Source organism: Kluyvera sp. EC_51 (assembly GCF_019584505.1).
GTDB lineage: Bacteria > Pseudomonadota > Gammaproteobacteria > Enterobacterales > Enterobacteriaceae > Kluyvera > Kluyvera sichuanensis.
The window spans coordinates 1-57,671 of the sequence record NZ_VDAG01000122.1 but is presented as its reverse complement, the minus strand read 5'-3'; the positions used below and the strand labels follow the sequence as shown (position 1 = coordinate 57,671).

At 54.0% G+C, this 57,671-nt stretch carries 51 protein-coding genes and 1 tRNA gene (1 of these 52 running past the window's edge); 34 read left to right on the top strand and 18 right to left on the bottom strand.

The features are described 5' to 3' along the window. The 7 genes from FHC49_RS23770 to FHC49_RS23740 form a co-directional block, all read left to right on the top strand. Positions 1–518, top strand: the final stretch of a protein-coding gene (locus FHC49_RS23770; RefSeq protein WP_220441010.1) for a ComEC family protein. Its footprint begins 1,744 nt before the window's first position; 518 of the gene's 2,262 nt are visible here — the last part of the coding sequence; its start codon lies beyond the left edge, outside the window; it ends in the stop codon at positions 516–518. Between the two features lie 36 nt (positions 519–554). Beyond that, positions 555–2,303, top strand: a complete 1,749-nt coding sequence (gene msbA / locus FHC49_RS23765; RefSeq protein ID WP_185666564.1) for a lipid A ABC transporter ATP-binding protein/permease MsbA — start codon at positions 555–557, stop codon at positions 2,301–2,303. After that, a complete protein-coding gene (gene lpxK, locus FHC49_RS23760) occupies positions 2,300–3,280 on the top strand; it encodes a tetraacyldisaccharide 4'-kinase (RefSeq protein ID WP_185666563.1) in 981 nt (326 codons plus the stop codon). Before msbA ends, lpxK begins: the two co-directional genes overlap by 4 nt. Before the next feature lie 30 nt (positions 3,281–3,310). Next, on the top strand, positions 3,311–4,543 hold the full coding sequence (locus FHC49_RS23755) for a winged helix-turn-helix domain-containing protein (protein WP_220441009.1): 1,233 nt from the start codon (positions 3,311–3,313) through the stop codon (positions 4,541–4,543). 51 nt (positions 4,544–4,594) lie between these two features. Then, positions 4,595–4,777 (top strand): protein YcaR, encoded by a 183-nt coding sequence (gene ycaR / locus FHC49_RS23750; RefSeq protein WP_185666561.1) that lies wholly within the window; start codon positions 4,595–4,597, stop codon positions 4,775–4,777. Further along, positions 4,774–5,520, top strand: coding sequence for a 3-deoxy-manno-octulosonate cytidylyltransferase (kdsB, locus tag FHC49_RS23745; RefSeq protein ID WP_185666560.1), 747 nt, complete (start codon positions 4,774–4,776; stop codon positions 5,518–5,520). The genes ycaR and kdsB overlap by 4 nt, the downstream gene beginning before the upstream one ends. Before the next feature lie 139 nt (positions 5,521–5,659). Then, a complete protein-coding gene (locus FHC49_RS23740) occupies positions 5,660–6,553 on the top strand; it encodes a YcbJ family phosphotransferase (RefSeq protein WP_185666559.1) in 894 nt (297 codons plus the stop codon). Here FHC49_RS23740 and elyC read toward each other — a convergent pair. Beyond that, positions 6,530–7,309 carry an envelope biogenesis factor ElyC gene (elyC, locus tag FHC49_RS23735; protein WP_220441008.1) on the bottom strand — a complete coding sequence of 260 codons (780 nt, stop codon included), beginning with the start codon at positions 7,307–7,309 and terminating at the stop codon, positions 6,530–6,532. The genes FHC49_RS23740 and elyC overlap by 24 nt on opposite strands. Positions 7,310–7,433: 124 nt before the next feature. Between elyC and cmoM the strand changes: the two genes are divergently transcribed. The 7 genes from cmoM to FHC49_RS23700 all read left to right on the top strand — a co-directional run bounded on the left by cmoM (position 7,434) and on the right by FHC49_RS23700 (position 18,134). After that, positions 7,434–8,228 (top strand): tRNA uridine 5-oxyacetic acid(34) methyltransferase CmoM, encoded by a 795-nt coding sequence (cmoM, locus tag FHC49_RS23730; RefSeq protein WP_185666557.1) that lies wholly within the window; start codon positions 7,434–7,436, stop codon positions 8,226–8,228. Beyond that, a complete protein-coding gene (mukF, locus tag FHC49_RS23725; RefSeq protein WP_035892424.1) occupies positions 8,221–9,543 on the top strand; it encodes a chromosome partition protein MukF in 1,323 nt (440 codons plus the stop codon). Before cmoM ends, mukF begins: the two co-directional genes overlap by 8 nt. Next, positions 9,524–10,228 (top strand): chromosome partition protein MukE, encoded by a 705-nt coding sequence (gene mukE, locus FHC49_RS23720; RefSeq protein WP_185666556.1) that lies wholly within the window; start codon positions 9,524–9,526, stop codon positions 10,226–10,228. Before mukF ends, mukE begins: the two co-directional genes overlap by 20 nt. Next, positions 10,228–14,676 carry a chromosome partition protein MukB gene (gene mukB / locus FHC49_RS23715; protein WP_220441007.1) on the top strand — a complete coding sequence of 1,483 codons (4,449 nt, stop codon included), beginning with the start codon at positions 10,228–10,230 and terminating at the stop codon, positions 14,674–14,676. Before mukE ends, mukB begins: the two co-directional genes overlap by 1 nt. Positions 14,677–14,900: 224 nt before the next feature. After that, complete coding sequence (ldtD, locus tag FHC49_RS23710; RefSeq protein ID WP_220441006.1) at positions 14,901–16,685, top strand: L,D-transpeptidase; 1,785 nt, start codon at positions 14,901–14,903, stop codon at positions 16,683–16,685. A gap of 184 nt (positions 16,686–16,869) precedes the next feature. Next, positions 16,870–17,421, top strand: a complete 552-nt coding sequence (locus FHC49_RS23705; RefSeq protein ID WP_185666553.1) for a YcbK family protein — start codon at positions 16,870–16,872, stop codon at positions 17,419–17,421. Between the two features lie 65 nt (positions 17,422–17,486). Next, positions 17,487–18,134, top strand: coding sequence for an MBL fold metallo-hydrolase (locus tag FHC49_RS23700; protein ID WP_123651307.1), 648 nt, complete (start codon positions 17,487–17,489; stop codon positions 18,132–18,134). Positions 18,135–18,215: 81 nt separating this feature from the next. Here FHC49_RS23700 and FHC49_RS23695 read toward each other — a convergent pair whose 3' ends face one another. The 4 genes from FHC49_RS23695 to pncB form a co-directional block, all read right to left on the bottom strand. Continuing rightward, positions 18,216–19,406: an amino acid aminotransferase gene (locus FHC49_RS23695; protein ID WP_185666552.1), complete on the bottom strand. Its 1,191-nt coding sequence runs from the start codon at positions 19,404–19,406 to the stop codon at positions 18,216–18,218. A gap of 184 nt (positions 19,407–19,590) precedes the next feature. Next, the gene (locus FHC49_RS23690) at positions 19,591–20,718 is read right to left on the bottom strand and encodes a porin (protein WP_305067782.1); all 1,128 of its coding nucleotides are present in this window, start codon (positions 20,716–20,718) and stop codon (positions 19,591–19,593) included. Positions 20,719–21,326: 608 nt separating this feature from the next. After that, the gene (gene asnS / locus FHC49_RS23685; protein WP_185666551.1) at positions 21,327–22,727 is read right to left on the bottom strand and encodes an asparagine--tRNA ligase; all 1,401 of its coding nucleotides are present in this window, start codon (positions 22,725–22,727) and stop codon (positions 21,327–21,329) included. Between the two features lie 167 nt (positions 22,728–22,894). After that, positions 22,895–24,097 (bottom strand): nicotinate phosphoribosyltransferase, encoded by a 1,203-nt coding sequence (gene pncB, locus FHC49_RS23680; protein WP_185666550.1) that lies wholly within the window; start codon positions 24,095–24,097, stop codon positions 22,895–22,897. A 264-nt stretch (positions 24,098–24,361) separates the two neighbouring features. On the opposite strand from pncB, the gene pepN reads away from it, so the two are divergent. Then, on the top strand, positions 24,362–26,974 hold the full coding sequence (pepN, locus tag FHC49_RS23675) for an aminopeptidase N (protein ID WP_220441005.1): 2,613 nt from the start codon (positions 24,362–24,364) through the stop codon (positions 26,972–26,974). A gap of 114 nt (positions 26,975–27,088) precedes the next feature. On the opposite strand, the gene ssuE is transcribed toward pepN, so the two are convergent. Beyond that, the gene (gene ssuE, locus FHC49_RS23670) at positions 27,089–27,664 is read right to left on the bottom strand and encodes an NADPH-dependent FMN reductase (protein ID WP_220441004.1); all 576 of its coding nucleotides are present in this window, start codon (positions 27,662–27,664) and stop codon (positions 27,089–27,091) included. Positions 27,665–27,915: 251 nt separating this feature from the next. Between ssuE and pyrD the strand changes: the two genes are divergently transcribed. Both pyrD and zapC read left to right on the top strand, forming a co-directional pair. Continuing rightward, the gene (pyrD, locus tag FHC49_RS23665) at positions 27,916–28,926 is read left to right on the top strand and encodes a quinone-dependent dihydroorotate dehydrogenase (RefSeq protein WP_035892411.1); all 1,011 of its coding nucleotides are present in this window, start codon (positions 27,916–27,918) and stop codon (positions 28,924–28,926) included. A gap of 164 nt (positions 28,927–29,090) precedes the next feature. Continuing rightward, on the top strand, positions 29,091–29,633 hold the full coding sequence (gene zapC, locus FHC49_RS23660) for a cell division protein ZapC (RefSeq protein ID WP_220441003.1): 543 nt from the start codon (positions 29,091–29,093) through the stop codon (positions 29,631–29,633). Here zapC and FHC49_RS23655 read toward each other — a convergent pair. Further along, positions 29,630–30,739: a YcbX family protein gene (locus FHC49_RS23655; protein WP_220441002.1), complete on the bottom strand. Its 1,110-nt coding sequence runs from the start codon at positions 30,737–30,739 to the stop codon at positions 29,630–29,632. The genes zapC and FHC49_RS23655 overlap by 4 nt on opposite strands. Before the next feature lie 98 nt (positions 30,740–30,837). Between FHC49_RS23655 and rlmKL the strand changes: the two genes are divergently transcribed. The 6 genes from rlmKL to rmf all read left to right on the top strand — a co-directional run bounded on the left by rlmKL (position 30,838) and on the right by rmf (position 38,761). Continuing rightward, complete coding sequence (gene rlmKL, locus FHC49_RS23650) at positions 30,838–32,943, top strand: bifunctional 23S rRNA (guanine(2069)-N(7))-methyltransferase RlmK/23S rRNA (guanine(2445)-N(2))-methyltransferase RlmL (protein WP_220441001.1); 2,106 nt, start codon at positions 30,838–30,840, stop codon at positions 32,941–32,943. 12 nt (positions 32,944–32,955) lie between these two features. Further along, on the top strand, positions 32,956–34,863 hold the full coding sequence (locus tag FHC49_RS23645) for an ABC transporter ATP-binding protein (protein WP_185666544.1): 1,908 nt from the start codon (positions 32,956–32,958) through the stop codon (positions 34,861–34,863). Between the two features lie 13 nt (positions 34,864–34,876). Further along, entirely contained in the window at positions 34,877–36,136 is a 1,260-nt protein-coding gene (gene pqiA, locus FHC49_RS23640; protein ID WP_220441000.1) for a membrane integrity-associated transporter subunit PqiA, read from the top strand. Between the two features lie 4 nt (positions 36,137–36,140). Then, a complete protein-coding gene (gene pqiB, locus FHC49_RS23635) occupies positions 36,141–37,778 on the top strand; it encodes an intermembrane transport protein PqiB (RefSeq protein ID WP_185666542.1) in 1,638 nt (545 codons plus the stop codon). Further along, positions 37,778–38,332 carry a membrane integrity-associated transporter subunit PqiC gene (gene pqiC, locus FHC49_RS23630; RefSeq protein WP_220440999.1) on the top strand — a complete coding sequence of 185 codons (555 nt, stop codon included), beginning with the start codon at positions 37,778–37,780 and terminating at the stop codon, positions 38,330–38,332. Before pqiB ends, pqiC begins: the two co-directional genes overlap by 1 nt. 261 nt (positions 38,333–38,593) lie before the next feature. Next, complete coding sequence (rmf, locus tag FHC49_RS23625) at positions 38,594–38,761, top strand: ribosome modulation factor (RefSeq protein WP_035892402.1); 168 nt, start codon at positions 38,594–38,596, stop codon at positions 38,759–38,761. 97 nt (positions 38,762–38,858) lie between these two features. Here the strand turns inward: rmf and fabA are convergent, their stop codons facing one another. Both fabA and FHC49_RS23615 read right to left on the bottom strand, forming a co-directional pair. Continuing rightward, on the bottom strand, positions 38,859–39,377 hold the full coding sequence (fabA, locus tag FHC49_RS23620) for a bifunctional 3-hydroxydecanoyl-ACP dehydratase/trans-2-decenoyl-ACP isomerase (protein ID WP_185666540.1): 519 nt from the start codon (positions 39,375–39,377) through the stop codon (positions 38,859–38,861). Positions 39,378–39,446: 69 nt separating this feature from the next. After that, positions 39,447–41,207, bottom strand: a complete 1,761-nt coding sequence (locus tag FHC49_RS23615; protein ID WP_220440998.1) for a Lon protease family protein — start codon at positions 41,205–41,207, stop codon at positions 39,447–39,449. Between the two features lie 184 nt (positions 41,208–41,391). Between FHC49_RS23615 and matP the strand changes: the two genes are divergently transcribed. Continuing rightward, on the top strand, positions 41,392–41,847 hold the full coding sequence (matP, locus tag FHC49_RS23610; RefSeq protein WP_185666538.1) for a macrodomain Ter protein MatP: 456 nt from the start codon (positions 41,392–41,394) through the stop codon (positions 41,845–41,847). Positions 41,848–41,931: 84 nt separating this feature from the next. Here matP and ompA read toward each other — a convergent pair whose 3' ends face one another. Further along, the gene (gene ompA / locus FHC49_RS23605; RefSeq protein ID WP_220440997.1) at positions 41,932–42,993 is read right to left on the bottom strand and encodes a porin OmpA; all 1,062 of its coding nucleotides are present in this window, start codon (positions 42,991–42,993) and stop codon (positions 41,932–41,934) included. Between the two features lie 354 nt (positions 42,994–43,347). Beyond that, positions 43,348–43,857: an SOS-induced cell division inhibitor SulA gene (gene sulA / locus FHC49_RS23600; protein WP_185666536.1), complete on the bottom strand. Its 510-nt coding sequence runs from the start codon at positions 43,855–43,857 to the stop codon at positions 43,348–43,350. Between the two features lie 218 nt (positions 43,858–44,075). Here sulA and FHC49_RS23595 point away from each other — a divergent pair, with 218 nt between their 5' ends. Beyond that, entirely contained in the window at positions 44,076–44,693 is a 618-nt protein-coding gene (locus tag FHC49_RS23595) for a TfoX/Sxy family DNA transformation protein (protein WP_220440996.1), read from the top strand. Here FHC49_RS23595 and yccS read toward each other — a convergent pair. Together yccS and FHC49_RS23585 are read right to left on the bottom strand one after the other, a co-directional pair. Beyond that, positions 44,683–46,809 (bottom strand): YccS family putative transporter, encoded by a 2,127-nt coding sequence (gene yccS, locus FHC49_RS23590; protein WP_220440995.1) that lies wholly within the window; start codon positions 46,807–46,809, stop codon positions 44,683–44,685. The two genes, FHC49_RS23595 and yccS, sit on opposite strands and share 11 nt — an antisense overlap. Before the next feature lie 18 nt (positions 46,810–46,827). Continuing rightward, positions 46,828–47,274 carry a YccF domain-containing protein gene (locus FHC49_RS23585; protein WP_185666533.1) on the bottom strand — a complete coding sequence of 149 codons (447 nt, stop codon included), beginning with the start codon at positions 47,272–47,274 and terminating at the stop codon, positions 46,828–46,830. Between the two features lie 122 nt (positions 47,275–47,396). Between FHC49_RS23585 and helD the strand changes: the two genes are divergently transcribed. Continuing rightward, a complete protein-coding gene (helD, locus tag FHC49_RS23580) occupies positions 47,397–49,451 on the top strand; it encodes a DNA helicase IV (protein ID WP_220440994.1) in 2,055 nt (684 codons plus the stop codon). 43 nt (positions 49,452–49,494) lie between these two features. Here helD and mgsA read toward each other — a convergent pair whose 3' ends face one another. After that, positions 49,495–49,953, bottom strand: a complete 459-nt coding sequence (mgsA, locus tag FHC49_RS23575; protein ID WP_185666531.1) for a methylglyoxal synthase — start codon at positions 49,951–49,953, stop codon at positions 49,495–49,497. A 134-nt stretch (positions 49,954–50,087) separates the two neighbouring features. On the opposite strand from mgsA, the gene FHC49_RS23570 reads away from it, so the two are divergent. Beyond that, positions 50,088–50,501: a CoA-binding protein gene (locus FHC49_RS23570; RefSeq protein ID WP_185666755.1), complete on the top strand. Its 414-nt coding sequence runs from the start codon at positions 50,088–50,090 to the stop codon at positions 50,499–50,501. A 65-nt stretch (positions 50,502–50,566) separates the two neighbouring features. Here FHC49_RS23570 and hspQ read toward each other — a convergent pair whose 3' ends face one another. Together hspQ and rlmI are read right to left on the bottom strand one after the other, a co-directional pair. Beyond that, positions 50,567–50,884 (bottom strand): heat shock protein HspQ, encoded by a 318-nt coding sequence (hspQ, locus tag FHC49_RS23565; RefSeq protein ID WP_220441056.1) that lies wholly within the window; start codon positions 50,882–50,884, stop codon positions 50,567–50,569. 71 nt (positions 50,885–50,955) lie between these two features. Next, on the bottom strand, positions 50,956–52,146 hold the full coding sequence (gene rlmI / locus FHC49_RS23560) for a 23S rRNA (cytosine(1962)-C(5))-methyltransferase RlmI (RefSeq protein ID WP_185666530.1): 1,191 nt from the start codon (positions 52,144–52,146) through the stop codon (positions 50,956–50,958). A gap of 143 nt (positions 52,147–52,289) precedes the next feature. Between rlmI and yccX the strand changes: the two genes are divergently transcribed. Beyond that, positions 52,290–52,568 (top strand): acylphosphatase, encoded by a 279-nt coding sequence (yccX, locus tag FHC49_RS23555; RefSeq protein WP_185666529.1) that lies wholly within the window; start codon positions 52,290–52,292, stop codon positions 52,566–52,568. Here yccX and tusE read toward each other — a convergent pair. Then, positions 52,565–52,894 carry a sulfurtransferase TusE gene (tusE, locus tag FHC49_RS23550; protein WP_185666528.1) on the bottom strand — a complete coding sequence of 110 codons (330 nt, stop codon included), beginning with the start codon at positions 52,892–52,894 and terminating at the stop codon, positions 52,565–52,567. The genes yccX and tusE overlap by 4 nt on opposite strands. A gap of 87 nt (positions 52,895–52,981) precedes the next feature. Continuing rightward, complete coding sequence (yccA, locus tag FHC49_RS23545; RefSeq protein WP_052284078.1) at positions 52,982–53,641, bottom strand: FtsH protease modulator YccA; 660 nt, start codon at positions 53,639–53,641, stop codon at positions 52,982–52,984. A gap of 236 nt (positions 53,642–53,877) precedes the next feature. Between yccA and FHC49_RS23540 the strand changes: the two genes are divergently transcribed. From FHC49_RS23540 to FHC49_RS24850, 6 genes are all read left to right on the top strand, one after another. Further along, positions 53,878–55,497 (top strand): ABC transporter substrate-binding protein, encoded by a 1,620-nt coding sequence (locus FHC49_RS23540; protein ID WP_185666527.1) that lies wholly within the window; start codon positions 53,878–53,880, stop codon positions 55,495–55,497. Between the two features lie 144 nt (positions 55,498–55,641). Then, positions 55,642–55,729 (top strand) — tRNA-Ser (locus FHC49_RS23535). A gap of 445 nt (positions 55,730–56,174) precedes the next feature. Beyond that, positions 56,175–56,423, top strand: coding sequence for a type II toxin-antitoxin system HicA family toxin (locus FHC49_RS23530; RefSeq protein ID WP_052284148.1), 249 nt, complete (start codon positions 56,175–56,177; stop codon positions 56,421–56,423). Further along, on the top strand, positions 56,416–56,874 hold the full coding sequence (locus tag FHC49_RS23525; RefSeq protein ID WP_052284080.1) for a type II toxin-antitoxin system HicB family antitoxin: 459 nt from the start codon (positions 56,416–56,418) through the stop codon (positions 56,872–56,874). The genes FHC49_RS23530 and FHC49_RS23525 overlap by 8 nt, the downstream gene beginning before the upstream one ends. Next, on the top strand, positions 56,874–57,314 hold the full coding sequence (locus FHC49_RS23520; protein WP_052284081.1) for a hypothetical protein: 441 nt from the start codon (positions 56,874–56,876) through the stop codon (positions 57,312–57,314). The genes FHC49_RS23525 and FHC49_RS23520 overlap by 1 nt, the downstream gene beginning before the upstream one ends. Positions 57,315–57,611: 297 nt before the next feature. Continuing rightward, the coding region (locus tag FHC49_RS24850; RefSeq protein ID WP_001623223.1) for an IS1 family transposase at positions 57,612–57,671 on the top strand (60 nt) is incomplete at its 3' end.

The window sequence follows — 57,671 nt, the reverse complement described above, 5'->3', positions numbered from 1 at the left end:
GGTGGGCGGGTCATCAACTCTGCGCTCGCGGCGAACGTTGGCAGTGGCAGGGACTCACCTTTCAGGCGCTCTGGCCGCTGCCGGGGCAGTCCTCAAAAGGTAACAACGGGTCGTGTGTGGTTAGGGTAGATGATGGGAAGAACAGCATTCTGCTGACGGGAGATATTGAATTATCGGCAGAAATGGCCATGATTAGCCGTTTCTGGCAGTCTTTTGCGTCTACAATTATTCAGGTTCCACATCATGGCAGCTCGACCTCCTCGGGTATGGCACTGATTCAACGGGTGGGCGGCGCTGCCGCTCTGGCTTCCGCATCCCGCTATAACGCGTGGCGACTGCCTTCTGCAAAAGTGAGGGCTCGCTATCTCCAGCGTCAGTATGCCTGGTTTGATACCCCGCATCAGGGGCAGATAACCGTGACATTCAGTGCGAATGGCTGGCGTATTGAAGGCTTACGAGATCAACTTTTACCTCGTTGGTATCATCAGTGGTTTGGCGAGACTCGCGATAACGGGTAGAATATGCGGCTATTTCAACACAAGCTGGTTTTTTGAATGCAGAACGACAAAGATCTCTCCACGTGGCAGACCTTCCGCCGACTCTGGCCGACTATTGCGCCGTACAAAGCAGGGCTATTCGTGGCGGGCGTTGCGTTAATCCTTAACGCAGCCAGCGATACCTTCATGCTATCGCTTCTTAAACCGTTACTGGATGATGGTTTTGGTAAAACGGATCGCTCGGTGCTGCTGTGGATGCCGCTGGTCGTTGTTGGTTTGATGATCCTGCGCGGTATCACAAGCTACATCTCGAGTTACTGTATCTCCTGGGTTTCCGGCAAGGTCGTGATGACTATGCGTCGCCGGTTATTCGGTCATATGATGGGAATGCCGGTCTCTTTCTTCGATAAACAGTCGACCGGTACCCTGCTGTCGCGTATTACCTATGATTCTGAGCAGGTGGCTTCCTCTTCATCGAACGCGCTGATTACCGTAGTGCGTGAAGGGGCATCGATTATTGGCCTGTTCATTATGATGTTTTATTACAGCTGGCAGCTGTCGATTATTCTTATCGTTCTGGCACCTATTGTTTCGATCGCTATTCGCGTTGTCTCTAAGCGTTTCCGTAGCATCAGCAAAAACATGCAGAACACGATGGGGCAGGTGACCACCAGCGCTGAACAGATGCTGAAAGGGCATAAAGAAGTGCTGATGTTCGGCGGTCAGCAAGTGGAAACCAACCGCTTTGATAAGGTCAGCAACAAAATGCGTTTGCAGGGCATGAAGCTGGTCTCAGCATCCTCTATCTCTGACCCGATTATTCAGTTGATTGCTTCGCTGGCGCTGGCGTTCGTACTGTACGCGGCGAGCTTCCCTAGCGTGATGGAAACCCTGACGGCCGGTACCATCACCGTGGTCTTCTCTTCCATGATTGCGCTGATGCGTCCGCTGAAGTCGTTAACCAACGTCAACGCGCAGTTCCAGCGTGGGATGGCGGCCTGTCAGACGCTGTTCTCTATCCTTGATAGCGAGCAGGAAAAAGACGAAGGCAAGCTGGACGTTGAACGTGCGAAAGGCAACGTTGAATTCCGCAATGTGACTTTCACCTATCCTGGTCGTGAAACTCCGGCGTTGAAAAATATCAATCTGGCTATTCCGGAAGGAAAAACGGTCGCTCTGGTAGGGCGTTCAGGTTCGGGTAAATCGACCATTGCCAGCCTGTTGACCCGTTTCTACGACATTGATGAAGGTGAAATCCTGCTCGATGGTCACGACCTGCGTGAATACAAGCTGACTTCGTTGCGTAATCAGGTTGCGCTGGTATCGCAGAACGTGCACCTGTTCAATGATACGGTGGCGAACAATATTGCCTACGCTCGAACCGACGAGTTCAGCCGTGAGCAGATTGAAGAAGCCGCTCGTATGGCCTATGCGATGGACTTTATCAATAAGATGGATAACGGTCTGGATACGATTATTGGCGAAAACGGCGTGCTGCTTTCCGGCGGCCAGCGCCAGCGTATCGCCATTGCGCGCGCGCTGTTGCGCAATAGCCCTATCCTGATCCTCGATGAAGCAACCTCGGCGCTGGATACCGAATCCGAACGTGCAATTCAGGCGGCCCTCGACGAACTGCAGAAAAACCGCACGTCGCTGGTTATCGCCCACCGCCTGTCGACCATTGAGCAAGCCGACGAGATTATCGTGGTTGAAGATGGTCAGATCGTGGAACGCGGAAGCCATACAGACCTGTTGGCACATCGTGGCGTCTACGCGCAACTGCACAAAATGCAGTTTGGCGAATGATAGCGAAAATCTGGTCGGGCGAATCGCCGCTTTGGCGTTTACTGCTGCCGCTCTCCTGGCTATATGGCCTGGTGAGCGGCATCATTCGCCTGTGCTACCAGCTAGGCATTAAGAAATCCTGGCGTGCGCCGTGCCCGGTGGTTGTGGTGGGGAACCTCACGGCGGGCGGCAACGGTAAAACGCCGGTGGTTATCTGGCTGGTGGAGCAACTTCAGCGTCAGGGCATTCGCGTTGGCGTGGTGTCGCGTGGCTACGGCGGTAAAGCGGAGCATTATCCGCTGCTATTAACCGCTGAAACCACCACGGCGCAGGCGGGTGATGAACCCGTGCTGATTTTCCAGCGCACCGGCGCGCCCGTGGCGGTCTCTCCGGTAAGAGTCGATGCGGTGAAAGCGCTGCTGGCGGCTCATGACCTGCAACTGATTGTCACCGATGATGGTCTGCAACACTATCGGCTGGCTCGTGATAAAGAGATTGTGGTTATCGACGGCGTGCGTCGCTTTGGTAATGGCTGGTGGCTGCCCGCAGGTCCGATGCGCGAGCGGGCGTCAAGACTGGAAACGGTAGATGCCCGTATCGTCAACGGCGGCAACGCGCAGTCGGGTGAAATTCCGATGACGCTGCAGCCCGGTGATGCCATTAATCTGCTGACCGGCGAACGCCAGCCCGTGTCGAATCTGCAAAATGCGGTGGCGATGGCCGGTATCGGCCACCCTCCACGCTTTTTTGCCACGCTGAACGCCTGTGGTGTGAATCCGGTCAGTACGGTTGCGTTAGCGGATCACCAGGCGCTAACCGAAGCAGATGTTCAGGCGCTGGTTGAGCCGGGACAAACGCTTATTATGACGGAAAAAGACGCGGTCAAATGCCGTCACTTTGCACAGGAAAACTGGTGGTATCTGCCGGTCGATGCCGTACTTTCCGGCGACCGCGCGCAGACGCTGCTTCAGGAACTGATTACCCTCGCTCGACGCTAAACGGCGGCGGGCGATCGTCTGGGAGCCCGCATGTCTGAAATTCACCTTAGCCTTCGTGCCGCGCGCCATCTTCACCTTGCGGCGCAGGGGCTGCTAACCCGCCCGCGCCGTCAGCCTAAAGCGGGCGATATTCTTCCTGCCATCCGACAAATGTCCCTGTTGCAGATAGACACCATCAACGTGGTGGCGCGCAGTCCTTATTTGGTGCTGTTCAGCCGCCTTGGTGCTTACCCATCGGCCTGGCTTGATGACGCACTGTCTCGCGGCGAGCTGATGGAGTACTGGGCGCACGAAGCCTGCTTCCTGCCACGTAGCGACTTCCCGCTGGTTCGTCACCGTATGCTGTCACCGCATAATATGGGGTGGAAGTATCATCAAAGCTGGATGGACGAACATGCCGATGACATCGCCGCCCTGAAATCCCATATTGCTGAAAACGGTCCGGTTCGCTCGGCCGATTTTACCCATCCGCGTAAAGGGCAGAGCGGATGGTGGGAATGGAAACCGCACAAGCGCCATCTCGAAGGGCTGTTTACCGCCGGGGAGGTGATGGTTATTGCGCGGCGTAACTTCCAGCGCGTCTACGACCTGACCGAACGGGTTATGCCACATTGGGATGATAAAAAACAGGCGCTGCCGCAACCGCAGGCTGAAGCCGTGATGCTTGAAAACAGCGCCCGTAGCCTGGGCATTTTTCGCCCCGAATGGCTGGCGGACTATTATCGCCTGCGTCGACCAGACTTAGCCGCACTGCTGGCCGGGTGGCAGGAACGGCAGCTGGTGATTCCGGTCAACGTCGACCAGCTTGGCGAGATGTGGCTTCACCATAGTTTGTTGCCTGAGTTGACGCGAGCGCTCGAAGGTAAGCTCAATGCCACGCACAGCGCGGTGCTTTCACCATTTGATCCCGTGGTATGGGATCGCAAACGCGCAGAGCAGTTCTTCAATTTCTCCTACCGTCTTGAGTGCTACACGCCGGCACCGAAACGCCAGTACGGCTATTTTGTGTTGCCGTTGCTGCATCGCGGGGAGATCGTCGGGCGCATGGACAGCAAAATGCATCGTGCTGACGGTGTGCTGGAGATTTTTGCCCTGTACCTGGAAGCGGGCGTACGCGTTAGTCAGCAGCTTGAAAAGGGACTGAGGCTGGCGATTAACGATTTTGCGCGCTGGCAGGGGGCGACGCGGGTGACGCTCGGTACGGTTGCCGAAAAACTCTTTAATGAACAACGACACGGTTGGGAGATTGACGCAGGCCGGTAGCGCTCTATGATATGCTGCACTGGTTTTCGATACGGCCCATCAGGAGGAACCATGGATCACCGTCTACTTGAAATTATTGCCTGCCCGGTTTGCAACGGCAAACTCTACTATAGCCAGGACAAGCAAGAACTGATTTGCAAACTTGATAATCTGGCGTTTCCCCTGCGTGACGGTATCCCCGTGTTGCTGGAAAACGAAGCCCGCGCTTTAGCTGCTGAAGAGAATCGCCCATGAGCTTTGTCGTGATTATTCCGGCTCGTTTCGCCTCTACGCGCCTGCCGGGTAAACCGTTACAGGATATCAACGGTAAGCCGATGATTGTGCACGTACTGGAACGCGCACGCGAATCTGGGGCCGATCGCATCATCGTGGCGACCGATCATGCCGAAGTGGCAAAAGCCGTGGAAGCGGCGGGCGGTGAAGTCTGCATGACCCGTGCCGATCATCAGTCCGGAACCGAACGTTTGGCGGAAGTGGTCGAGAAATGCGGCTTCAGCGATGACACCGTTATCGTTAACGTCCAGGGCGACGAACCGATGATCCCAGCGGTGATTATCCGTCAGGTGGCGGAAAATCTGGCGGCCAGCCATTCCGGCATGGCAACCCTGGCGGTACCGATTCATGACGCCGAAGAAGCCTTCAACCCGAATGCGGTGAAGGTGGTGATGGACAAGGACGGCTATGCGCTTTACTTCTCCCGCGCCACCATTCCATGGGATCGCGATCGTTTTGCCAAAAGCCGTGAGGAAATTGGCGACACGCTGCTGCGCCATATTGGTATCTACGGCTACCGCGCCGGGTTTATTCGCCGCTACGTGAACTGGGCACCGAGCCCGCTGGAGCACATTGAGATGCTCGAACAGCTGCGCGTGCTGTGGTACGGCGAAAAAATTCACGTTGCCGTGGCGAAAGAAGTACCGGGAACGGGTGTTGATACGCCAGAAGACCTGGAGCGCGTTCGCGCCGAGCTGAAGTAATCCTCCCGCCCCTCCATCGCGGGGGGCTATTCTCGCCTGAGTATTTCCTGACTTTCTGTTGCAATTTTGATCTTGTCTGGTGAAATTCACTTTTCATATGCTCATTATGAAAGCAATGGCTTTTATAGGGGTAATCGACATGGAACAGCTACGTGCAGAACTGAGCCACCTGCTGGGCGAATCGCTCAGCCGCGTGGAATGTATCAACGAGCAGACGGATACCGCGCTGTGGTCGCTTTATGATGCCGAAGGAAATCCGATGCCGCTGGTGGCGCGGAGCTTTTTATCGCCGGGCGTGGCGCGTCAACTGGCGTGGAAAATCTCCATGCTGGCACGCAGCGGTACCGTACGCATGCCGGTGGTGTACGGGGTGATGACTCATGAAGAGCATCCGGGGCCGGACGTGCTGCTGCTTGAGCGCCTGCGCGGCGTGCCGGTGGAGGCGCCAACCCGCAACCCACAGCGTTGGGAAGCGTTGAAAGATCAAATCGTTGAAGCGCTGCTGGCGTGGCATCGGGTAGACAGTTCGGGCAGCGTGGGCTTTGTTGACGGCACGCAGGAAAATAGCTGGCCGCACTGGTATCGCCAGCGCATTGAGGTGCTGTGGGGGACGCTCAATCTCTACCAGAATACCGGCCTGACCATGCAGGATAAACGGCTACTGTTCCGTACTCGCGAGTGTCTGGACGCGCTGTTTGAGGGTTTTAGCGATAACTGCGTGCTGGTGCACGGGCATCTGACCCTGCGCAGCATGCTAAAAGACTCACGTAGCGACCAACTGCTGGCGATGGTGGGGCCGGGGGCGATTCTCTGGGCACCGCGGGAGTATGAACTGTTCCGTCTGCACGAAAGCGGGCAGGCGGAACAGCTGCTCTGGCACTATCTCCAGCGCGCGCCGGTGGCGGAAGCGTTTCTCTGGCGGCGCTGGCTCTATCTGCTATGGGATGAAGTTGAGAAGTTGGTCAATACCGGCAAATTCAATCGCGCCAACTTTGACCTTGCTGCAACGTCACTGCGCCCCTGGCTCGCCTGAATCCCCTTTCAGCCACTGCCAGATTCTCCCCAGCGTTTCATATCCGACCCGGTCGCTGTGCATCAGCCAGACCGGGGAAGGGATCGCGCGCTCCCATGGGTTGAGTGGCGACGTAATGGCTAGTTGATTGGCCGGGGCAGGCAACGGGTGTAACCCGGCGTGCTGGAAGAAGATCATCGCGCGCGGCAGATGCGAGGCGGAGGTGACCAGCAGGAAGGGGGCGTCGCCGATCGCGGCCTTCACGGCGCTAGCTTCTTCTTCGGTATCTTTCGGCGTATCCAGCACGATAATCTCACTGCGCGGCACGCCCAGACTTTCAGCCACTCGCGCTCCTGCCTCTGCGGTACTCACCGTATTGGTTTTGGCCCGTGCACCGGTAAAGATCATTTTCGAACCCGGATTAGCCTGCCACAGGCGCATGCCTTCCGTCAGCCGCGGTAGGCTGTTATTAATCAGGTTCGAGCTTGGTGCCCATTCTGGATTCCAGGTGTAGCCACCGCCGAGCACAACCACATACTGCACCGGCTGTTGGCCGTGCCAGGTGGGATATTTATCCTCAATCGGCTTAAGTAGCCCATCGGCTACGGGCTGTAGACTGAGCAGCAATAGCGCTAACCATCCCAGGGTAATCCCGGCTTTACCCAATTTTTGAAAGCGGGTGAACCAGACCAGGATTATTCCCAAACCTATCAACAATAGAAGCAGGGGCAGCGGCAGCATCATGCCGCCGATATACTTTTTCAGCGTAAAAAGCATCCGATACCGTACCTTTTTTAACCATCCGACTGTATGAATGCAGCGATATTACACCAGATAGCTTCATTATCGCCGTGGGTGTGACAAAATAGCCCCTTTGCCACTGGCGATGTGAGGATGTCCTGTGAAGGATCGCAATTTCGATGACATTGCGGATAAGTTTTCCCGCAATATATACGGCACCACGAAGGGACAGCTGCGCCAGGCTATTCTGTGGCAAGATCTTGACGCCCTGCTGGCGAGAATGGGGCCGCAGCCGCTGCGTATCCTGGATGCCGGCGGCGGCGAAGGCCAGACGGCCATCAAAATGGCGGAGCGCGGGCACCATGTAACGCTGTGCGATCTTTCCGCTGAAATGATCGAACGGGCAACTCAGGCCGCCAGCGAGAAAGGTGTGAGCCACAACATGCATTTCGTACAATGCGCGGTCCAGGACGTGGCGGAGCATTTGGAAAGCCCGGTTGATCTGATATTGTTTCACGCTGTGCTGGAGTGGGTGGCCGAACCGCAGGACGTGCTCAAAACGCTGTGGTCGGTGCTGCGTCCGGGCGGCGCATTATCATTAATGTTCTACAATGCAAACGGTCTGTTGATGCGTAACATGGTGGTCGGCAACTTCGATTATGTGGCGTTGGGCATGCCGAAAAAGAAAAGACGCACGCTGTCGCCGAACTACCCGCGCGACCCGCAGCTGGTCTATGGCTGGCTGGAAGAGATGGGCTGGCACATTAACGGGAAAACCGGCGTGCGGGTGTTTCATGATTACCTGCGCGATAAGCAGATGCAAAAGAACAGCTTTGACATTTTGCTGGAGCTTGAAACGCGCTATTGCCGCCAGGAACCCTATATTAGCCTGGGGCGCTATATTCATGTCACCGCGCTGAAGCCGCAGACAGAAACAAGGATAAACGATGAGTGAATTTTCCCAGACAGTCCCCGAACTGGTTGCCTGGGCCAGGAAAAATGATTTCGCCATTTCGCTACCTGTCGATAGGCTCTCATTTTTGCTGGCTATTGCAACGCTGAACGGTGAGCGACTGGAAGGTGAAATGACGGAAGGCGAGCTGGTGGATGCGTTCCGTCACGTCAGTGATGCGTTTGAGCAAACCAGTGAAACCATCGGCACTCGCGCCAATAACGCGATTAACGACCTGGTTCGCCAACGTCTGCTGAACCGCTTTACCAGCGAAATCACGGAAGGGAACGCCATCTATCGTCTGACCCCGCTGGGGATTGGCATTACCGACTACTATATTCGCCAGCGTGAATTCTCTACCCTGCGCCTCTCCATGCAGTTGTCGATTGTCGCCAGCGAATTGAAGCGCGCGGCGGATTCTGCCGACGAGGGCGGCGATGAATTCCACTGGCACCGTAACGTTTACGCGCCGCTGAAGTACTCGGTGGCGGAGATTTTTGACAGTATCGATCTGACGCAGCGCATCATGGACGAACAGCAGCAGTCGGTGAAAGATGACATCGCGCAGTTGCTGAATAAAGACTGGCGCGCGGCAATCTCCAGCTGTGAACTGCTGCTCTCTGAAACGTCCGGCACCCTGCGTGAACTGCAGGATACGCTGGATGCCGCGGGCGATAAGCTGCAGGCTAACCTGCTGCGCATTCAGGATGCGACGCTGAGTCATAACGACCTGCACTTCGTCGATCGGCTGGTGTTCGATCTGCAAAGCAAGCTTGACCGCATCGTGAGCTGGGGCCAGCAGGCGATTGACCTGTGGATTGGCTACGACCGCCACGTGCATAAATTTATCCGTACCGCTATCGACATGGATAAAAACCGCGTCTTTGCTCAGCGCCTGCGCCAGTCGGTGCAATCTTACTTCGACGCGCCGTGGGCGCTCACCTACGCCAGCGCTGACCGTCTGCTGGACATGCGTGATGAAGAGATGACGCTGCGTGATGAAGAGGTCACCGGGGAACTTCCGCCGGATTTAGAGTACGAAGAATTTAACGAAATTCGCGAACAGCTCGCCGCGCTAATTGAAGAACAGTTGGCTATTTATCGAACCAAACAGCTGCCGCTGGACCTCGGTCTGGTGGTGAAAGAGTACCTGGTGCAGTACCCGCGTGCGCGTCATTTCGACGTGGCGAGGATCGTGGTAGACCAGGCAGTACGTTTGGGCGTGGCGCAAGCCGATTTCACCGGACTGCCGGCTAAATGGCAGTCGATTAATGATTACGGAGCCAAGGTACAGGCGCATGTCATCGACAAATATTGAACAAGTGATGCCGGTTAAACTGGCACAGGCCCTGGCCAACCCCCTTTTCCCTGCGCTGGATAGCGCGCTGCGCGCTGGTCGTCACATCGGTCTGGATGAACTGGACAACCACGCCTTTTTGATGGATTTCCAGGAGTATCTGGAAGAGTTTTATGCTCGCTACAACGTGGAGCTGATTCGTGCGCCGGAAGGGTTTTTCTACCTGCGCCCGCGTTCCACCACGCTGATTCCGCGCTCGGTTTTATCCGAACTGGACATGATGGTTGGCAAAATCCTTTGCTACCTCTACCTCAGCCCGGAGCGTCTGGCGAACGAAGGTATCTTCACCCAGCAGGAACTGTATGACGAACTGCTGGCATTGGCCGACGAAGCCAAACTGCTGAAGCTGGTCAACAACCGCTCCACGGGTTCTGACCTCGACCGTCAGAAGCTGCAGGAGAAAGTGCGTTCCTCGCTCAACCGCCTGCGCCGTCTTGGGATGGTGTGGTTTATGGGTCACGACAGCAGTAAATTCCGCATTACCGAATCGGTGTTCCGCTTCGGTGCTGACGTTCGCTCCGGCGATGACGCGCGGGAAGCGCAGCTGCGCATGATCCGCGATGGCGAAGCGATGGCTATCGAAAACCATCTGCAGCTCAATGACGAGAACGACGACAATCAGCAGGATAGCGGGGAGGAAGAGTAATGATCGATCGCGGTAAATTTCGTTCGCTAACGCTGATTAACTGGAACGGGTTCTTTGCCCGTACCTTCGATTTAGATGAACTGGTGACCACGCTCTCGGGCGGTAACGGTGCCGGTAAATCCACCACCATGGCAGCCTTCGTCACGGCGCTGATCCCAGACTTAACCCTGCTGCACTTCCGTAACACCACGGAAGCCGGGGCCACCAGCGGTTCTCGCGATAAAGGCCTGCACGGTAAGCTGAAAGCTGGCGTGTGTTACTCCGTGCTGGATGTGATGAACTCACGTCACCAGCGCGTGGTCGTAGGCGTACGTCTGCAGCAGGTTGCCGGGCGTGACCGTAAGGTCGATATCAAGCCGTTTGCTATTCAGGGTCTGCCGACCTCCATCCAGCCGACGCAGCTGCTGACTGAAACGATGAACGAACGTCAGGCGCGCGTGCTGAGCCTGCAGGAGCTGAAAGACAAGCTCGATACTATCGAAGGCGTGCAGTTCAAGCAGTTCAACTCGATTACCGACTACCATGCGCTGATGTTCGATCTGGGCATCGTCGCACGCCGTCTGCGCTCTGCGTCCGACCGTAGTAAATTCTACCGTCTGATTGAAGCGTCGCTGTACGGCGGTATCTCCAGCGCCATTACCCGCTCGCTGCGTGACTACCTGCTGCCGGAAAACAGCGGTGTACGTAAAGCCTTCCAGGATATGGAAGCGGCGCTGCGCGAAAACCGTATGACGCTGGAAGCGATTCGCGTTACCCAATCTGACCGCGACCTGTTTAAGCACCTGATTTCTGAAGCGACTGACTACGTGGCAGCAGACTACATGCGCCACGCCAACGAACGTCGTGTACACCTCGATAAGGCGCTGGAATATCGCCGCGAACTGTTCACCTCCCGCTCCCAGCTGGCGGCCGAGCAGTACAAGCACGTCGATATGGCCCGTGAGCTACAGGAGCACAACGGGGCAGAAGGGGATCTGGAAGCCGATCACCAGGCCGCCAGCGACCATCTGAACCTGGTGCAGACCGCTCTGCGCCAGCAGGAAAAAATTGAACGCTACGAAGCGGATTTAGACGAGCTGCAAATTCGTCTGGAAGAACAGAACGAAGTCGTTGCCGAAGCTGCCGAGCAGCAGGAAGAGAACGAAGCGCGCGCCGAAGCCGCCGAGCTGGAAGTGGATGAGCTGAAAAGCCAGCTCGCTGACTACCAGCAGGCGCTGGACGTACAGCAGACCCGCGCCATTCAGTACACGCAGGCGCTGCAAGCGCTGGAGCGTGCAAAAGCCCTGTGTCATCTGCCGGACTTAACCCCGGAAAGTGCAGATGAGTGGCTGGAAACTTTCCAGGCCAAAGAGCAGGAAGCAACGGAAAAACTGCTGACGCTCGAACAGAAAATGAGCGTTTCACAAACCGCGCACAGCCAGTTTGAACAGGCTTTCCAGATTGTTGAAGCTATTAACGGGCCGCTGGCACGTAATGAAGCCTGGGAAGTGGCGCGTGAACTGCTGCGCGACGGCGTTAACCAGCGCCACCTGGCGGAGCAGGCGCAACCGCTACGCAGCCGTCTGAACGAACTGGAACAGCGTCTGCGCGAGCAGCAGGAAGCTGAACGTCTGCTGGCTGACTTCTGTAAGCGCCAGGGCAAACAGTACGGCATCGACGAACTCGAAAAGCTGCATCACGAACTGGAAGCGCGTATTGCCGCGCTGAGCGACTGCGTAACCGATGCCCGCGAACAGCGCATGGCGCTGCGCCAGGAGCAAGAACAGCTGCAATCGCGCATCTCCGCGCTGATGCACCGTGCGCCGGTTTGGCTGGCAGCGCAAAACAGCTTAAACCAGCTGTGTGAACAGAGCGGCGAGCAGTTTGAGTCCAGCCAGGATGTGACCGAATACCTGCAACAACTGCTGGAACGCGAACGCGAAGCCATCGTGGAACGTGACGAAGTTGGCGCGCGTAAACGTGCGGTGGATGACGAAATTGAGCGTCTTAGCCAGCCGGGCGGTTCCGAAGACCCGCGCCTGAATGCGCTGGCGGAACGTTTTGGCGGCGTGCTGCTGTCCGAAATCTATGATGATGTCAGCCTTGATGATGCGCCGTACTTCTCTGCGCTGTACGGGCCGTCTCGCCACGCCATTGTGGTGCCGGATCTGTCGCAGATCGCCGAGTATCTGGAAGGGTTGGATGATTGCCCGGAAGATCTCTATCTGATTGAAGGGGATCCGCAGTCCTTCGATGACAGCGTGTTCAACGTCGATGAGCTGGAAAAAGCGGTGGTGGTAAAAACCTCCGACCGCCAGTGGCGTTACTCCCGCTTCCCATCGCTACCGCTGTTTGGCCGTGCTGCACGAGAAAGCCGCATTGAGAGCCTGCACGCCGAGCGTGAAGGGCTGTCCGAACGTTTTGCGACCCTGTCGTTCGACGTACAGAAAACCCAGCGTTTGCATCAGGCGTTCAGTCGCTTTATCGGCAGCCACCTGTCGGTCGCGTTTGAGGACGATCCGGAAGCGGAAATCCGCAAACTGAACACCCGTCGCAATGAACTGGAACGTGCGCTCAGCAGCCACGAAAGCGACAACCAACAGCAGCAGGCGCAGTACGAACAGGCGAAAGAGGGCGTGGCCCAGCTTAACCGCCTGCTGCCACGTCTGAGCCTGTTGGCTGACGAGACGCTGGCCGACCGCGTGGAAGAAATCCAGGAGCGTCTGGACGAAGCTCAGGAAGCCGCGCGCTTCATTCAGCAGCACGGCAACCAGCTGGCCAAACTGGAGCCGATCGTTGCTGTTCTGCAGAACGACCCGGAGCAGTTTGAACAGCTGAAAGAAGATTATGCCTGGTCACAGCAGGTGCAGCGCGAAGCGCGTCAGCAGGCGTTTGCCCTGACGGAAGTGGTGCAGCGTCGTGCGCACTTCGGCTACTCTGACTCGGCGGAGATGCTCTCCGGCAACAGCGATCTGAACGAAAAACTGCGCGAACGTCTGGCGCAGGCGGAAAGCGAGCGTAGCCGCGCCCGTGAAGCGCTGCGTACTCACGCCGCACAGGTCAGTCAGTACAGCCAGGTGCTGGCGTCGCTGAAAAGCTCCTATGACACCAAAAAAGAGCTGCTCAACGATCTGTATAAAGAGCTGAAAGATATTGGTGTGCGCGCCGATGCGGGTGCCGAAGAGCGCGCGCGTATTCGTCGCGACGAACTGCACGCGCAGTTGAGCAACAACCGTGCGCGCCGCAATCAGCTGGAAAAAGCGTTGACCTTCTGCGAAGCAGAGATGGATAACCTGACCCGTAAGCTGCGCAAGCTGGAACGTGATTACCTCGAAATGCGCGAACAGGTGGTGAGTGCGAAAGCGGGCTGGTGTGCGGTGATGCGTCTGGTGAAAGACAACAACGTTGAACGTCGTCTGCACCGCCGCGAGCTGGCCTATCTCTCCGCCGACGATCTGCGCTCCATGTCGGATAAGGCGCTGGGTGCGCTGCGTCTGGCCGTCGCGGATAACGAACACCTGCGCGATGTGCTGCGCATGTCGGAAGACCCGAAACGTCCGGAACGTAAGATCCAGTTCTTCGTCGCCGTTTATCAGCACCTGCGCGAGCGTATTCGCCAGGATATCATCCGCACCGACGACCCGGTTGAAGCCATCGAACAGATGGAAATCGAACTGAGCCGCCTGACGGAAGAGCTGACCAACCGCGAACAGAAGCTGGCGATCAGCTCCCGAAGCGTCGCGAACATTATCCGCAAGACCATTCAGCGCGAGCAGAACCGTATTCGCCAGCTGAACCAGGGCCTGCAGAGCGTGTCGTTTGGTCAGGTCAACAGCGTGCGTCTGAACGTCAACGTGCGCGAGACCCACTCGACGCTGCTGGACGTGCTCTCTGAACAGCACGAACAGCATCAGGATCTGTTCAACAGCAATCGCCTCACCTTCTCGGAAGCGCTGGCGAAGCTGTATCAGCGCCTGAATCCGCAAATCGACATGGGTCAGCGTACGCCGCAGACCATCGGTGAAGAGCTGCTCGACTACCGTAGCTATCTGGAGATGGAAGTTGAGGTTAACCGTGGTTCCGACGGCTGGCTGCGTGCGGAATCCGGTGCGCTGTCGACCGGTGAGGCTATCGGTACCGGGATGTCGATTCTGGTGATGGTGGTACAGAGCTGGGAAGATGAAGCGCGGCGTCTGCGTGGTAAAGACCTGTCTCCGTGCCGTCTGCTGTTCCTCGATGAAGCGGCGCGTCTGGATGCCCGCTCTATCGCCACGCTGTTCGAGCTCTGCGAACGTCTGGAGATGCAGCTGATTATCGCGGCACCGGAAAATATCAGCCCAGAGAAAGGCACCACCTACAAGCTGGTACGTAAAGTGGTGAATAACCACGAACACGTTCACGTGGTGGGCCTGCGCGGCTTTGCCGCCCAGCTGCCGGAAACGCTGCCAGGCACCGCCGACGCGTCGTAGCATGTCGCCCGGGTGAGCACAGCGCGCCCGGTAAATGGCGTTTAATCCGAAAAACAGAACCTGAGGCGACATTTATGTCGCCTTTTTTGTTATCCGTATTTAGCCTATAGCGCGTTATTATCTTTAGACTTCTTTACATTTCACCGGGCAAAATAGTTTTTGTCTTTATATACTGAAGGTGAGCCCACGTTACGGGTCTTTGTATATTTAACAGGGGGCAAGGGATGTTGCTGAAAAAAGAAAATGGTCGTCGGTTGTCAGCGGTAAGTTTGTGTCTGGCAATGACGTTTGCTCCACTGTTTACCGCTGCTGCGGGCGAGCCAGAACTGGTGCCGTCTGACAGTAGCGCACTGCCTGCAGAACCTTCTCCGGTGCTGCTCCAGCCGGGCGCGCAATCGCCCGTGATGGCAAACCTTGTCGGCACTAAGCCACTAGCAGATGGCGCGGCGGCGAAAAGCCGTACTGAGATCCAGTCGCTACTGCCTGCCGGTTATCAACCCGTCTATATGAACCCGCTGGTGACGCTCTACGCCGCCCGCGAGATGAAACCGATGTGGGAGAACCGCGAGGCGGTTCGCGCCTTCCAGCAGCAACTGGCGGAAGTGGCCATTGCCGGTTTCCAGCCGCAGTTTACCCAATGGGTTGAACTGCTCACGAATCCTAACGTCAGCGGCATGGCTCGCGACGTTGTGCTCTCCGATGCGCTGATGGGCTATCTGCACTTTATTAGCGGTATTCCGGTTCAGGGCAACCGTTGGCTGTACAGCGATAAACCTTATACCCTGGCGACGCCACCGCTGTCGGTGATGAATAAATGGCAAATGGCGTTGGATAACGGCTCTCTGGTGCCGTTTATTACTGCGCTGGCGCCGAAGCATCCGCAGTATGCGGCGATGCATCAGGCGCTGCTGGCGCTGGTGGGAGATACCCGCCCGTGGCCGAAACTGACCTCCACGACGGTGCTACGGCCGGGGCAGTGGAGCAACGATGTGCCTGCGCTGCGTGAAATTCTGCAGCGTAACGGCATGCTGGATACCAGTCCGGCGATCCCGCTACCGGGGGATAACGTCGGCAAAACGAAAAAAGCCGCGAAGAGCGCACCAGCGGCCTACGATCGTCAATTGGTGGATGCGGTTAAGCGTTTCCAGGCGGCGCAGGGCTTAGGGGCAGATGGGGTGATCGGTGCTTCAACGCGCGATTGGCTTAACGTCTCTTCCGCAGAACGTGCAGGCGTGCTGGCGCTGAATATTCAACGACTGCGCCTGCTGCCGGGGAAAGTCTCGACCGGAATTATGGTCAACATTCCGGCGTATTCGCTGGTCTACTACCTCAATGGCAGCGAAGCGCTGGCCTCACGCGTAATTGTGGGGCGTCCGGATCGTAAAACGCCGATGATGAGCAGCGCGCTGAATAACGTGGTGGTTAACCCGCCGTGGAACGTACCGCCGACGCTGGCGCGCAACGATATTCTGCCAAAACTGCGTAATGATCCAGGGTATCTGGAGCGCCACAATTATACCGTGCTGCGTGGGTGGAACAGTAAAGAAACCATCGATCCATGGCGCGTGGACTGGTCAACGATCACGCCGTCGAATTTACCGTTCCGTTTCCAGCAGGCACCGGGCGACCATAACTCATTGGGCCGCTATAAGTTTAATATGCCAAGCTCAGACGCGATTTATCTGCATGATACGCCTAACCATAATCTGTTCCAGAAAGATGCGCGGGCATTAAGTTCGGGATGCGTGCGGGTAAATAAAGCCTCTGATTTAGCAAATATGCTGTTACAGGATGCAGGCTGGAATGACGCGCGTATATCTGATGCGCTGAAGGAAGGTAATACGAGATACGTTAATATCCGGCAGAATATTCCGGTTAATCTCTATTATCTGACTGCCTTTGTTGGCGCTGATGGTCAGACACAATATCGAACAGATATTTACAATTACGATGTCACGGCGCGATCCGGCGCACAAATTCTGCCAAAAGCGGAACAATTAATCAGATAAATGAAGTAGTTCAGGTAATGTAGTGGTCGAATAAAAAGCGTAGATACCAGTCCCGAACGCCTGGGGCTGGTGATTCTGCGCTACAGGCCGCCTTGACGCTGGCTTTGATGCCCGGTAAGGTGCAATACGTGCGCCAGAAGTGCATATATTTCGATCACATTTACTGACTGTAGACCTGATTATCATGGACAAATTTGACGCTAATCGCCGCAAACTGCTGGCGTTAGGTGGGGTTGCGCTTGGCGCTGCCGCCATCTTACCCACGCCTGCACTTGCGACCCTCTCGACCCCTCGTCCACGTATTTTAACGTTGAGTAATCTACATACGGGCGAGTTGCTAAAAGCCGAGTTTTTTGACGGCCGAGGCTATATTCAGGATGAATTAGCAAAACTAAACCATTTTTTCCGTGACTATCGCGCGAATAAAATAAAGAGCATCGATCCTTCTTTGTTTGATCAGCTCTATCGCCTTCAGGGATTATTAGGAACAAATAAGCCTGTGCAATTAATCTCCGGGTATCGTTCCCTCGATACCAATAATGAGCTGCGAGCGCACAGCAGTGGGGTAGCGAAAAAGAGCTATCACACGAAAGGTCAGGCAATGGATTTCCATATTGAAGGTATTTCATTAAGTAATATACGCAAAGCAGCGTTATCTATGCGCGCAGGTGGTGTAGGATATTACCCACGTAGCAACTTTGTGCATATTGATACCGGTCCGGTTCGGCACTGGTAACTCTACGCCCGACAGTTCAGATGCGCTGATGTGTCTGAACGGTGCTGAGTATAAACAGGAGCAGCATGAATTATCGTATTATTCCGGTCACTGCGTTCGCGCAGAACTGTTCGTTGATCTGGTGTGAGCAAACTAAACTGGCGGCGCTGGTCGATCCAGGTGGTGATGCTGAGACCATTAAACAGAAGGTTGCCGAGGCTGGCGTGACGTTGCAGCAAATTTTGCTGACCCATGGTCATCTTGATCATGTGGGTGCGGCGGCGGAACTGGCACAGCACTACGGTGTGCCGGTGATTGGGCCGGAAAAAGAAGACGAGTTCTGGTTGCAGGGCCTGCCGGCACAAAGCCGGATGTTTGGTCTGGATGACTGCCAGCCGCTGACGCCGGATCGCTGGCTAAATGAAGGCGATACCGTCAGCGTGGGCAACGTGAAGCTGCAGGTGCTGCACTGCCCAGGTCACACGCCAGGTCATGTGGTCTTCTTTGATAATGATGCGCGGTTGCTGATTTCCGGGGACGTGCTGTTTAAAGGCGGCGTAGGGCGCAGTGACTTCCCGCGCGGTGACCACGCGCAGCTGATTGACGCTATCAAGCGCAAGCTGCTGCCGCTGGGTGACGACGTGAAGTTTATTGCTGGGCATGGGCCGATGTCGACGATTGGCTATGAACGTCAGCATAACCCGTTCCTGCAGGATGAACTTCCCGTCTGGTAAAAACAAAAAAGGCCGCTGATGCGGCCTTTTTTATGTCCACCCGGAGTCGGCGCTACGCACCTCGTCCGGGCTACTCGCATATTACAGTACGGCGACGATAGCTTCGCACAGCGGCGCCATGTTGTCTGGGGTCATCCCGGCAACGTTAATGCGACCGGAGGCCACGGCATAAACGCCAAACTCTTCACGCAGACGTAGAACCTGTTCTTTGGTCAGGCCGCTGAAGGAGAACATACCGTTCTGTTTGGTGATAAAGCTGAAGTCACGGTTAGCCCCTTTTTCCTGTAGCGTATTCACAAACAGCAGACGCATGCGCTGGATGCGCTGACGCATATCGGTCAGCTCTTGTTCCCAGATAGCACGCAGAGCGTCGTTGCTAAGGATAGTTGCTACGACAGATGCACCGTGTGCCGGTGGGTTAGAGTAGTTGGCGCGGATAACGGCTTTCATCTGGCTGAAGGCGCGGTCGGCGGTATCGGCGTCGGCGGTCACCAGCGTACAGGCACCCACACGCTCGTTGTAGAGGCCAAAGTTTTTGGAGAAGGAGCTCGCCACAATCAGCTCTTTGTGCAGCGCAGCAAAGGCACGCAGGCCTTCCGCATCTTCTTCCAGACCGCGGGCGAAGCCCTGGTACGCGAAGTCAAACAGCGGCAGCCAGCCTTTCTCAACGGAAAGCTGTGCCAGCTGTTGCCACTGCTCAAGCGTAGGGTCAATGCCGGTAGGGTTATGGCAGCAGCCGTGGAACAGCACCACGTCACCCGACTGGGCGTCGTTCAGGCTTGCCAGCAGCGCGTCGAAGTCCAGCGCGTGCTTTTCAGCGCTGTAGTAGTTGTATTCACGTACTTCGAGGCCCGCAGCACCAAAGACGCTTTTGTGGTTCGGCCAGCTTGGATTGCTGACCCAAACGCGCTTCACGTCGGTGTTTTTAGCAAGGAAGTCCGCCGCGACGCGCAGAGCGCCGGTGCCGCCAGGGGTTTGCGCGGTGCGAGCACGCTTATCGCTAACGATAGGGCTACCTTTGCCAAACAGCAGTTCCTGCGTGCAGCGACCGAATTCAGGAATACCATCAATGCCGAGATAGTTTTTGGTGGTCTCATTTTCCAGCAGATACTGTTCAGCTTTTTTTACGCTGGTCAGAACCGGAGTCTTACCGGTTTCATCTTTATATACACCAATCCCGAGATTGATTTTACCCGGGCGGTCGTCGGCGCGAAACAGATCGGCCAGGCCCAGAATTGGGTCGGCAGGGGCGGCTGTAATGTTCTCAAACATGACGAGGTTCCATTTATTAGTTCGGGGGAAATCCGCTATCAGGTTAACGGCAGATTTACAAAATGCCAACCGTTAGAGACTAAAAGCGCGAAGGTTTTCAAAAGTTACGATCTTCATCTTAGGAACGTAAAAAAGCAGGACCGAAGTCCTGCTTTATAGGCATATAACGAGGAGGGTATGCTGATTAGAACTGATAAGTTGCCATCAGTGCCATCATGTCGTCGTTGCCGTTGATACCGCCAACAGTTTTGGTGTAAGCGTCGTTTTTGTTCAACAGGTTGAAGTAGTAGTCTACTGCTACGTTGAAGTTTTTGTTGAAGTAGTAGGTTGCGCCCAGCTGGATAAATTTAGCCAGATCTGCATCACCACCGGTAAAGGTGCCTTTAGAGTTAGCCACTGGAGCCAGGTCTTTACCTTTGGTCTGAACGTAGGAGATTGCTGGACGCAGGCCGAAGTCGAACTGGTACTGAGCTACGATTTCGAAGTTCTGGGTTTTGTTAGCAAAACCATCATCGCCGTCAGGTCCGGTACGCGTCAGGTTACGGGTTTCAGCGTAGGTGGTTGCCAGGTAGATGTTGTTCGCGTCGTATTTAGCACCAATACCCCATGCTTCCGCGTTGTTGCCTACGTTGCCATTTGGGTCATTGTACTTCTGGTTACCGGTACGGCCAGAGTTGCTGTAAGAACCGATCAGGCCGAAACCTTCGCCGAAATCATAGCCCAGGGAGTAACCAACGCCTTCGCCGTTAGCAGTGTTAACATCCTTACCGTCGTTTTTGCCCTGATACTGGATGCCCAGGCTCAGGCCATCAACCAGACCGAAGAAATCGCTGTTGCGGTAGGTCAGCAGACCGGTACCACGGCTGGTCATGTAGTTGTCAACGTGGCCGCCGCCCCAGGTCATACCGGAGAAGGATGGTGCCATATCGGTGTAAGAAGCAACGTCGTACACGATACCGTAGTTACGGCCGTAGCTGATGCTGCCAGCATCGCCCGCTTTCAGGCCAGCGAAGGCCAGACGGTTTTTGTTAGAAGCTGCGGTGCCTTCAGGGCCGTTTGCCATGAAGCGGTATTCCCACTGACCAAAACCAACCAGTTGGTCGTTGATCTGAGTTTCACCTTTGAAGCCCAGCTGAGCATAGGTGCCATCAGAGTTGCTGGTGTCGCCGCTGGTGGTGAAGTCACGCTCTGCGTTCACTTTACCGTACAGATCCAGCTTGTTGCCGTCTTTGTTATAGATTTCGGCCGCGTTTGCTGCGCCAGCTACCAGCAGGGCAGGGATTACCACTGCCAGGATATTACGCTTCATCATTATTTATTACCCTCATTAGGTTTTTTTTATAGACACTCGCCACTGCCGCCAATTACCTCCGTCAATAAAAATTTACGGAACTATTGATGATAGTTTGGTGTCTTTATGTGTCTGAGAGGCATCTTTCCATTCCAAACGCGCTTTAGCCACTCTGAAAATGCTACAAGCATCAAGAATGTGTAACCAAAAGAAATAATGTGTAACATTGTGTTAATTTTAAGGAACTTTGTGAACTATCTCAAAATTCTGAGATAGGTGCGGGTTAATTGAACGACCACTTATCTATCAATATGAATTTCTTATCTTTTATTTGTATAACGCCTTTTCTTATCGCTAATGCCCAAGAGACAAACTTTTATCTATGACCTTTTTCAGCCATCCGGATAGCCGTGTGTTTGTTCAAAAAATATGCTAAGGCAGTAGTGAAATCTGATCCGTAAACATATTGTGCTTATTTTTTGTACTTAATTATTGCGGCGAAATGTGCTGTAACAAAGGTCGGAGGGGAGGGGGTTGATGTTTAAGTTTGTTAAATTAAATAAAGATTTCTTTACGCTGGCGGCCAAAAAAAGGCCAGCGCTGAGGCTGGCCTTGAAGAAGCGATAAACTTAGAAGGTAGCGTTACGTGGTGTTCTTGGGAACGGGATCACGTCACGGACGTTCTGCACGCCGGTAACGTAAGCGATCAGACGTTCGAAGCCCAGACCAAAACCGGAATGTGGCACGGTGCCGTAACGACGCAGATCGCGATACCACCAGTAGTCTTCTTTATTAAGACCCATTTCCGCCATACGCGCATCCAGAACGTCCAGACGCTCTTCACGCTGGGAGCCGCCGATGATTTCACCAATGCCCGGCGCCAGAACGTCCATTGCGGCAACGGTTTTACCATCTTCGTTAAGACGCATATAGAACGCCTTGATCTCTTTCGGGTAGTTTTTCACAACGACCGGCGCTTTGAAGTGTTCTTCAGCCAGGTAGCGTTCGTGTTCGGAAGAGAGATCCACGCCCCAGTAAACTGGGTTTTCGAACTGCTTGCCACAGTTTTCCAGGATGGTAACGGCGTCGGTATAATCGACCTGCGCGAAATCAGCGGTCACGAAACGCTCCAGACGATCGATAGCATCTTTATCTACGCGCTCAGCGAAGAACTTCATGTCGTCCGCACGTTCGGTCAGCACGGCTTTGAAGACGTACTTCAGCATGGCTTCTGCCAGACGGGCGTTATCTTCCAGATCGGCAAACGCCACTTCGGGTTCCAGCATCCAGAACTCCGCCAGGTGACGGCTGGTGTTGGAGTTTTCAGCGCGGAAGGTTGGGCCGAAGGTGTAGATTTTCGACAGCGCACAAGCATAGGTTTCGCCGTTCAGCTGGCCGGAAACGGTCAGGAAGGCTTCTTTGCCGAAGAAATCTTTGTCGTAATCGACTTTACCCTGATCGTTGCGCGGCAGGTTTTCCATATCCAGCGTGGAAACGCGGAACATTTCACCAGCACCTTCGGTATCGGAAGCAGTAATCAGCGGGGTAGAAACCCAGAAGAAACCCTGCTCGTCGAAGAAACGATGCAGCGCCTGTGCCAGCGTATGACGTACGCGTGCAACCGCACCAATCAGATTGGTACGTGGACGCATGTGCGCCACTTCACGCAGATACTCGATGCTGTGGCGTTTTGCCGCCATCGGGTAGGTGTCGGGATCTTCAACCCAGCCGGTCACTTCAATGCTGGAAGCCTGAATTTCAAAACTCTGGCCCTGACCCTGAGAGGCGACGATCTTGCCGGTGACAATCACGGAGCAGCCGGTGGTCAGACGCAGCACTTCCTGATTGTAATTGGGCAGAGAATTATTAATAACGGCCTGTACAGGATCAAAGCAGGAACCATCATAGACGGCGAGGAAGGAAAAGCCAGCTTTTGAATCTCGGCGGGTACGTACCCAGCCGCGCACGGTGACTTCGCTGTCAACGGCTACGCGGCCCTGGAGTACGTCGGCTACAGGCACAACGCTCATAATAGTCTCTCTATTCGTAGTCCAATAAAAAAATCGTTTTCCCCGGAACGGCGGGGGATATCTATGTTACCTGTCATCTTCTATCAGACAAGTAGAATTAGCATGGAGAAGGGGTGTTTTCAGAAATAATTAAATCAGAAGGGAGCCATAACGGCTCCCTTTGGTGATTAACTCGCCTTTTTGATCTGCGGAAGATCAAATGCTTTACGTAAAGCGCGAACAAACGCTTTATCGTGACAGATAGTTTTACCCGGGCTGTCGGAGAGTTTTGCCACCGGCTTACCGTTACACTCAACCAGTTTGATAACGATATTCAGCGGCTTCACCTGTGGAATATCGCAGGTTAAACGCGTACCGATACCGAAGCTCAAATTAATGCGCGATGAGAAGTGACGATATAGCTCAACGGCTTTGGTTAAGTCGAGATTATCGGAGAACACCAGCACTTTACTCAGCGGGTCGATGCCCAGCTTTTTATAGTGGTTGATGGCTTTCTCGCCCCATTCAAACGGGTCGCCCGAGTCATGGCGCAATCCCTGGTAGCGGGTAGCAAATTCCGAACCAAAATCACGCAGGAAGGCATCCATGGTGATGCAGTCGGTCAACGCAATGCCGAGCTGTTCTGGATATTCTTCGAGCCAGGCGGCCAACGCGGCACGTTGGCTGGTGGCAAGGTCAGGGCTAATTTGCTGATGTGCCTGGAACCATTCGTGCGCCTGCGTTCCCATTGGGGTTAACGATAGACGGCGCGCCAGATCGTAATTGCTGGTGCCGGTAAACCAGGATTCCTGCTGCAGGCGGCTAACAATCGCCTCCTGTACTTCGCGGGAAAAACGGCGGCGGGTACCAAAATCCATCAGCCTGAAGGCGGACATGTCAATGTCGGCGGTCAACTGATTAAAGTCGACCAGCTTACGCTCCAGCATGTCCAGCGCCTGCGGCACACCGTTTTCCGGCGAACGGTAGCGATGAACCAGCTCGCTAATTACCGCCAGCAGCGGAACTTCCCACATGATGACTTCGCGCCACGGGCCTTCAAGGCGAATATTGAGCTTGCCGTTATCGTTGGTGACGGTGACCTGCTGCGGGTCGTAGCGAAAATCACGCAGCCAGTTCAGGTAATCTTGTTTAAAGAAAGGAAGGCCGGATAGCCAGTGGTACTCGTCATCCTGCAGGGTGAGTGAACGCATGGCTTCGACTTGTTCGCGAATAGCGTCAGCATAAATGCCCAGCAGATCGTCCCCACGGCAGCGGAATTCAGCCGCTACGTTTACGTCATAGTAGTGGTGAAACACGGCCTGCTGCATATGCAGTTTGTAGGCATCTGTGTCTAGCAGCGAGTGCAGCACAGGAGAAGCGAATTGTGTCATGGTGCGCAGTAGCATCCTCTCACAGGAGCGTTTAGTACAATAAACAACAGGGGAGAATCGCTGGAGTATACCTTGTTTATCGATTTATTGAACCCCGATCACACCATAAGGCACGAAGAGTCACCATGGCGTTTTGTGCGTTATGTTAAGTAAATGTATCATTTTTCCCTATTTGACTGGAAAAGATGAAGATTCTGCGTAGCGCGTTTAACACAACAGGAATAGACTGGAGGTGACATTTACAAAAGATGCTAAAGGTTTTTTATGACACAACAGCCCCAAGCCAAGTACCGCCACGACTATCGTGCGCCGGACTACCTGATTAGTGATATTGACCTGGCCTTTGACCTGGATGCCGCAAAAACCATCGTGACCGCGGAAAGCCAGGTTTCCCGCCACGCAGCGTCTGATGTACCGCTACGTCTGAACGGTGAAGATTTAACCCTGATCTCTCTTCACGTTAACGGCGAGCCGTGGGACAACTATAAAGAAGAAGAGAACTATCTGGTTATCGCGGGTCTGCCAGAACGTTTCACCCTGAAGATTGTGAATGAAATCAGCCCAGCGGCGAATACCGCGTTAGAGGGGCTGTATCAGTCTGGCGAAGCGCTCTGCACCCAGTGTGAAGCTGAAGGCTTCCGCCACATTACCTGGTATCTTGATCGCCCGGATGTGCTGGCCCGCTTCACCACTAAAATTACCGCTGATAAAACCAAATATCCGTTCCTGCTCTCTAACGGCAACCGCATTGCCGAGGGCGAACTGGAGAATGGTCGCCACTGGGTGCAGTGGCAGGATCCATTCCCGAAACCTTGCTACCTGTTTGCGCTGGTCGCCGGTGATTTCGACGTACTGCGTGATACCTTCAAAACTCGCTCCGGCCGTGAAGTCGCGCTGGAGCTGTTCGTTGACCGCGGCAACCTGGACCGCGCGCCGTGGGCGATGACCTCGCTGAAAAACTCCATGAAGTGGGACGAAGATCGTTTCGGCCTGGAGTACGACCTCGACATTTATATGATTGTTGCCGTCGACTTCTTCAATATGGGCGCGATGGAGAACAAAGGGCTGAACGTCTTTAACTCCAAATACGTGCTGGCCCGTACCGATACCGCGACGGATAAAGACTATCTCGATATCGAGCGCGTGATTGGCCACGAATACTTCCATAACTGGACTGGTAACCGCGTTACCTGCCGTGACTGGTTCCAGCTGAGCCTGAAAGAGGGCTTAACCGTTTTCCGTGACCAGGAATTCAGCTCTGATTTAGGCTCGCGCGCCGTCAACCGCATCAGCAACGTACGCACCATGCGCGGCCTGCAGTTTGCCGAAGACGCCAGTCCGATGGCGCACCCGATCCGCCCGGATAAAGTTATTGAAATGAATAACTTCTATACCCTGACGGTGTACGAGAAAGGGGCGGAGGTTATCCGCATGCTGCACACTCTGCTGGGTGAAACCAACTTCCAGAAAGGGATGCAGTTGTACTTCGAACGTCATGACGGCAGCGCCGCGACCTGCGATGATTTTGTGCAGGCGATGGAAGATGCGTCCAACGTTGACCTGTCCCATTTCCGTCGCTGGTATAGCCAGGCCGGTACGCCAATCGTCAGCGTACACGACGACTACAACCCGGAAACCGAGCAGTACACCCTGACCATTCGTCAGCGTACGCCGGCGACCGCCGAGCAGGATGAAAAATTCCCGCTGCACATTCCATTCGACATCGAGCTTTACGATAACGAAGGTAAGGTGATCCCGCTGCAGAAAGACGGGCATCCGGTGCATCATGTGCTGAACGTGACCCAGGCAGAGCAGACCTTTGTTTTCGATAACGTCTACTTCCAGCCGGTTCCGTCCCTGCTGCGCGAGTTCTCGGCGCCGGTGAAGCTGGAATATAAATGGAGCGATCAGCAACTGACGTTCCTGATGCGTCACGCGCGAAATGACTTCTCCCGCTGGGATGCGGCGCAAAGCCTGCTGGCAACCTATATCAAGCTGAACGTTGCGCGTCATCAGCAGGGTCAACCGCTGTCGCTGCCGGTCCACGTGGCTGATGCATTCCGCGCGATCCTGCTGGATGAGCACATCGACCCGGCGCTGGCGGCTGAAATCCTGACGTTGCCATCAGCTAGCGAAATTGCTGAGCTGTTCGAGATTATCGATCCTATTGCCATTGCCGCGGTGCGCGAAGCGCTGACCCGTACGCTGGCGACTGAACTGGCCGATGAATGTCTGGCGATTTATAACGCCAACAAACTCGACAGCTATCGTGTAGAACATGCCGACATTGGCAAGCGTTCGCTGCGCAATACCTGCCTGCGCTATCTGGCATTTGGTGATCGTGAGCTGGGCGATAAGCTGGTGAGCGATCAGTACCATCATGCCGATAACATGACGGATGCGCTGGCGGCACTGTCTGCTGCCGTAGCGGCTGAACTGCCATGTCGTGACGCGCTGATGCAGGAATATGATGACAAATGGCATCATGACGGTCTGGTGATGGATAAATGGCTGATTCTACAGGCGACCAGCCCGGCGGACGACGTGCTGGCAACGGTACGTAAGCTGCTGAACCACCGTTCATTCAGCATGAATAACCCGAACCGTATTCGCTCGCTGATTGGCGCCTTTGCCGGCAGTAACCCGGCGGCGTTCCATGCGGCAGACGGCAGCGGCTATCAGTTCCTGGTGGAAATGCTCACCGTACTGAACAGCAAAAACCCGCAGGTGGCTTCTCGTCTGATTGAGCCGCTGATCCGCCTGAAACGCTACGATGCGAAGCGTCAGGCGTTAATGCGTGCCGCGCTGGAGCAACTGAAAGGGCTGGAAAATCTTTCTGGCGACTTGTACGAGAAGATTGCTAAAGCCTTAGCTTAACCAGTAGCCCGGACGAGGCGCGAGCCGACTCCGGGGAGGCTCGGTGGCAATTCCGGTTACATTGATATCGACAAACAAAAACGCCGTAGGTTTTTTCCCTACGGCGTTTTTTTATCAAACATGTTCGGTGAGTCGTGCGGAACTTAACGTGGGAACCTGAATGTCCCGCCGATGCAGCGCCTGCCAGAATGTCTCCAGCGCGCTGTCCAGTCGGGTGTGCAGATTTGGGCTGAACTGCGGCTTATGCTGATAATCTGTCACCTGGCTATCGTCGGCAAACACACCCTGCAGGATCTCCTGGGCCTTCAACGCATTCAACACCGGCTTTAAGGCGTAATCCACCGCCAGCATATGCGCCACCGTACCGCCGGTTGCCAGTGGCAGCACCACTTTGCCTTCCAGCGCACGCTCGGGCAACAGATCCAGCAGCGCTTTTAATGCACCAGCGAATGATGCCTTGTAGACCGGGGTGGCGATAATCAGGCCGTCAGCGTGAGCTAACTGCTCGGTCAAGGTTTGCAGCGCCGGGCTGTCAAAACGGGCGTGAAACAGATCTTCGGGGTCGAAGTTCTGTAGATGCCAATGGAAAACTTCAACGTCGGCGGCAGAGAGTTTCTCCCGGGCGTACTCCAGCAGGGCGCTGGAGCGAGAAGGAAAACGAGGGCTGCCTGCTAAAGTAATGACGCGCATGGTCTCTCCTTATAACTAAAAACAAACATTAATCTAAAATTGATAACATTTGCATCAGTGTGTCAGAGAGGAAACTGCGGGCGAAATACTTTTTCTGATGATGGATTACCAGAAAATGCATATGCGGAGTGCAGGAGAGGTTGAATGGAAGGAAAACGATTGCGCTTTTTTTGCCGTAGGTCAATTCCATTTCTGAGCGTTATCGCACATAATACGCCCCCGGTTTGCACACCGGGAATCCAGGAGAGTTCATGTACTATCCCTTCGTTCGTAAAGCACTTTTTCAGCTCGATCCAGAGCGCGCTCATGAATTAACGTTTCAACAATTACGTCGCGTCACCGGCACCCCGCTGGAAGCACTCGTGCGTCAAAAAGTGCCGGAAAAACCGGTCACCTGCATGGGGCTGACGTTTAAAAACCCACTGGGTCTGGCCGCCGGTCTGGATAAAGATGGCGAATGTATCGACGCCTTAGGGGCGATGGGTTTCGGCTCCATTGAGATTGGTACCGTCACGCCGCGTCCGCAGCCGGGTAACGACAAGCCGCGCTTGTTCCGTCTGGTCGATGCCGAAGGGTTGATCAACCGTATGGGCTTCAATAACCATGGCGTTGATAACCTGGTCGAGAACGTAAAAAAAGCGCATTTCGACGGAATTCTGGGGATTAATATCGGCAAAAATAAAGATACCCCGGTTGAGCAGGGCAAAGATGACTATCTGATTTGTATGGAAAAAATCTACGCCTATGCCGGTTATATTGCGATTAATATCTCCTCGCCAAATACCCCTGGGCTGCGTACGCTGCAATATGGCGATGCGTTAGACGATCTCCTTTCCGGTATTAAAAATAAGCAATCTGAACTCGAACAAAAGCACCATAAATATGTTCCAGTGGCGGTGAAGATCGCTCCGGATCTTTCTCATGAAGAGTTGATCCAGGTGGCCGACAGTTTAGTCCGCCATAATATTGATGGGGTGATTGCTACCAATACCACATTGGATCGTTCTCTGGTTCAGGGGATGAAAAATTGCGATGAAATGGGAGGCTTAAGCGGTCGTCCATTACAATTAAAAAGCACCGAAATTATTCGTATGCTGTCAGCCGAATTAAAAGGTCAATTACCGATAATTGGCGTTGGCGGTATCGACTCGGTGATTGCGGCGCGTGAAAAGATGGCGGCTGGCGCGTCTCTGGTGCAGATCTATTCCGGGTTTATTTTTAAAGGCCCGCCGCTGATTAAAGAAATCGTTACCCACATCTAGTATTTTTCCTGATAATGTGATCCAGGGCTTTATTTCCGGCCCTGGTTGCATTATATTCCCGTATTGTTGCTTATTTAAACATATTGGTCTTTTATTATTTAAGGCTAAGTAACGCAACGGAAGAAAGGGCAATGCATTGGATGCGAATATGACGGGGGAGTAAAATGCGAATTAAACCTGATGATAACTGGCGTTGGTATTACGATGAAGAGCACGATCGTATGATGCTCGATTTAGCCAATGGTATGTTGTTTCGTTCGCGTTTTGCTCGCCGGATGTTAACCCCCGATGCTTTTGCGTCTACCGGGTTCTGCGTTGACGATGCTGCGCTTTATTTCTCTTTTGAAGAGAAATGCCGCGATCTTGTACTGTCAAAAGAGCATCGCGCTGAGCTCATTCTTAATGCGCTGGTGGCTATCCGCTTCCTGAAACCGCAAATGCCGAAAAGCTGGCACTTCCGCGCTCACGAAGAGAGCTGGTCTCCGGTAACTGGCGATGCAGCGGCCGTGTGGTTGAGCGACGATGACAGCCAGGTGAATTTGCTGGTGGTAGAGCCGGGCGATAATGCAGCCCTGTGCCTGCTGGCCCAGCCGGGTCTGGTATTGGCTGGGCGCACTATGCAGCTTGGCGACCCTATCAAGGTGATGAACGACAGGCTGCAACCTCAGCCGGGGCTGGACGGTTACAGCCTGGAGCAGGCGGTTTAAAGCTTCAGCTTTAGCGCTGTTTTCGGTACGCAGCTACAGCTGAGAATCGTACCATCGTTGGCTATCGCACTCTTTTTCAGCGGACTGACTTCACCGTCCAACAGCGTCACGCGGCAGCTGCCGCAGATACCTGCGCGGCAGGAGTAGGGGACACGAATGCCCTGCTGCTCCAGCTGTTCCAATAAAATCTGCTGATTATTCCCGGTAAAACGACTGCCTTCCCAGTCAATTTCTACGAGCGCATCCTGCTGTGTTTGCGAAGCCAGCGCTTCGTCAGCTTTCCCCGCGACGTACACGATGGCCGGGCCGGTGGTAAGAATTTCCACTTCATCACCCACGCGAACCACGCCGCTATTGCGGGCGATCAGGTTCTGACCGAAATCCACGTCGCCGTTGGCAGGGTTGGTGCGAAACGACTGTAGCGTGCTCAGCGGTTCAGCCGCCGGATGCTTTTGCCCTTTTTCCGGGCTGATGGTCGTAAAGATGCAGCGGCTGCAAGGCTTCACGACATCGAAGACCACGTCGCCAATGCGCAGCGTTTTCCAGCTATCTTCTTCCCAGGCTTGTGCCCCGGTCACCACCAGGTTAGGGCGGAACTGCTCCATGCGAACGCTGGCGCGGCAGCGCTGCTGTAGGTCGCGCAGCGAGGCTTCGTTGGTCAGCAAGAACGGAAAACCATCGGCGAATGAGAGCGGCACCGCATCGTGACGCTTAACACGGCGGGTAAGATCATCACCCAGCCAGCGAAGCTGGACATCGCGCTTAAAGAACGGCGTCAGCCACTGATTGATAGCGTCGGGTGCGATACGCGAGGTAAAATGGTTGCCCCATACTTCGGTTGGCGACGGCTGACCGACGAAATCCACAAAACGGACTAACGCACTGCTGCCGTCGGGCGCGGTGAGGTGTAAACCATCGTGAAGGACCGCAGGGGTAAAACGCACCATCGCCGGGAACTGCCGGGCGGTAATAAAGGTGCCATCAGGCTCGGTGATCATGAAAATGCGGTCAAATGCCATCCCGCTAATATCGGCAAAGGCGTGCGTAAGCCCGATGCCGCGCATGGATTTCACCGGATGTATAAAAAGCCGCGATAATGTAGCCACAACGCTGTCCCTGAGTCGAAAATAAGCCTTTAACTTTATGACATGGGGCGCAGATTGGCTATAATGCGCAACAATTTTCTGCGAGTAAAAGTGACGATATGAATTCTCTGTTTGCCAGTACGGCCCGTGGGCTGGAAGAGCTGTTAAAAACTGAACTGGAAGGCCTGGGCGCCCAAGAGTGCCAGATTGCCCAGGGCGGCGTCCATTTCCAGGGCGACACGCAGCTTCTGTACAAAAGCCTGATGTGGAGTCGTCTGGCTTCGCGCATCATGATGCCGCTGGGAGAATGTAGCGTCTGGAGCGATCTCGATCTTTATCTCGGCGTGCAGGCTATCGACTGGACCTCGATCTTCACCCCGGATGCCACCTTTGCGGTGAGCTTCGGCGGCCTGAACGATAGCATCCGTAACAGCCAGTACGGTGCGTTGAAGGTAAAAGATGCGATCGTCGATGCCTTTACGCGTAAAAATCTGCCGCGTCCTAACGTCGATCGTGAAAACCCGGATCTGCGTATTAACGTCCGTCTCAACAAAGAGACCGCCTATATTTCTCTCGATCTGAGCGGCGAAGGCCTGCACCTGCGCGGCTATCGCGATCGTACCGGTATGGCGCCAATCAAAGAGAACCTGGCGGCGGCTATCGTCATGCGTTCCGGCTGGGTGCCGGGTACGCCGCTGCTCGACCCTATGTGTGGTTCCGGCACGCTGCTGATTGAAGCGGCGATGTGGGCTACCGACCGTGCGCCGGGGCTACACCGCGGCCACTGGGGCTTCAGCGGCTGGGCGCAGCATGACGATGCCGTGTGGAAAGAAGTGAAAGCCGATGCGCAGACCCGCGCCCGTGCTGGCCTTGCCGCCTATGAATCCCGCTTCTTTGGCTCTGACGTCGACAGCCGCGTGGTTGAGCTGGCGCGCAGCAACGCCCGTCGCGCCGGTATTGGCGAACTTATCACCTTTGAGGTGAAAGATGTAGCGCAGCTGACCAACCCGCTGCCGAAAGGTCCTTACGGTACCGTTATCAGCAACCCGCCGTACGGCGAGCGTCTGGAAAGCGAACCGGCGTTGATAGCAATGCACAGCCTGCTCGGCCGCAATATGAAAAACCAGTTTGGCGGCTGGAACCTGTCGCTGTTTAGCGCCTCTCCGGAGCTGTTAAGCTGCCTGCAGCTGCGCGCCGAGCGTCAGTTTAAAGCGAAAAACGGCCCCCTGGACTGCGTACAGAAAAACTATCACCTGGCTGAAACCACCGGTGAGAAACCTGCCTCGCTGGCGGAAGATTACGCTAACCGTCTGCGTAAGAATCTGAAGAAATATGAGAAGTGGGCGAAACAGGAAGGGATCGAATGCTACCGCCTGTATGACGCCGACCTGCCGGAATATAACGTGGCCGTTGACCGCTACGCCGATTGGGTGGTGGTGCAGGAGTATGCGCCGCCGAAAACCGTTGATGCCAACAAAGCGCGTCAGCGTCTGTTTGATATTATCGCGGCGACTATTTCCGTGCTCGGTATTGCACCGAACAAGCTGGTGCTGAAAACCCGTGAGCGTCAGAAGGGTAAAAACCAGTATCAGAAGATGAACGAGAAGGGCGACTTCATGGAGGTAAGCGAATACAACGCGCGCCTGTGGGTCAACCTGACCGATTATCTCGACACCGGCCTGTTCCTCGACCACCGTATCGCCCGCCGTATGCTGGGTGAAATGAGCAAGGGCAAAGACTTCCTGAACCTGTTCTCCTATACCGGCAGCGCCAGCGTGCACGCGGGTCTGGGCGGTGCGCGTTCGACCACCACCGTGGATATGTCGCGTACCTATCTGGAGTGGGCGGAACGTAACCTGCGCCTTAACGGCTTAACCGGCCGCGCGCATCGCCTGATGCAGGCGGACGTGCTGGCATGGCTGCGCGATACCGACGAACAGTTCGATGTGATCTTTATCGATCCGCCAACCTTCTCGAACTCCAAACGTATGGAAGATGCGTTTGACGTTCAGCGCGATCACCTGCGTCTGATGAAAGATCTGAAGCGTCTGCTGCGTAAAGGCGGCACCATCATGTTCTCCAACAACAAACGCGGTTTCCGTATGGACCACGACGGCCTGGCTGAACTGGGACTGAAAGCACAAGATATTACCCAAAAAACACAGTCTCAGGATTTCGCCCGTAACCGTCAGATCCACAACTGCTGGCTGATTACCGCAGCCTGAAAGGAATAAAGAATGTCATTAATTAGTATGCACGGTGCCTGGCTGTCATTCAGCGATGCGCCGCTTCTCGATAATGCAGAACTGCATATTGAAGATAACGAACGCGTCTGTCTGGTTGGCCGTAATGGCGCGGGCAAATCGACGCTGATGAAGATCCTCAACCGTGAGCAGGGTCTCGACGACGGTCGCATTATTTACGAACAGGATCTGGTTGTGGCGCGTCTGCAGCAGGATCCGCCGCGTAACGTGCAGGGCAGCGTCTATGATTTCGTGGCTGAAGGTATCGAAGAGCAGGCGGTGTACCTTAAGCGCTATCACGATATCTCGCATCTGGTGATGACCGACCCAAGCGATAAAAATCTGCAGGAGCTGGCGAAGGTTCAGGAACAGCTGGATCACCACGGCCTGTGGCAGTTGGAAAATCGCATCAACGAAGTGCTGGCACAGCTGGGCCTGGAGCCGGATATGGAGCTGGCGGCGCTGTCCGGCGGATGGCTGCGTAAAGCGGCGCTGGGCCGTGCGCTGGTGAGCGCACCGCGCGTGCTGCTGCTCGACGAACCGACGAACCACCTGGATATTGAAACGATCGACTGGCTGGAAGGTTTCCTGAAAACCTTCAAAGGCACGATTATCTTTATCTCCCACGACCGTTCCTTCATTCGCAATATGGCGACCCGTATTGTCGACCTCGACCGCGGCAAGCTGGTGACCTATCCGGGTAACTACGATCAGTACCTGCTGGAGAAAGAAGAAGCACTGCGCGTTGAAGATCTGCAAAACGCCGAGTTTGACCGCAAGCTGGCGCAGGAAGAGGTCTGGATCCGCCAGGGCATCAAAGCGCGTCGTACCCGTAATGAAGGTCGCGTTCGTGCCCTGAAAGCGATGCGTAACGAACGTAGCGCCCGCCGTGAAGTGATGGGCAGCGCCAAAATGCAGGTTGAAGAAGCATCCCGCTCCGGCAAAATCGTCTTTGAGATGGAAGACGTTAACTACCAGGTTAACGGCAAAGTGCTGGTAAAAGATTTCTCTGCACAGGTTCAGCGCGGTGACAAGATTGCGCTGATCGGCGCCAACGGCTGTGGCAAAACCACGCTGCTGAAGCTGATGTTAGGTCAACTGGAGGCGGACAGCGGGCGTATCCACGTCGGCACTAAGCTGGAAGTGGCCTACTTCGATCAGCATCGCGCTGAGCTGGACCCGGACAAAACGGTGATGGACAACCTTGCCGAAGGCAAGCAGGAAGTGATGGTTAACGGTAAGCCACGCCACGTGCTGGGCTATCTGCAGGACTTCCTGTTCCATCCGAAGCGCGCGATGACTCCGGTCCGGGCGCTGTCCGGTGGTGAACGTAACCGTCTGCTGCTGGCAAGGCTGTTCCTGAAACCAAGTAACCTGTTGATTCTCGATGAACCAACCAACGACCTGGATGTCGAAACGCTCGAGTTGCTTGAAGAGCTCATCGACGGCTATCAGGGCACTGTGATGCTGGTCAGCCACGATCGTCAGTTTGTTGATAACACCGTCACCGAATGTTGGATCTTCGAAGGCGAAGGGCGCATTGGTCAATATGTCGGCGGTTATCACGACGCGCGCGGCCAACAATCGCAGTCACGGGCGCAAAAACAGTCAAACGAGAAAAAAAGCCCAGAAGTGGTGCAGCCAAAAGCAGAAACGGTCAAACGAGCAAGCGCCAAACTAAGCTATAACCTGCAGCGCGAATTGGAGCAGCTACCGCAGAAGCTCGAAACGCTGGAGGCGAATCTGGAAACGTTGCAGGCTCAGGTCGCCGATGCATCGTTCTTCAGCCAGCCCCACGACCATACGCAAAAGGTGCTGGCCGATTTGGCTCAGGCTGAGCAGGCGCTGGAAGAAGCGTTTGAACGGTGGGAATATCTGGAAGCGTTAAAAAACGGCGCCTGATTGAGGAGTTTTCATGTGCGAACAACATCATGCTGCACAGCATATCCTATGTCCACAATGTGACATGCTGGTGGCGTTGCCGCACCTGGAGCACCGACATAAGGCCACCTGCCCACGCTGTGGTACAACGCTGACCACCGCGTGGGACGAGCCTCGGCGGCGTCCGACGGCCTATGTGCTGGTTGCGCTCTTTATGCTGCTGCTGGCCAACCTGTTTCCGTTTATCAGCATGAACGTCGCGGGGGTTAACAGTGAGATTGAGCTGCTGGAAATCCCGAGCGTCATGTTTTCTGAAAACTACGCCAGCCTCGGCACCTTCTTCCTGCTGTTTGTACAGTTGGTGCCCGCGTTCTGTTTGATTACCATTCTGCTGTTGGTTAACCGGGTGCGCATGCCGCACCGGCTTAAGGCGATTCTGGCGCGTATCCTGTTTACCCTGAAAACCTGGGGCATGGCGGAAATCTTCCTTGCCGGGGTGCTGGTGAGCTTTGTGAAGCTGATGGCGTACGGCGATATCGGCGTTGGCAGCAGCTTCCTGCCCTGGTGTCTTTTCTGTCTCTTGCAACTGCGAACCTTCCAGTGCGTGGACCGTCGCTGGCTATGGGACGATATCGCCCCGATGCCCAAGCTTGAACAGCCGCTGAAACCCGGCGTGACCGGTATTCGTCAGGGGTTGCGCTCCTGTGCCTGCTGTACGGCGATTTTACCTGCTGACCAGCTTGAGTGCCCGCGTTGCCACAGCAAAGGACACGTCCGACGTAAAAACAGTCTGCAGTGGACAATGGCGCTGCTGGTGACGTCAATCATGCTTTATCTCCCGGCCAACATTTTGCCTATCATGATAACCGACCTGCTGGGCGACAAAATGCCGTCGACCATCCTGGCCGGGGTGGTACTGCTCTGGAGCGAAGGATCGTATCCAGTGGCGATGGTCATTTTCCTCGCCAGTATTATGGTGCCGACGCTGAAGATGATCGCCATCGCCTGGCTGTGCCTGGATGCCAACGGTATGAAGCGTAAGCACCGGGACAGCGAACGTATGCACCTGATCTACGAAGTGGTGGAGTTTGTTGGCCGCTGGTCGATGATCGACGTCTTTGTTATTGCAGTGCTTTCGGCCCTGGTGCGTATCGGGGGCCTAATGAATATCTATCCGGCGATTGGCGCGCTGATGTTTGCGCTGGTCGTCATAATGACCATGTTCTCGGCAATGACGTTTGATCCGCGACTTTCGTGGGATCGGGAACCTGAATCAAGCCATGAGGAGTCGTAAAAGCATGGAAACCAAGAGTGGGGAGGCGAAGGTGCAGAAAGTGAAAAACTGGTCTCCCGTTTGGATCTTCCCGATCGTAACGGCGCTGATTGGTGCCTGGATCTTATTTTACCACTACAGCCATCAGGGGCCGGAGGTGACGCTTATCACCACCAACGCTGAAGGTATTGAAGGTGGTAAAACGACGATCAAAAGCCGCAGCGTTGACGTTGGTATTGTCGAAAGCACGACGTTGACCGACGATCTAACGCACGTGGAAATTAAAGCGCGACTGAATTCCGGCATGGAAAAGCTGCTGCACAAAGATTCGGTATTCTGGGTCGTGAAGCCGCAGATTGGCCGTGAAGGCATCAGTGGGTTGGGCACGCTGCTGTCGGGGGCCTATATCGAACTGCAGCCGGGTTCTAAAGGTTCTGAGCTGAACAGCTATCAGCTACTGGATTCACCGCCGCTGGCACCGCCTGATGCGAAGGGTATTCGTGTGCTGCTTGATAGTAAAAAAGCAGGGCAGCTCAGTCCGGGCGATCCGGTGCTGTTCCGTGGCTACCGTGTGGGGTCCGTTGAGACGAGTACTTTTGACCCTCAGAGCCGCACTATCAGCTATCAGTTGTTTATCAGCGCGCCAAACGATCGACTGGTGACCAGCAACGTACGTTTCTGGAAGGACAGCGGCGTAGCGGTCGATCTGACCTCCGCTGGGATGCGTGTAGAAATGGGCTCGCTATCGACACTCTTTAGCGGTGGCGTCAGCTTTGACGTTCCGGAAGGTGTGGAACTGGGGCAGCCAATAGCTGAGAAAACTGAATTTAAGCTGTATGACGATCAAAAGAGCATTCAGGACTCGCTCTATACTCAGCACATCGACTACCTGATGTTCTTCAAAGATTCTGTACGTGGGCTGCAGCCCGGTGCGCCGGTCGAATTCCGCGGCATTCGCCTGGGTACTGTGGCACAGGTGCCATATTTTGTGCCGGGTTTACGTCAGGCATTGAACGATGACTATCGTATCCCTGTGATGATCCGCATTGAACCAGAGCGTCTGGCGAGCGAACTCGGAGAAAAACCTGACGTAGGGGCCCATTTAACCGGCCTTATTCAACGTGGCCTGCGTGGTGCGTTAAAAACAGGTAACCTGGTAACCGGTGCACTTTACGTGGATCTTGATTTCTATCCAAAAGAGAAACCGGTTAAAGAGATGCCTGAGTTTGGTGGTCATCAGATTATCCCAACCGTCAGCGGTGGCCTGGCGCAGATCCAGCAGCGCCTGATGGATACGCTCGATAAGATCAACAATCTGCCGCTAACGCCGATGGTTGAACAGGCCACGAACACGCTGAGTGAAAGCCAGAACACGATGCGCCGCCTGCAGACGACGCTGGATAATCTGAACAAGATAACCGCCAGCCAGTCTGCGCAGCAGTTGCCTGCCGATATGCAGAAAACGCTGCGTGAGCTAAACCGCAGTATGCAGGGCTTCCAGCCGGGTTCCGCCGCCTACAACAAGATGGTGGGCGACATGCAGCGTCTGGATCAGGTTCTGCGTGAGCTTCAGCCGGTGCTGAAAACGCTGAATGAGAAGAGCAACGCGCTGGTGTTCGAAGCGAAGGATAAAAAAGATCCAGAGCCTAAGAGGGCGAAATAATGAAAAAGTGGTTAGTACTGGTTGCAGCCTGCCTGTTGGCAGCCTGCAGCAGCACGGAAAATAAAACCTACTACCAACTGCCGCAGGCTACGGGTACGGTGCAGAACAGCGCCAGCGCAAATCAGCGCCTGCTGTGGGTGGAACAGGTCAGTATCCCTGACTTCCTCGCCGGCAGCGGCGTGGTCTATCAGACCAGCGATGTGCAGTATGTGATTGCCAGCAATAACCTTTGGGCGAGCCCGCTGGACCAGCAGCTACGCACAACGCTGGTGGCGAACCTCAGTAACCAGCTGCCGGGCTGGGTGGTCTCTTCGCAGCCACTAGGCAGTGACCAGGATACGCTTAACGTCTCGGTAAATGGTTTCCACGGTCGTTATGATGGCAAAGTTATCGTGAGCGGAGAGTGGCTGCTCAATCATCAGGGACAGCTGACGAAGCGTCCGTTCCATATTGAGCTGGCGCAGCAGCAGGACGGCTATGACGCCATGGTGAAAGTGCTGGCGCAGGCCTGGAGCCAGGAAGCGACCGCGATAGCGCAAACCATCAATCGATAACCATAAGTAGAATTAATTGTTCTAAAGACCGCCGACGGTGCAACACCTCGGCGGTTTTTTTTATCCCTACGCTCAATTGCTTACTTAACCCACTTCACATTTTTTGTACAAATGTTCTTCTGAGTAGCTCACAAATATGACATTGGTATGAATTCTGCGCATTGACGGGGGAATGGTTTAGCGGTATTCGTATTATGTGGCTGCACACTTTGTAACCACTGTTTTCTTTTCCACCAGACCAAGATATGAGGGAAACGAGGCATGAAGAGACAAAAACGAGATCGCCTGGAGCGGGCACATCAGCGTGGGTATCAGGCCGGGATCACCGGACGACCAAAAGAAATGTGTCCATACCAGACCATTAACCAGAGGTCTTACTGGCTGGGAGGCTGGCGAGAAGCCATGGAGGACAGGGCGGTAGTCGCCTGACACTGTCTCTTTAAAAAGAAACCTCCGCAGTGCGGAGGTTTCGCCTTTAGATTCACAACGCTACTCTGTCGTCAGTTCCTTCTGACGACAAACAGCATCAGAATGCAGAAGTGTCCTGGAACAGGCCCACTTTCAGATCGTTAGCGGTATAGATCAGACGACCATCAACCAGCACTTCACCATCCGCCAGACCCATGATCAGACGACGGTTAACAATACGCTTGAAGTGAATACGGTAGGTCACTTTCTTCGCGGTTGGCAGAACCTGGCCGGTGAATTTAACTTCACCCACGCCGAGCGCACGGCCTTTGCCTTCGCCGCCCAGCCAGCCGAGGTAGAAACCAACTAACTGCCACATTGCGTCCAGACCCAGGCAGCCTGGCATGACTGGATCGCCGATAAAGTGGCAACCAAAGAACCACAGGTCAGGATTGATATCGAGCTCAGCTTCAACATAACCCTTGTCAAAGTTGCCGCCGGTTTCGGTCATTGAAATGACACGATCCATCATCAGCATGCTCGGAGCTGGCAACTGCGGGCCTTTAGCGCCAAACAGTTCACCGCGACCAGAGGCAAGAAGGTCTTCTTTTGTATAGGATTCGCGTTTATCTACCATGTTTTCAGTAAGCCTTATTTTGAGTTCGGGACGCAGGATAGCTAACACGTGTACGCTGAACAAGTCCGATCAGTTGGAAGCTGAACGATTTAACCAGCGTAACGGCCACGGATAGCGGTAGCGAGGCTCCTGCTGCGTAGCTTGTGCAATGCGTTCCTGAATAGTTTGCAACAGCGTCTGTCCTTCACCGTCCCAGTTCAATTGCATGAGAAGCGGCAGCGCATCGGTCACATCATCAATAGCCCAGATGGAGAATTCTCCGGCCTCTACCGCTTCCTGCACCTCGGTTGCGAGGCTCAGGTGGCGAACGTTAGCGGAAGGAATAATCACCCCCTGCTTGCCGCTCAGGCCGCGTTGAGCGCAGATAGCAAAGAAACCTTCGATTTTTTCATTCAGGCCGCCAACCGGCTGGGCGCGACCAAACTGATCGACAGAGCCGGTCATGGCAATGCTTTGGTTAATCGGCACGTTCGCCAGGGCGCTGATGAGCGCACAAAGCTCGGCCATAGAGGCGCTGTCGCCGTCGACTTCACTGTAAGATTGTTCAAAGGTGATGGAGGCAGAGAACGGCAGTTGCTGTTCCAGATCCAGCTCGGCCATTAAGAAGGCCTGCATTAACATCATCCCTTTGGCGTGAATATTGCCACCGAGTTCGGCTTTACGTTCGACGTCGGTAAACTCGCCGTCGCCGATGTGCACTACGCAGCTAATGCGTGAGGGTTCACCGAACGGGCGAGGGTGACCAGGGAAATCAATGACCGACAGGGCGTTGATCTGACCGATGCATTCGCCTTCGGTTTCAATCAGGATCTGCTCAAGCAGGATTTCGTCCTGCATACGCTCGGCCAGGAACCCTTCACGCCACTGGCGCTGTACCAGCATCGTTTTCAGCTGTTCGGCATTGATAGTACGGTCTGTGGTAAACGGTGCGGCTTCACGCAGCTGACGGTTAATCCACAGCGGGCAGAGCGGCATCACTTCCTGGTCGCCGGTGTAACGGGCACCTTCCTGCATCAGAAGTGGCCAGGCGTCGGCAGTAAGCCCTGGCAGCGATTTCTCACGTGCCACCCCGGAGACCCACTGACACCATTGTCTGAGGGCTTCTTCGTCCGTCAGCTGCAGGCTATCTTCAAACTCGCTGTACAGCGAGGATTCGGCCAGTTCAGGCTCCATCTCCTGGAAGTCCGCCAGCGATTCACGCTCACCGACAAGCATGACCTTTAGCGTTAACGGCATAGAAGGGATACTTACCGGCAGCGGGCGCGCATCGTCAAAGGTCAGCCAGTCGAAGCGCTGTTGAGTGACGATGTTTTTTAAGCGCATCCACAGAATGGGCTGCGACATCAGCGTGCGTAAAGAGAGGATCAGAATGCCGCCGTTGGCCTGATGAACCAGACCAGGCTGCAGGCTGATTTCGCCATTAAACTGACGAACACAGCCAAAAAGTTGTTCCGCTTCGACCCAGTCAGCAAAAATGATGGGGCCGCGGCTTGCGAAGTTGTCCTCTGCGCTACGGGCAGGCTGTACGGTGACTTTGCCACCAACAACCTGATAATCGACGCCCGTCAGAGCGGATTCATCGCTATTGCGCAGAGAGAGGGCCGTTTGCGAGAGCAGCTGCAGGTACTCTTTTTCTTCTGGTGCTTTGACCAGCAAGAATGGGGAGATCCCCTGTGGATGCAGAAACTGCTCCAGCGCGTAGTGTAAACGGGCCTGGAGTTCGCTGAATAATGCGTCGTTTTCTGAGGCTAAATCAGGCTGGGCAAATAGCGCCTGGTATGCTTCAGTCGCGGGGGCGAGAAAGCGCCGGGAAAGAGTATTTATAGTCAATGTCGCTATTTTTAGTCAGATGTAAAGTGCGTGATTATACCTGATGCCGTTGGGAAGCTCACGGAGAATAGGGAAGTATCTTCGGACGTCAGCCTTATCCGTATCACAGTTGCAGATTTCTTCTCAGCACATTGAGGAAAAACTGTTATCCTGAAAAGAGTTACACGGTCACACTGAGATCGCAATGAAATATCAACAACTGGAAAATCTTGAAAGCGGCTGGAAATGGAAATACCTGGTGAAAAAGCACCGGGAAGGTGAGCCCATTACCCGTTACATTGAAGCCAGCGCCGCGCAAGAGGCTGTCGATGTTTTGCTGAAACTGGAAAATGAACCGGTTCTGGTGAATGACTGGATTACCCAGCACATGAACCCGCAGCTGGTGAACCGTATGAAGCAGACGATTCGCGCACGCCGTAAACGTCATTTTAACGCCGAGCATCAGCATACCCGTAAGAAGTCGATCGATCTGGAGTTCGTCGTCTGGCAGCGCCTGGCAGGGCTTGCACAGCGCCGGGGTAAAACCTTGTCTGAAACGGTTGTTCAGCTGATTGAAGATGCCGAGAATAAAGAGAAGTATGCGACGAAGATGTCCAGCCTGAAGCAGGATCTGGAAGCAATGCTGGGCAAAGAGAAATAGGCGATACCGCTGCTATAATGTCGGTTGCTTTAGATTCAGACCAAAAAAAACCCCGCAGAGCGGGGTTTTTTATTAGACGAGAACTTAAGCCTGAGGCTGAGTTACAACGTCTTTGCTACCTTTAACTTCGATCTCTACGCGACGATCTGGTGCCAGGCAGTCGATCAGCGCAGCTTTCGCTTTCACGCTGTCACAGGTGTTGCCAGTAACTGGGTTAGATTTGCCCATGCCACGTGCAGAGATTTTGTCAGCTGGGATACCTTTAGATACCAGGTAATCAACAACGGACTGTGCACGTTTTTCGGACAGACCCTGGTTGTAAGCGTCAGAACCGATACGGTCGGTGAAGCCCAGAACCACTACGGAACCTTCTTTAGGATCCAGGTTGCTCAGCTGGGAGTACATCTGATCCAGAGCCTGCTTACCTTCTGGTTTCAGAGTAGCTTTGTTGAAGTTGAACAGAACGTCAGACTTCAGAGTGAAGTGTTTGGTCTGTACTTCTGGAGCTGGAGCCGGAGCTGGAGCGATTACTGGAGCTGCTGCATCCTGCTGGCCGAAGCGGTAGGAAACGCCTACGCTCAGCATGCCGTTGTCAGGACGTACGCCAACGCTGTTTGCGTCGCCGATGTTGTTAACCCACTGGTATTCCAGACGGGTAGCGATGTCACGAGTAACAGCCCACTCAACGCCGCCAGCGAATACTGGGGAAACGCCGGTGTCGTGGTTTTTACCAACACCATCGCTGGTGTTGTTGGAATCAGCACGCCATACCATGCCGCCCAGACGGGTGTAGATGTCCAGGTCGTCGGTTACTGGGTAGCCCAGTTTAGCGGTCAGCTGTACGCCCTGAGCTTTCAGTGCGCCGCTTGTCGCGGTACCAGTGTATTCCATACGACCCAGCCAGTCGTAGCCCATTTCGAAGCCAACGTACGGGTTAACCTGGTAGCCACCGAACGCGCCTGCACCAAGCTGGCTGTTGTGGGTAGAACCGTCGTTGTTATAAGCACTGTTATACCAGCCGGTGTCATGGTACTGGGACCAGCCCAGTTTACCACCTGCGTACCAGGTGTTGTCTTGCGGAGCGGCCTGCGCTACAGAAGCGAAGCCTGCCAGTGCCACTGCAATCGCGATAGCTGTCTTTTTCATTTTTTGCGCCTCGTTATCATCCAAAATTTGCCATGAAGTTCTAAATAGACTCACGGTTAAATCCTTCCACCGGGGGCGTGGCTTAATAAAATACTCAGCAGATAACTGCGGTTAAGCTTGAGCACCCCTGGCGATGTAAAGTCTACAACGTCGCTCGAAACTTACAAGTGTGAACTCCGTCAGGCTTATGAAAAAAAAAGAGTTGTATATGCAATATTTAACAAATATGTCGAAAAATTAATCGACATAAAATACCGCGAACCGCACCAGACAAGCATTCTGTCTAAAATCAGCCGAAAAATCGTGGAGATAAAAAAACCGCAAAAAAAATCCCAGGAATAATCCTAATTTCACTCAATGATACAAATTTGAGTGAATTTTTAGCCCATTAAATTGTCCTGTTGAATGAGATGCGGACTGAACTGGTCGCATAATGAGCACCATCGCGTTACCTTCCTCCGCAGCACGTTGTAATCGGGCATGTTCTTCTGCTGATAATTCATCCGTCAGCCAGCCGATAACCACACTATAATTTCCAGTCTGGGATGCCCGAACCATAGAATCAAGCATGTCATATGAGGACATCTGGCGCAGTTGCATGACTTTCGTTAGCGGCAGACCGGATGACTGTACCCACTCGCGGCTTAACTTTTGTTGCGGCGTTAGCCAAAGCTGCCAACGGGACTGCTGACCGAGCTGCTGCAGCAACGGTAAGAGTAATAGTTGCGCCATCATTGGCTGATCTTCCCGATAAAGCACTTCGCTGATTAACGCAGCAGACGGCGCTTTTACAGAGGTAAAAGTATGGGAAGCGGTAGTGGTTGCCGCAGCAGAAGAACGATTTACAACACCAGAAGTATACATAGTTAATCCAGCCCTGTGGGTTACTGTATGAATATACAGTACTACCCTGAAGATTAAAGATCAACCTCATTTTCTGAAAGCAACTCGCAAAAATGCACTCTAAATGCCCCCGATGGTAAATTCACCTTGCCGCGCCGAAAGAACGCGCCTATGTTGCTTATTATGCCTTCCATTAATTAATTTAATGCATCCATGCCCATGATTATTAAGGATTAATCATGAAGAAAATATCGTATAAACGGATTTATCAGTCCCAGAAATACTTTTCGCTGTTGGGCAAAATCAAGTCACGGGCGCTGTTCGGCGGCTACAGCCTTGCCGTCAACAATGCGGTGTTTGCAATGGTTTCTGAAGGGGAGCTGTACCTGAGAATGTGCGAGGAGAGTGCGCCATACCAGGCTAAGCATTCGCCTCCATTATTAACATTACGCAAAAGAGGATGTTCACAGCAGTTAAAATATTTCCATGTCGACAATATGCTTTGGTCCGATCAGCCGACGTTATTACAGCTTGGACAGTTCTCGCTGGCAGACGCACGGCGGGAGAAAATCCGGCAGGGGCCGCAGAGGATTAAAGATCTTCCCAATCTCTCTTTTCATATGGAGCTGTTGCTGAGTGAAGCGGGCATTAAGGATGTTCGAATGCTACAGCAGATAGGGGCGGAAGAGGCATGGCTCGCGCTTCGTCGCATTCGCAAACAGATCAGTATTAATGTGCTGTATTCATTGGAAGGGGCGATTGTTGGGGTTCATGCCGCAACGCTCCCGGCGCCGCGGCGCCAGGAGCTGCTGGAATGGGCATTAGCCAATGCCCGTACAACTGATGTTATGCCATAACCTGCTTTTGCAGGCGGCAGATTTCAGGTAACAACGAAATCATCAGGCCGATTTGTTGCAACACTAATGGCTCTTTGCTGTCCGGGCGAGGATCGAGATGTTGGATTCGCGCGGCTAAGCCGCTTAATGCCTGCTGCACCCGCTCTTCATCGGAAGGCTGGTGGTGCAGGGCATCGTCGACGTAGCATACCGCATCGTCCAGAAGAGCCAGTATTTCCGCCGTAGCCAGTTTTTCCCTATGGGCTCCCAGGGCGGAAATATAGCTGGTGAGGGTATGGTTCAGACACAGCAGACGAAACGCCGTCTCCCGCATTTCTGCGGTCACTCTCGGTTCACTCGACATATTAGAGACCACGGAAGCTAACTCTGCGTCGCGATTATGGGCATCTCGTCGTGCGATTCGATAGGCCAGCCGGTTATCGCGCCCCTGGTGGTATTGTTCAAGAATCGCATCCAGATAGCGGCAGTTGGCATCCACCGCGCGCTCCAGCACGCGAGGAAGGTTGCGGAACTTCCAGTCAGGCCAGATAAAGCTGACGGCGGCCCAGGCTATACCGCAGCCAATTAACGTATCCACCACGCGCGGCAGCGCCACTTCGAAGCCCTCGCCGAGCAGATTAAAGCACAGCAGTACCAATAACGTGATAAACATCGTCGCGTGAGCATACTGAACGTTGCGAAACGCAAAAAACAGAACGCCGGTGACAACAATCAGCGCCAGTTGGCCCTCAAGCGAAGGCACCAGCCATAGAATTGGTAGCCCAAGCGCCACGCCGACCAGCGTACCGATGATACGCAGCGCCAGGCGGTGACGGGTGGCGTTATAGTTGGGCTGGCAGACAAACAGGCTGGTGAGCAGGATCCAGTAGCCATGCTGCAAGCCAGTGAACTGAATAAACGCATAACCCGCACACAGCACCAGCGACATACGCACCGCGTGACGAAATAGCGCCGACTCCGGCGACATATTGCGGCTCAGGCGCGAGCGAATGTCGGCAAAACCGTGCAGGCTGTCGTCCGCCAACAGGGTTTCCGTTTCGTTTTTCGCCTGCGACTGCAGTTGTTCAGACTCGATGGTCGCCAACTGCGCATCAATGGCGCGCAGGTTGTTGAGTAAAAAACCGAGCGCTTTCATCTGTTCTGGCGCGGTGCCGCTGGCGCGAACGCGATCTAATGCAGCATCGAGATGGGAAAATGCGCGCTCAAACCGGGCATCGTGCTGGTAGGGCGTACGCAGCAAAATGGCTTTTGCCAGATCCTGACAGGCCATCGATTGCATGGAGAGCAGTCGTTGGAAGCGGAACATCACGTCGCTGTAGCGGAAGGTATCGCGCAGTGCCTGATACTGGATATGCGATGAACTGGCGCGTTCATGAATATCCTGAGCAACAAAATAGTAGTGCAGCGTTCGACGCGTGCTGCGCTGCCCACGGTCACCGCGCAGACGCGTTAATAAAGAAGCCTTAGTTTGGTTGAGCGTTGCCATTAGCTGACCATTCGCTAGCGCCAGTTCATACAGCGGCGCCTGGTCTTTATCATCCAGGTCCGGGTCAAACAGGCGCGACTTCAGCTCAAGATAGCGTGAAAGTTGTTCATAGCTGCGGGCGAGATTATCCTGCAACGGACGGATAGGAAAAATCAGGTGGCCGGTTAGCGTCAGCACGTTATACCAGACGGCACCGGCAATCAGCAGCACCGGTTGTTGATACCAATGCGCGTATAGTGACACACCAAGCATGGTATAAATGGCAATCAGCAGCGCGCCAAAGGCGATGGTCGCATAGCGCTGCCCCAGGCCGCCGAGCAGAATAAAACCGATGGTCGAAATGGTTAAACCCAGCGCAAACATCCACGGCCACGGAAACAGCAGTTCGACCGATGCGGAAGCGATAAAGAAGCAGATAAGGGTGATCACCAGGTTGCGCAGTCGCCCGGTGAGTCTGTCATCAAGGTCGGTCAGCGCCGCGGCAACCACACCCAGGGTGAGCGGGATGGTGAGTTTGGCATCGCCCAGCCACCAGGGTAGCGCGGTCGTGCCGACGAGCGCGATAAAGATTCTGGCGTTGTAGAGCCAGGTACTGTTCCATGTATAGCGGCGAAGCAACGGGCTTAGCATAGCGATTAATCGTCCTGATTACTGAAAACGGCGGCGCGCATTGGCTTCACGCGCCGCGCGTGCTACTTCCACTGGCACCACGCGTCGGCCAACCGGCCAAAGGGCGATGGCGGCAATTTTAAAGTTAGCGATACCGACGGGGATACCAATAATGGTCACGCACTGGGCTATCCCGGCGACGATATGTGTCAGGCACAGCCACCAGCCAAACAGCACGAACCAGACGATATTCAGCACGGTTCCGCCCGCGTTCATCACACCGTTTTTGGCGGTAGGGTCCAGTTCGTCAACATGAACGGCTTCGTTGCCAAAAGGCAATAACGACAGTTTGGTTATCTCCCAGCAGGAGCGGGTAAGCGGCAGCGTGATAACCAGAATGATGCTGGCCAGCGTCGCAAACAGCCAGCCCAGCGTTGTCAGAAATCCACCTAACACAAAATTCAAAATATTCAGAACTGTACGCATAAATCCCCTGTGCTGCGTTGTGAATAATAAGACCTGATGATTGTAACGTTTTTTTGCGCTGGAGCACCTATTCTCTGGCGGTTACACTGTGAGGTATCGAAAAAGTCAGGATTCGACACAACATGGAATTAAAAGCAACGACGCTGGGCAAGCGCATGGCGCAGCACCCTTACGACCGGGTTGAGATCCTCAATGCGGGCGTCAGAGTTTCCGGCCCTCAACATGAATATCTCATTCCTTTCAACCAGCTTCTTGCGATTAACTGCAAGCGCGGCCTGGTGTGGGGAGAGCTGGAGTTTGTGTTGCCTGAGGACAAAGTTGTGCGCCTGCATGGAACCGAATGGGGGGAGACGCAGCGCTTTCACCGTCATTTAAGCGGCCTCTGGCAGCAGTGGGGCGTGGAGATGAGCGACATTGCTGCTGAACTGCTCGAAAAGCAGTTGGCGATTATCGCTGGCAGCAGTGTGGAAACGCAGTGGCTCACGCGTCAACAGGCGAAAAAGATACGCGAGCAGATTGTACTGGCACTGGAAGGTTTACCGCTGCCGACCGATCGCCTTGAGGCGTTTGATAATTGCCGTGAGCTGTGGCGGCAGTGCCAGGCATGGCTCGCAGATAAAGAGAACGGCCGCGCACAGCATAATCAACGTTATACCGATGCGATGCTTGAGCAGTACCATGAGTTTTTCGAACAGATAGAGTCATCGCCGCTGAATGCCTCCCAGGCCAGAGCGGTGGTTAACGGCGAACGCTCGCTGCTGGTGCTAGCGGGGGCCGGTAGCGGTAAAACGTCCGTGCTGGTGGCACGTGCGGGCTGGCTGCTGGCGCGTGGTGAAGCTTCAGCAGAACAAATTCTGCTGCTGGCCTTTGGCCGCAAAGCGGCGCAGGAGATGGATGAGCGCCTACAAACGCGCCTGCATACCGATGCTATTACAGCGCGAACCTTCCACGCGCTGGCGCTGCATATTATTCAGCAGGGCAGCAAAAAAGTTCCCGTGGTCAGCAAACTGGAGAATGACGCGACTGCCCGTTATGCGCTGTTTACCCAGTGCTGGCAGCAGCAGTGTCGGGAGAAAAAAGCCCAGGCCAAGGGCTGGCGGCTGTGGCTCCAGGATGAACTGGGCTGGGATGTCGCCGAGGGTAATTTCTGGGAAGATGAGAAGATCGTTAAGCGCATGGGAAGCCGCCTTGATCGCTGGGTAAGCCTGATGCGTATGCACGGCGGGTCTCAGGCGGAGATGATTGCTGGCGCGCCGGAAGAGGTACGTGATCTGTTTGGTAAACGCGTCAAGCTAATGGCTCCGCTGCTGAAAGCGTGGAAAACGGCGCTGAAAGAAGAAAACGCCGTCGACTTCTCCGGGCTTATCCATCAGGCTATTAATATTCTGGAAAAAGGGCGTTTTGTCAGCCCGTGGAAGCATATTCTGGTTGATGAGTTTCAGGATATCTCCCCTCAGCGTGCCGCTCTGCTGGCAGCGCTGAGCAAACAGAATTCGCATACCTCGCTCTATGCGGTGGGCGATGACTGGCAGGCAATCTATCGCTTTAGCGGCGCGCAACTGTCTCTGACGACCGCCTTTAACCACTATTTTGGCGAAGGCGATAACTGCGCGCTCGACACTACCTACCGTTTCAACGGCCGTATTGGTGAGATTGCCAATCGCTTTATTCAGCAGAACCCGCATCAGTTGAGTAAACCGCTCAACAGCCTGACGGCGGGTGACAAAAATGCGGTGACGTTGCTGGAGGACGATAAGCTTGATGCGCTGTTTGATAAGCTCAGCGGCTATGCCACCGAGGAGCAGCGGATTCTGGTGCTGGCGCGCTATCACCATCTGAAACCGGCTGCACTGGAAAAAGCGGTGACCCGCTGGCCGAAGCTGAATATCGACTTTATGACCGTTCACGCCAGCAAGGGCCAGCAGGCCGATTACGTTATCGTGCTGGGATTACAGGAAGGGTTTGATGGTTTCCCGGCCCCCGCGCGGGAGTCGATTATGGAACAGGCGCTGCTGCCTGCACCGGAAGATTTCCCGGATGCCGAAGAACGTCGTTTGCTATACGTGGCTATCACCCGCGCGCGTCTGCGCGTCTGGCTACTGTTTAATGCTAAACAGCCGTCACCGTTCGTCGATATTTTGAAGCAGCTATCGGTGCCAGTGGCACGTAAACCGTAAGATAAGCCGGAGCCGCTGTTGCGACTCCGGGCCTGGCGGACGCTTATTTCAGGCGTTCGGAGAGGTAGCGCTGATAGTCGGGGATAAGAATATCGACCGGCTCGCTGAAGTTCGGCGACTGGATAATAAAGTCGGCGGTGGACGCATTGGTGGCAACCGGGATGTTCCAGACGGTTGCCAGACGCAGCAGCGCCTTAACGTCCGGGTCGTGTGGTACGGCGTTGAGCGGGTCCCAGAAGAAGATCAGGACATCAATTTTACCTTCAGAAATCAGTGCGCCAACCTGCTGATCGCCGCCCATCGGGCCACTCAGCATGGCTTTCACTTCCAGACCGGTGGCGCGTTGCACCAGGTTACCGGTGGTGCCGGTGGCGGACAGCGTATGCTGCGCCAGGCAATCCCGGTGGCGCTGCACCCATTTCATCAGCATATCTTTGCAGTGGTCGTGTGCCACCAGAGCAATGTGTTTACGCGCCGGTAAGGTGCGGGTCGTCAGTTCCATAAAGCCATTCCCTAAGTGTGTAATCCAGACAGATTACTGCAAGCAAATCAGCCTGCAAGCTCTGAATCGCAAAAATTTGACGCGCGACATCAGCGCGCTCGCGTACACTTAATCTATTAGCCAGGAGGATAATGATGACAGAAAATGATATTGCCAACATTTTGACCAACACCCACACCATTGCGCTGGTAGGGGCGAGCGACAAACCTGATCGCCCGAGCTATCGGGTGATGAAATACCTGCTGGATCAAGGCTATCGCGTGATCCCGGTGTCACCGAAGGTGGCGGGCGGTACGCTGCTGGGGCAGAAGGGCTACGCCACGCTTGCCGATGTGCCAGAGAAAGTCGATATGGTGGATGTGTTCCGCAATTCCGAAGCCGCATGGGGCGTGGCACAGGAGGCGATTGCGATTGGCGCCAAAACGCTGTGGATGCAGCTTGGGGTGATTAACGAACAGGCGGCCGTGCTGGCGCGTAACGCGGGTCTGCAGGTGGTGATGGACCGTTGCCCGGCGATTGAGATCCCTCGTTTGGGCCTCGCAAAATAAAGAAGTTCACCGTCGCTTCATAACAAAAAACCCCGCAATGCGGGGTTTTGTCATTAATGCGGCAACTAGTTACGTAGCCGCGGTGCCTGTAGCTGTCGGCGGATGGTACGCGCCAGTTCATCCATCGTAGGTTGCTCTGGGTGATCTTCTCTCGGTTCACTGCTTAACTGGGCTTCGGCCAGATAGGTATGCACCGGCTGGCCTTCGTCATCTTCCATCACCACGTGATACCACGGCAAAGCACGAAGCTCGTCGCTTGCCGCCAGATCGTCGGGGTCAGGATCGTCAAGTGAGTAAACCGGGTCGATATCTACCACCACGCCCAGGTAGCCCAGCAGGGAGTGACGCACCTGCTGGCCAATACCGAATTTGCTGGTAATCATCATACTCACCTCCCGGGAAATGGCGTTATCTCTGTATCTCTACATATATAGACACCATTTCGCTTTTCAAGTTACATGACGCGGCAGGCAAATCCTTTCAGGTACAGTCCTTCCGGGTAGGTTGCAATCACCGGGTGATCGGCTGCCTGACGGAACTGCTCTATAAATTGTACATCACGACCGGCATCAATTGCGGCGTCGGCGATGATTTTCTGGAATAAATCCGTCGTCATCAGGCCGGAGCAGGAGAAGGTCAGCAGCACGCCGCCTGGATTCAGCAGTTGGATCGCCAGCATATTAATGTCTTTATAGCCACGGCAGGCACCCATCAGCTGGCTTTTGTTTTCCACGAATTTTGGTGGATCCATCACGATCACATCGAACTTCTCACCCTGGTCGCGGTATTTACGCAGCAGCTTGAAGACATCGTCGCGAACGAACTCGGCTTTGCTCAGGTCCAGCTTGTTCAGCTCGACGTTTTGACGCGCGACGTCCAGTGCTTCCTGAGAGGTGTCCACGCTAGTCACCTGGCTGCAGCCGCCCATCAGCGCGGAAACCGCAAAGCCGCCGGTGTAGGAGAAACAGTTCAGAACGCGTTTATCCGCCACATAGCGACGCGTTGCCAGACGGCTGTCGCGTTGGTCGAGGTAATAACCGGTTTTATGGCCACCCTGGATATCTACTAGCAGCTTCATGCCGTGCTCTTCAATCGGCAGCAGGGCAGGTGGCAGTTCGCCGGTCACTGGCCCTTGGGTCAGCTCCATGCCTTCTTTTTTACGTACCGCAACGTCGCTACGATCGTAAATCGCACATTGCGGATACAGCGTTTGCAGGGCGCTAATCAACGCCGCACGCTGGTATTCGGCACCGGCGCTCAGCAACTGCAGCACCAGGAAGGAACCGAAGCGGTCGATAGTCACGCCCGGCAGGCCGTCAGACTCGCCGGCGATCAGACGGTAGCTGTCCAACCCGTCTTTCTGCGCCAGCCAGTCACGCCAGGTTTGCGCTTGCTGCAGGCGACGCACGAAGAAGTCGATATCGATGGTTTCGTTGGCATCAAACGTCCACACGCGAGCGCGGATCTGCGAAGCCGGAGAATATGCGCCACGGGCTAACCATTTACCCTGATGATCAACAATATCAATGGTCTCACCGAGGCTGGCTTTGCCTTCCATGCGAGCAACCGCACCGGAAAAGACCCAGGGATGACGGCGCAGCAATGATTTTTCGCGCCCTTTGGCTAACACTAAACGTACACTCATAGTTTTTTATCTGACTATATAGGAAGGGATCAGGCTGCATTTTCCCGACTTCGCTGCACAAATGCAACGAACAGCGGAAGAATGTCAGGACAATTGGCGGTAGAGTGGTGTTAATCGTCTGAACCATACCGGAGGAGAACCGCATGGATAAATGCGTGATTTGTTGGGTTTACGGCCAGGTGCAGGGCGTCGGTTTTCGCTTTTTTACCCAGCAGGAGGCCGTGCGCCTTGGTCTGCGCGGCTATGCGTTGAACCTGGATGATGGCAGCGTGGAGGTTGTGGCCTGCGGCAATGATGAACAGGTTGAGAAGCTATTGGCATGGTTAAAAGCGGGCGGGCCGCGCAGCGCCCGGGTTGATAAAGTTCTGGCCGAACCTCATCAACCCGAAAAAGCGTGGAACAACTTCAGCATTCGCTATTAAATGCACTTCACAGGCTTAGGCAGACCCGCGATTTTGGTGGCCTGTTTAGCCGGGCCTTTCGGGAACAGGCGATACAGGTAGCGGCTGTTGCCTTTCTCTTCGCCGAAGGTGTTCGCCATCGCTTTGACCAGCATACGAATGGCCGGGGAAGTGTTGAATTCCAGGTAAAACGCACGCACAAAACGCACCACTTCCCAGTGCTCAGGGCTCAGTTCAATACCTTCGTTGGCGGCAATCGCCGCCGCCAGCCCTTCGCTCCACAGCGTAGTGTCTTTGAGATAGCCTTCGCTATCGGTCTCAATTTCGGTGTTTTCGTAGATAAGCATAATATTTCACGCAACAAACAGATGGCGGGAAGTGTAGCAAATAAAAAGGCCCCGCATAAGCGAGGCCTTGAGTCCGTTGAGTCGGGGTTAATCGCGGCTTGCGAAGCCCAGAATGCTCAGCAGGCTGACGAAGATGTTGTACAGCGAGACGTACAGGCTAACGGTAGCACGGATGTAGTTGGTCTCACCGCCGCGGATGATGTTGCTGGTCTCATACAGGATGGCACCGGAAGAGATCAGGATAAACACCGCGCTAATCGCCAGGTGCAGGGCAGGCAGCTGCAGGAAGATGTTCGCCACCATACCAATCAGCACCACCACGATACCGGCCATCAGCATACCGCCGAGGAAGGACATGTCCTTACGGGTGGTCAGCACGTAGGCCGAGCAGCTAAAGAACACCAGCGCCGTACCGCCCAGCGCCATCCCGATAACGTCACCCATGCCCGCAGACAGGTAGGCGTTCAGAATCGGCCCCAGAATATAGCCCAGGAAACCGGTGAAGGCGAAAGCGGACAGAATGCCTACCGGCTTATCGGCCGTTTTATAGGTCAGGAACATTAACCCGTACATGCCAACCAGCGTCAGGATCAGGCCCGGAGACGGCAGCATCAGCACGGTGCTGGCCGTGGCGGTAATGGCGGAAAACGCCAGCGTCAGGCTCAGCAGGAAATAAGTATTACGCAGGACTTTGTGTGTGCTCAGCAGCGATGAGCGGTCACGCGATGAAGTAATTATGCGATCCATGAGTCACTCTCTTATGACAGATGTTATTAGTGGCATAGAATAAGAAATCTCTCTTTTATTCCCAAATGATTTTACCCATCTTTACTCTGCCGAATCAGGGTATTACTGGTCGGTCACAGATTCTATCAATAAAGCCAGAAAGAGCGAGATCAATCTCTTATAGGTTGTTGAAAGCCCTTGCGTTATCACCGCTTCATGCCAAGAGTGAAGAGGGTTATAACGACAAGGCAATGGAAATGAAATTAAAACACAATAACAACATCACGATCGCGCTACTGGCGCTAGGTTTAAGCGGTGCTGCACAGGCTGCAAACGTACCGGAAGGTACTGCATTGGCGGACAAACAGGAGTTGGTGCGTGGCAACGGCAATGAGCCAGCTTCGCTTGACCCACATAAAGTGGAAAGCGACGTTGAGTTTAACATCCTCAACGATCTGTTTGACGGGCTGGTGGCGGTGAAACCCGATGGCAGCATTGAGCCAAGGCTGGCGGAGTCCTGGGACAATAAAGACAACACCGTCTGGACGTTCCACCTGCGCCCCGGGATTACCTGGTCCGACGGCTCTGCAATTACCGCGCAGGATGTCGTCTGGAGTTGGCAACGTCTGGTTACCCCGGCCACCGCATCCCCTTACGCCAGCTATCCTGGCAATATGCATATTGTGAACGCGGCGGATATTGCCTTAGGCAAGAAAGCCCCGGATACCCTCGGTGTGCAGGCGCTTAACGACACCACAATCGAAGTGACCCTGACGCAGCCTAACTCGGCTTTTCTCGCCATGCTCGCGCACCCGTCGATGGTCCCGCTGGATAAAGTCCTGATCGGCCGCTTTGGTGATAAATGGGTGAAGCCAGAGCACTTTGTGGGCAGCGGAGCCTATACGCTCTCACAGTGGGTCGTTAATGAGCGCATTGTGGCCGAGCGCAATCCTCGTTACTGGGATAATACGAAGACGGTGGTCAATAAGGTGACCTATCTGCCTATCCGCTCTGAAGCTTCTGATGTAAACCGCTACAAGGCGGGTGAAGTCGATATCGTTTATACCTTACCGATTAACCAGTTCAGCCAGTTGAAAAAGACGCTCGGCGATCAGGTGGACGTTAAACCGCAGCTGGCCACCTATTACTATGAGTTCAACACCACGAAACCGCCGTTTAACGATGCCCGCGTGCGTCGTGCGCTGAATATGGCGCTGGATAAAGACATTATCGCCGACAAGGTATTGGGGCAGGGGCAGAGCCCGGCGTGGGTGATTAGCCAGCCAGATATTGGCGGCGTGAAGCTGCACGGGCCTGAATACGCCTCCTGGCCGCGCGATAAGCGTCTGGCCGAGGCGAAAAAGCTGCTGGCGGAAGCCGGGTTTAATGAAGCACACCCGCTGTCATTCAATCTGCTGTACAACACCTCGGAATCGCATCAGCGTATAGCCATTGCCGCCGCCTCGATGTGGAAGAAAAATCTAGGCGTTGAAGCCAAGCTGCAAAATCAGGAATGGAAAACCATGCTGGATGCGATGCATACCGGTAATTTTGACGTCGTACGCTACGCCTGGATTGCGGACTACGATGATGCTTCGACGTTCCTCAATACCTTCCGTACCGGCGACAGCGAGAATACGGCAAAGTACAGCAACCCGGACTACGACGAGGCACTGCGCGATGCGGCCAGAACGCAAGATGTCGCTCAGCGCGCACGTGACTACCAGAAAGCCGAAGATTTGCTGGCGCGCGATGTACCAGCCATTCCGGTTTATCACTATGTGCGTACGCACCTGGTGAAACCGTGGGTTGGCGGCTTTGCGCCGGATCGCCTTGGAAACTTCTCCACCAAAGATATCTACATCAAAAAGCATTAAGCGGAAATTCGGGGAATAAAGCGTCGTAAAAATAGCCATTTTGTTGTTTTTTCAGACGAATAACAACATTTTGGCTGTTTTTCAGGCAAACGAACGTTTTGGTGCTTTACAGGTCCGTTCGGGATGTTTATAGTGCGCCTCATTGGAAGCGTGGCCGAGTGGTTGAAGGCACCGGTCTTGAAAACCGGCGACCCGAAAGGGTTCTAGAGTTCGAATCTCTACGCTTCCGCCAAATTAAACAAGGGGTTACCGAAAGGTAGCCCCTTGTTGTTTCTGGTTCTTGGTATAGTGTTGGTATATTCACTTGGTATATCCACCCCTTCTCCTGTTACTTTCCTGTTCATCTTTTATCTGTTCCGCTTTACAACAACCTTCTTTTTATTGATACAATGCTTGTATGGTTTTTAGCCCATTGTGCGTCAAGGATTTATCATCGTATCAATCGGGTGGGGTGTTGCACTCATTGGATAAATCTATCTAGTCATTGTTAGTCAGTTCGTAATTTTGAAAACCATCCCAACCTTATGTTTTTATTCATTTTTATCATGAATGTACTAATAACCCCGGAATTTTAGATGTGATTTTTGTCTTTCTTGATGATCTTTCTGAAATTTTTCCGGTACAATAGTCTGCAACTGAATTTTAGTTGCAATCAAGCTCTTGATGGATATACTGGAATGAGTAAAAGCAAGAAACTAAGGGAGCGATTAGCATCGCTACCAAAAGATTTCACCTGGGAAGAGCTTGTTACACTTCTGGGGCAGTATGGCTTTAAAATTCTTAATGGCTCTGGTTCAAGAAGAAAATTTGTTAATGAGCAGAGCAGGTTGATTTCATTTCACTGTCCACATCCGGGTAATATAGTAAAAGGGTATGTACTCAAGGAAGTTAAAACTCTTTTAGATGAGCTAGATAATTATGAGTAATATGCTGAAATATAAAGGTTATTTTGGAAGCGTTGAGTTTTCTCTTGAGGACGGTGTCCTTCATGGGAAAGTTCAGTGTGTAAATGATCTTGTGACTTATGAAGCTGAGAGTCTTGATGGCCTTAAAGGGGCCTTCGAAGAGGCTGTTGATGATTATCTGGATACATGCAAGATCCTGAACAAGGATCCAGAAAAACCTATGAGCGGCACATTCAACGTACGCATCGGTTCTGATTTGCACAAAAAAGCCTACTTGGCAGCTTGCGCTGATGGAAAAAGTCTAAACGACTATGTAAAAACAGCCATTGAAGAGAAGGTTGCTGGTAAGAAAGAGATTCACTTTCACTTCGAGAAACGCGAAAGAACAGAGATTTATTCTCAAGAATATTTCGCCACTTCAGAGCGCGAGACTAAGTGGGTCGGGGATATTGAAAAAGGAACTCGTCACTAATGCTGGAAAGAATAAAGTTCAAAGGTTTTGAGGTTTCCTCATCACAATTTATTGAACACAAAGACAGTGATGGTGGGCGGTATAAATTAGTCGTTAGTGACTGCGATTTCGGTTCTGGTTATGACGAAGAGCAAGAAAAATGCTGGGCCCAACTAACTATTGATGCTTCAGTTAAAGGTTATGATGATGGTGCTCTTGATGATCTAGATAATCCAGATGAAGAAGGTCTGGCATTTGAAGTTAATCTTAAGATTTTCATCTTCTATGATATTGAAGGTAAAGAGCCTATTGAAGAAGAGTTTTATGAATCTAACCAATGGTTCTTTGAAAACTTCACTTCAATTGCGTTGAAACTCGCGTTTGAATCTACGTTGGAACGCACACCAATGCGTACCATCAAGCTTCCATGGTCGGTACCATTAGTATCAGTGGAAGAGTAAAAAAACAAAGCCCTGCTGAGAACAGGGCTTTTGAAGGTGTGGGAAGTCTGAGAAACTTTCCACTGTGTATGGAGGTATCCCATCCGCTACACTTGTTTAAGGCAAAAGAAGTTTAGCGGTTCTCCCAACAATGCGCAACCTGTATGGGTTTACAGGTATGCAGGGATCGTAGACTATATGGCTATGGGAACCTGTCGCAAATGTGGGAATACTTGTGAAATTATTTTCCGCTACACCACCTGGGTGATGCTGCCAACTTACTGATTTAGTGTATGATGGTGTTTTTGAGGTGCTCCAGTGGCTTCTGTTTCTATCAGCTGTCCCTCCTGTTCAGCTACTGACGGGGTGGTGCGTAAC

Excerpts from the sequence above, each read along its gene's own strand:
- msbA (WP_185666564.1), top strand. The coding sequence starts at position 555 with ATGCAGAACGACAAAGATCTCTCCACGTGGCAGACCTTCCGCCGACTC.
- lpxK (WP_185666563.1), top strand. The coding sequence starts at position 2,300 with ATGATAGCGAAAATCTGGTCGGGCGAATCGCCGCTTTGGCGTTTACTG.
- FHC49_RS23755 (WP_220441009.1), top strand. The coding sequence starts at position 3,311 with ATGTCTGAAATTCACCTTAGCCTTCGTGCCGCGCGCCATCTTCACCTT.
- ycaR (WP_185666561.1), top strand. The coding sequence starts at position 4,595 with ATGGATCACCGTCTACTTGAAATTATTGCCTGCCCGGTTTGCAACGGC.
- kdsB (WP_185666560.1), top strand. The coding sequence starts at position 4,774 with ATGAGCTTTGTCGTGATTATTCCGGCTCGTTTCGCCTCTACGCGCCTG.
- FHC49_RS23740 (WP_185666559.1), top strand. The coding sequence starts at position 5,660 with ATGGAACAGCTACGTGCAGAACTGAGCCACCTGCTGGGCGAATCGCTC.
- elyC (WP_220441008.1), bottom strand. The coding sequence starts at position 7,309 with ATGCTTTTTACGCTGAAAAAGTATATCGGCGGCATGATGCTGCCGCTG.
- mukF (WP_035892424.1), top strand. The coding sequence starts at position 8,221 with ATGAGTGAATTTTCCCAGACAGTCCCCGAACTGGTTGCCTGGGCCAGG.
- mukE (WP_185666556.1), top strand. The coding sequence starts at position 9,524 with ATGTCATCGACAAATATTGAACAAGTGATGCCGGTTAAACTGGCACAG.
- mukB (WP_220441007.1), top strand. The coding sequence starts at position 10,228 with ATGATCGATCGCGGTAAATTTCGTTCGCTAACGCTGATTAACTGGAAC.
- ldtD (WP_220441006.1), top strand. The coding sequence starts at position 14,901 with ATGTTGCTGAAAAAAGAAAATGGTCGTCGGTTGTCAGCGGTAAGTTTG.
- FHC49_RS23705 (WP_185666553.1), top strand. The coding sequence starts at position 16,870 with ATGGACAAATTTGACGCTAATCGCCGCAAACTGCTGGCGTTAGGTGGG.
- FHC49_RS23700 (WP_123651307.1), top strand. The coding sequence starts at position 17,487 with ATGAATTATCGTATTATTCCGGTCACTGCGTTCGCGCAGAACTGTTCG.
- FHC49_RS23695 (WP_185666552.1), bottom strand. The coding sequence starts at position 19,406 with ATGTTTGAGAACATTACAGCCGCCCCTGCCGACCCAATTCTGGGCCTG.
- FHC49_RS23690 (WP_305067782.1), bottom strand. The coding sequence starts at position 20,718 with ATGATGAAGCGTAATATCCTGGCAGTGGTAATCCCTGCCCTGCTGGTA.
- asnS (WP_185666551.1), bottom strand. The coding sequence starts at position 22,727 with ATGAGCGTTGTGCCTGTAGCCGACGTACTCCAGGGCCGCGTAGCCGTT.
- pncB (WP_185666550.1), bottom strand. The coding sequence starts at position 24,097 with ATGACACAATTCGCTTCTCCTGTGCTGCACTCGCTGCTAGACACAGAT.
- pepN (WP_220441005.1), top strand. The coding sequence starts at position 24,362 with ATGACACAACAGCCCCAAGCCAAGTACCGCCACGACTATCGTGCGCCG.
- ssuE (WP_220441004.1), bottom strand. The coding sequence starts at position 27,664 with ATGCGCGTCATTACTTTAGCAGGCAGCCCTCGTTTTCCTTCTCGCTCC.
- pyrD (WP_035892411.1), top strand. The coding sequence starts at position 27,916 with ATGTACTATCCCTTCGTTCGTAAAGCACTTTTTCAGCTCGATCCAGAG.
- zapC (WP_220441003.1), top strand. The coding sequence starts at position 29,091 with ATGCGAATTAAACCTGATGATAACTGGCGTTGGTATTACGATGAAGAG.
- rlmKL (WP_220441001.1), top strand. The coding sequence starts at position 30,838 with ATGAATTCTCTGTTTGCCAGTACGGCCCGTGGGCTGGAAGAGCTGTTA.
- FHC49_RS23645 (WP_185666544.1), top strand. The coding sequence starts at position 32,956 with ATGTCATTAATTAGTATGCACGGTGCCTGGCTGTCATTCAGCGATGCG.
- pqiA (WP_220441000.1), top strand. The coding sequence starts at position 34,877 with ATGTGCGAACAACATCATGCTGCACAGCATATCCTATGTCCACAATGT.
- pqiB (WP_185666542.1), top strand. The coding sequence starts at position 36,141 with ATGGAAACCAAGAGTGGGGAGGCGAAGGTGCAGAAAGTGAAAAACTGG.
- pqiC (WP_220440999.1), top strand. The coding sequence starts at position 37,778 with ATGAAAAAGTGGTTAGTACTGGTTGCAGCCTGCCTGTTGGCAGCCTGC.
- rmf (WP_035892402.1), top strand. The coding sequence starts at position 38,594 with ATGAAGAGACAAAAACGAGATCGCCTGGAGCGGGCACATCAGCGTGGG.
- fabA (WP_185666540.1), bottom strand. The coding sequence starts at position 39,377 with ATGGTAGATAAACGCGAATCCTATACAAAAGAAGACCTTCTTGCCTCT.
- matP (WP_185666538.1), top strand. The coding sequence starts at position 41,392 with ATGAAATATCAACAACTGGAAAATCTTGAAAGCGGCTGGAAATGGAAA.
- ompA (WP_220440997.1), bottom strand. The coding sequence starts at position 42,993 with ATGAAAAAGACAGCTATCGCGATTGCAGTGGCACTGGCAGGCTTCGCT.
- sulA (WP_185666536.1), bottom strand. The coding sequence starts at position 43,857 with ATGTATACTTCTGGTGTTGTAAATCGTTCTTCTGCTGCGGCAACCACT.
- FHC49_RS23595 (WP_220440996.1), top strand. The coding sequence starts at position 44,076 with ATGAAGAAAATATCGTATAAACGGATTTATCAGTCCCAGAAATACTTT.
- yccS (WP_220440995.1), bottom strand. The coding sequence starts at position 46,809 with ATGCTAAGCCCGTTGCTTCGCCGCTATACATGGAACAGTACCTGGCTC.
- FHC49_RS23585 (WP_185666533.1), bottom strand. The coding sequence starts at position 47,274 with ATGCGTACAGTTCTGAATATTTTGAATTTTGTGTTAGGTGGATTTCTG.
- helD (WP_220440994.1), top strand. The coding sequence starts at position 47,397 with ATGGAATTAAAAGCAACGACGCTGGGCAAGCGCATGGCGCAGCACCCT.
- mgsA (WP_185666531.1), bottom strand. The coding sequence starts at position 49,953 with ATGGAACTGACGACCCGCACCTTACCGGCGCGTAAACACATTGCTCTG.
- FHC49_RS23570 (WP_185666755.1), top strand. The coding sequence starts at position 50,088 with ATGACAGAAAATGATATTGCCAACATTTTGACCAACACCCACACCATT.
- hspQ (WP_220441056.1), bottom strand. The coding sequence starts at position 50,884 with ATGATTACCAGCAAATTCGGTATTGGCCAGCAGGTGCGTCACTCCCTG.
- rlmI (WP_185666530.1), bottom strand. The coding sequence starts at position 52,146 with ATGAGTGTACGTTTAGTGTTAGCCAAAGGGCGCGAAAAATCATTGCTG.
- yccX (WP_185666529.1), top strand. The coding sequence starts at position 52,290 with ATGGATAAATGCGTGATTTGTTGGGTTTACGGCCAGGTGCAGGGCGTC.
- tusE (WP_185666528.1), bottom strand. The coding sequence starts at position 52,894 with ATGCTTATCTACGAAAACACCGAAATTGAGACCGATAGCGAAGGCTAT.
- yccA (WP_052284078.1), bottom strand. The coding sequence starts at position 53,641 with ATGGATCGCATAATTACTTCATCGCGTGACCGCTCATCGCTGCTGAGC.
- FHC49_RS23540 (WP_185666527.1), top strand. The coding sequence starts at position 53,878 with ATGAAATTAAAACACAATAACAACATCACGATCGCGCTACTGGCGCTA.
- FHC49_RS23530 (WP_052284148.1), top strand. The coding sequence starts at position 56,175 with ATGAGTAAAAGCAAGAAACTAAGGGAGCGATTAGCATCGCTACCAAAA.
- FHC49_RS23525 (WP_052284080.1), top strand. The coding sequence starts at position 56,416 with ATGAGTAATATGCTGAAATATAAAGGTTATTTTGGAAGCGTTGAGTTT.
- FHC49_RS23520 (WP_052284081.1), top strand. The coding sequence starts at position 56,874 with ATGCTGGAAAGAATAAAGTTCAAAGGTTTTGAGGTTTCCTCATCACAA.